The organism is Bacteriovorax sp. As-1 (genome assembly GCF_058446905.1).
Map to the genome: position 1 here is coordinate 3,358,935 of NZ_CP184341.1, position 55,010 is coordinate 3,413,944.

General features: G+C 42.2%; 59 protein-coding genes (2 of these 59 cut by a window edge). 24 read left to right on the forward strand and 35 right to left on the reverse strand.

Annotation, left to right across the window (positions count from 1 at the left end; translation table 11 throughout):
• Positions 1-151: the start of a hypothetical protein gene (locus ACN20O_RS17055; protein ID WP_491635407.1), read on the reverse strand. It extends 437 nt beyond the left edge of the window; the window shows 151 of its 588 coding nt (coding positions 1-151); the start codon lies at positions 149-151; its stop codon lies beyond the left edge, outside the window.
• 194 nt (positions 152-345) lie between these two features.
• Between ACN20O_RS17055 and ACN20O_RS17060 the strand changes: the two genes are divergently transcribed.
• Together ACN20O_RS17060 and ACN20O_RS17065 are read left to right on the forward strand one after the other, a co-directional pair.
• Positions 346-1,173, forward strand: a complete 828-nt coding sequence (locus ACN20O_RS17060; protein ID WP_491635409.1) for a Tll0287-like domain-containing protein — start codon at positions 346-348, stop codon at positions 1,171-1,173.
• Positions 1,174-2,025: a methyl-accepting chemotaxis protein gene (locus ACN20O_RS17065; RefSeq protein WP_491635411.1), complete on the forward strand. Its 852-nt coding sequence runs from the start codon at positions 1,174-1,176 to the stop codon at positions 2,023-2,025.
• Here the strand turns inward: ACN20O_RS17065 and ACN20O_RS17070 are convergent, their stop codons facing one another.
• Entirely contained in the window at positions 2,026-2,838 is an 813-nt protein-coding gene (locus ACN20O_RS17070) for a class I SAM-dependent methyltransferase (protein WP_491635413.1), read from the reverse strand.
• Positions 2,839-2,927: 89 nt separating this feature from the next.
• Entirely contained in the window at positions 2,928-3,137 is a 210-nt protein-coding gene (locus ACN20O_RS17075) for a hypothetical protein (protein ID WP_491635415.1), read from the reverse strand.
• A 168-nt stretch (positions 3,138-3,305) separates the two neighbouring features.
• Between ACN20O_RS17075 and ACN20O_RS17080 the strand changes: the two genes are divergently transcribed.
• A complete protein-coding gene (locus tag ACN20O_RS17080) occupies positions 3,306-4,283 on the forward strand; it encodes a heme-dependent oxidative N-demethylase subunit alpha family protein (RefSeq protein ID WP_491635417.1) in 978 nt (325 codons plus the stop codon).
• Positions 4,284-4,341: 58 nt separating this feature from the next.
• The gene (locus tag ACN20O_RS17085) at positions 4,342-4,959 is read left to right on the forward strand and encodes a murein L,D-transpeptidase catalytic domain family protein (RefSeq protein WP_491635419.1); all 618 of its coding nucleotides are present in this window, start codon (positions 4,342-4,344) and stop codon (positions 4,957-4,959) included.
• On the opposite strand, the gene ACN20O_RS17090 is transcribed toward ACN20O_RS17085, so the two are convergent.
• On the reverse strand, positions 4,926-5,834 hold the full coding sequence (locus ACN20O_RS17090; RefSeq protein WP_491635421.1) for a DMT family transporter: 909 nt from the start codon (positions 5,832-5,834) through the stop codon (positions 4,926-4,928). The genes ACN20O_RS17085 and ACN20O_RS17090 overlap by 34 nt on opposite strands.
• Positions 5,835-5,893: 59 nt before the next feature.
• Between ACN20O_RS17090 and ACN20O_RS17095 the strand changes: the two genes are divergently transcribed.
• The 5 genes from ACN20O_RS17095 to ACN20O_RS17115 all read left to right on the forward strand — a co-directional run bounded on the left by ACN20O_RS17095 (position 5,894) and on the right by ACN20O_RS17115 (position 10,381).
• Positions 5,894-6,583 (forward strand): DUF4097 family beta strand repeat-containing protein, encoded by a 690-nt coding sequence (locus ACN20O_RS17095; RefSeq protein ID WP_491635424.1) that lies wholly within the window; start codon positions 5,894-5,896, stop codon positions 6,581-6,583.
• Positions 6,584-6,640: 57 nt separating this feature from the next.
• Positions 6,641-7,567 carry a SelL-related redox protein gene (locus ACN20O_RS17100; protein ID WP_491635426.1) on the forward strand — a complete coding sequence of 309 codons (927 nt, stop codon included), beginning with the start codon at positions 6,641-6,643 and terminating at the stop codon, positions 7,565-7,567.
• 67 nt (positions 7,568-7,634) lie between these two features.
• Entirely contained in the window at positions 7,635-9,248 is a 1,614-nt protein-coding gene (gene asnB, locus ACN20O_RS17105) for an asparagine synthase B (protein ID WP_491635428.1), read from the forward strand.
• Positions 9,245-9,895, forward strand: a complete 651-nt coding sequence (locus ACN20O_RS17110) for a pseudouridine synthase (RefSeq protein WP_491635430.1) — start codon at positions 9,245-9,247, stop codon at positions 9,893-9,895. The genes asnB and ACN20O_RS17110 overlap by 4 nt, the downstream gene beginning before the upstream one ends.
• A 75-nt stretch (positions 9,896-9,970) precedes the next feature.
• Entirely contained in the window at positions 9,971-10,381 is a 411-nt protein-coding gene (locus tag ACN20O_RS17115) for a hypothetical protein (RefSeq protein WP_491635433.1), read from the forward strand.
• 11 nt (positions 10,382-10,392) lie between these two features.
• On the opposite strand, the gene ACN20O_RS17120 is transcribed toward ACN20O_RS17115, so the two are convergent.
• Positions 10,393-11,514 carry a hypothetical protein gene (locus tag ACN20O_RS17120; RefSeq protein WP_491635435.1) on the reverse strand — a complete coding sequence of 374 codons (1,122 nt, stop codon included), beginning with the start codon at positions 11,512-11,514 and terminating at the stop codon, positions 10,393-10,395.
• Positions 11,515-11,640: 126 nt separating this feature from the next.
• Here ACN20O_RS17120 and ACN20O_RS17125 point away from each other — a divergent pair, with 126 nt between their 5' ends.
• Both ACN20O_RS17125 and hemB read left to right on the forward strand, forming a co-directional pair.
• On the forward strand, positions 11,641-12,069 hold the full coding sequence (locus ACN20O_RS17125; RefSeq protein WP_491635437.1) for a SufE family protein: 429 nt from the start codon (positions 11,641-11,643) through the stop codon (positions 12,067-12,069).
• A 15-nt stretch (positions 12,070-12,084) separates the two neighbouring features.
• Positions 12,085-13,068, forward strand: coding sequence for a porphobilinogen synthase (gene hemB / locus ACN20O_RS17130; protein WP_102243552.1), 984 nt, complete (start codon positions 12,085-12,087; stop codon positions 13,066-13,068).
• 26 nt (positions 13,069-13,094) lie between these two features.
• Here hemB and ACN20O_RS17135 read toward each other — a convergent pair whose 3' ends face one another.
• From ACN20O_RS17135 to ubiE, 8 genes are all read right to left on the reverse strand, one after another.
• Positions 13,095-14,030 carry a trypsin-like serine peptidase gene (locus ACN20O_RS17135; protein ID WP_491635439.1) on the reverse strand — a complete coding sequence of 312 codons (936 nt, stop codon included), beginning with the start codon at positions 14,028-14,030 and terminating at the stop codon, positions 13,095-13,097.
• Between the two features lie 152 nt (positions 14,031-14,182).
• A complete protein-coding gene (locus tag ACN20O_RS17140) occupies positions 14,183-15,394 on the reverse strand; it encodes a hypothetical protein (RefSeq protein ID WP_491635441.1) in 1,212 nt (403 codons plus the stop codon).
• A 39-nt stretch (positions 15,395-15,433) separates the two neighbouring features.
• Entirely contained in the window at positions 15,434-15,622 is a 189-nt protein-coding gene (locus tag ACN20O_RS17145) for a hypothetical protein (RefSeq protein WP_491635443.1), read from the reverse strand.
• Between the two features lie 119 nt (positions 15,623-15,741).
• Positions 15,742-16,650 (reverse strand): enolase-like domain-containing protein, encoded by a 909-nt coding sequence (locus ACN20O_RS17150; protein WP_491635445.1) that lies wholly within the window; start codon positions 16,648-16,650, stop codon positions 15,742-15,744.
• The gene (locus ACN20O_RS17155; protein ID WP_491635447.1) at positions 16,647-17,528 is read right to left on the reverse strand and encodes a 1,4-dihydroxy-2-naphthoate polyprenyltransferase; all 882 of its coding nucleotides are present in this window, start codon (positions 17,526-17,528) and stop codon (positions 16,647-16,649) included. The genes ACN20O_RS17150 and ACN20O_RS17155 overlap by 4 nt, the downstream gene beginning before the upstream one ends.
• Positions 17,525-19,273, reverse strand: a complete 1,749-nt coding sequence (gene menD / locus ACN20O_RS17160; RefSeq protein WP_491635449.1) for a 2-succinyl-5-enolpyruvyl-6-hydroxy-3-cyclohexene-1-carboxylic-acid synthase — start codon at positions 19,271-19,273, stop codon at positions 17,525-17,527. The genes ACN20O_RS17155 and menD overlap by 4 nt, the downstream gene beginning before the upstream one ends.
• A gap of 12 nt (positions 19,274-19,285) precedes the next feature.
• Positions 19,286-20,542, reverse strand: a complete 1,257-nt coding sequence (locus ACN20O_RS17165) for an isochorismate synthase (protein ID WP_491635451.1) — start codon at positions 20,540-20,542, stop codon at positions 19,286-19,288.
• Positions 20,542-21,267, reverse strand: a complete 726-nt coding sequence (gene ubiE / locus ACN20O_RS17170) for a bifunctional demethylmenaquinone methyltransferase/2-methoxy-6-polyprenyl-1,4-benzoquinol methylase UbiE (protein WP_491635453.1) — start codon at positions 21,265-21,267, stop codon at positions 20,542-20,544. Before ubiE ends, ACN20O_RS17165 begins: the two co-directional genes overlap by 1 nt.
• Positions 21,268-21,409: 142 nt before the next feature.
• On the opposite strand from ubiE, the gene ACN20O_RS17175 reads away from it, so the two are divergent.
• Positions 21,410-22,396, forward strand: coding sequence for a polyprenyl synthetase family protein (locus ACN20O_RS17175; protein ID WP_491635455.1), 987 nt, complete (start codon positions 21,410-21,412; stop codon positions 22,394-22,396).
• Here the strand turns inward: ACN20O_RS17175 and ACN20O_RS17180 are convergent, their stop codons facing one another.
• The 10 genes from ACN20O_RS17180 to ACN20O_RS17225 form a co-directional block, all read right to left on the reverse strand.
• Positions 22,397-23,287, reverse strand: coding sequence for a C1 family peptidase (locus ACN20O_RS17180; RefSeq protein ID WP_491635457.1), 891 nt, complete (start codon positions 23,285-23,287; stop codon positions 22,397-22,399).
• 98 nt (positions 23,288-23,385) lie between these two features.
• On the reverse strand, positions 23,386-24,036 hold the full coding sequence (locus ACN20O_RS17185; protein WP_491635459.1) for a hypothetical protein: 651 nt from the start codon (positions 24,034-24,036) through the stop codon (positions 23,386-23,388).
• A 58-nt stretch (positions 24,037-24,094) separates the two neighbouring features.
• Positions 24,095-24,637, reverse strand: a complete 543-nt coding sequence (locus tag ACN20O_RS17190) for a hypothetical protein (protein ID WP_491635461.1) — start codon at positions 24,635-24,637, stop codon at positions 24,095-24,097.
• A 151-nt stretch (positions 24,638-24,788) separates the two neighbouring features.
• On the reverse strand, positions 24,789-26,378 hold the full coding sequence (gene lysS, locus ACN20O_RS17195; RefSeq protein ID WP_491635463.1) for a lysine--tRNA ligase: 1,590 nt from the start codon (positions 26,376-26,378) through the stop codon (positions 24,789-24,791).
• A gap of 31 nt (positions 26,379-26,409) precedes the next feature.
• On the reverse strand, positions 26,410-26,619 hold the full coding sequence (locus ACN20O_RS17200; protein WP_491635465.1) for a hypothetical protein: 210 nt from the start codon (positions 26,617-26,619) through the stop codon (positions 26,410-26,412).
• A gap of 26 nt (positions 26,620-26,645) precedes the next feature.
• On the reverse strand, positions 26,646-27,356 hold the full coding sequence (locus ACN20O_RS17205) for an ABC transporter ATP-binding protein (RefSeq protein WP_491635467.1): 711 nt from the start codon (positions 27,354-27,356) through the stop codon (positions 26,646-26,648).
• Entirely contained in the window at positions 27,353-28,126 is a 774-nt protein-coding gene (locus ACN20O_RS17210) for an ABC transporter ATP-binding protein (protein WP_491635469.1), read from the reverse strand. The genes ACN20O_RS17205 and ACN20O_RS17210 overlap by 4 nt, the downstream gene beginning before the upstream one ends.
• Positions 28,126-29,001, reverse strand: a complete 876-nt coding sequence (locus ACN20O_RS17215; RefSeq protein WP_491635471.1) for a branched-chain amino acid ABC transporter permease — start codon at positions 28,999-29,001, stop codon at positions 28,126-28,128. The genes ACN20O_RS17210 and ACN20O_RS17215 overlap by 1 nt, the downstream gene beginning before the upstream one ends.
• A gap of 9 nt (positions 29,002-29,010) precedes the next feature.
• Complete coding sequence (locus tag ACN20O_RS17220; protein ID WP_491635473.1) at positions 29,011-29,907, reverse strand: branched-chain amino acid ABC transporter permease; 897 nt, start codon at positions 29,905-29,907, stop codon at positions 29,011-29,013.
• Between the two features lie 2 nt (positions 29,908-29,909).
• Positions 29,910-31,040 carry an ABC transporter substrate-binding protein gene (locus ACN20O_RS17225; RefSeq protein WP_491635475.1) on the reverse strand — a complete coding sequence of 377 codons (1,131 nt, stop codon included), beginning with the start codon at positions 31,038-31,040 and terminating at the stop codon, positions 29,910-29,912.
• Between the two features lie 240 nt (positions 31,041-31,280).
• Here ACN20O_RS17225 and ACN20O_RS17230 point away from each other — a divergent pair, with 240 nt between their 5' ends.
• Positions 31,281-31,541 (forward strand): hypothetical protein, encoded by a 261-nt coding sequence (locus ACN20O_RS17230; RefSeq protein WP_491635477.1) that lies wholly within the window; start codon positions 31,281-31,283, stop codon positions 31,539-31,541.
• Between the two features lie 61 nt (positions 31,542-31,602).
• The gene (locus ACN20O_RS17235; protein ID WP_491635479.1) at positions 31,603-32,139 is read left to right on the forward strand and encodes a hypothetical protein; all 537 of its coding nucleotides are present in this window, start codon (positions 31,603-31,605) and stop codon (positions 32,137-32,139) included.
• A gap of 43 nt (positions 32,140-32,182) precedes the next feature.
• On the opposite strand, the gene ACN20O_RS17240 is transcribed toward ACN20O_RS17235, so the two are convergent.
• Positions 32,183-33,376, reverse strand: a complete 1,194-nt coding sequence (locus tag ACN20O_RS17240; RefSeq protein WP_491635481.1) for an exo-beta-N-acetylmuramidase NamZ family protein — start codon at positions 33,374-33,376, stop codon at positions 32,183-32,185.
• 259 nt (positions 33,377-33,635) lie between these two features.
• On the opposite strand from ACN20O_RS17240, the gene ACN20O_RS17245 reads away from it, so the two are divergent.
• The gene (locus tag ACN20O_RS17245) at positions 33,636-34,430 is read left to right on the forward strand and encodes a thymidylate synthase (protein WP_491635483.1); all 795 of its coding nucleotides are present in this window, start codon (positions 33,636-33,638) and stop codon (positions 34,428-34,430) included.
• Between the two features lie 13 nt (positions 34,431-34,443).
• Entirely contained in the window at positions 34,444-34,932 is a 489-nt protein-coding gene (locus ACN20O_RS17250) for a dihydrofolate reductase (RefSeq protein WP_208107798.1), read from the forward strand.
• Positions 34,933-34,976: 44 nt separating this feature from the next.
• Here the strand turns inward: ACN20O_RS17250 and ACN20O_RS17255 are convergent, their stop codons facing one another.
• The 4 genes from ACN20O_RS17255 to ACN20O_RS17270 all read right to left on the reverse strand — a co-directional run bounded on the left by ACN20O_RS17255 (position 34,977) and on the right by ACN20O_RS17270 (position 37,845).
• On the reverse strand, positions 34,977-35,831 hold the full coding sequence (locus ACN20O_RS17255; RefSeq protein WP_491635485.1) for a hypothetical protein: 855 nt from the start codon (positions 35,829-35,831) through the stop codon (positions 34,977-34,979).
• A 73-nt stretch (positions 35,832-35,904) separates the two neighbouring features.
• Complete coding sequence (locus ACN20O_RS17260; RefSeq protein WP_491635487.1) at positions 35,905-36,522, reverse strand: TPM domain-containing protein; 618 nt, start codon at positions 36,520-36,522, stop codon at positions 35,905-35,907.
• 19 nt (positions 36,523-36,541) lie between these two features.
• Positions 36,542-37,270 carry a TPM domain-containing protein gene (locus ACN20O_RS17265; RefSeq protein WP_491635489.1) on the reverse strand — a complete coding sequence of 243 codons (729 nt, stop codon included), beginning with the start codon at positions 37,268-37,270 and terminating at the stop codon, positions 36,542-36,544.
• The gene (locus tag ACN20O_RS17270; RefSeq protein WP_491635492.1) at positions 37,270-37,845 is read right to left on the reverse strand and encodes a LemA family protein; all 576 of its coding nucleotides are present in this window, start codon (positions 37,843-37,845) and stop codon (positions 37,270-37,272) included. Before ACN20O_RS17270 ends, ACN20O_RS17265 begins: the two co-directional genes overlap by 1 nt.
• A gap of 41 nt (positions 37,846-37,886) precedes the next feature.
• Here ACN20O_RS17270 and ACN20O_RS17275 point away from each other — a divergent pair, with 41 nt between their 5' ends.
• A complete protein-coding gene (locus ACN20O_RS17275) occupies positions 37,887-40,373 on the forward strand; it encodes a U32 family peptidase (protein WP_491635495.1) in 2,487 nt (828 codons plus the stop codon).
• Positions 40,374-40,377: 4 nt separating this feature from the next.
• On the opposite strand, the gene ACN20O_RS17280 is transcribed toward ACN20O_RS17275, so the two are convergent.
• The 3 genes from ACN20O_RS17280 to ACN20O_RS17290 form a co-directional block, all read right to left on the reverse strand.
• Positions 40,378-40,908 (reverse strand): hypothetical protein, encoded by a 531-nt coding sequence (locus ACN20O_RS17280; RefSeq protein ID WP_491635497.1) that lies wholly within the window; start codon positions 40,906-40,908, stop codon positions 40,378-40,380.
• Positions 40,909-40,984: 76 nt separating this feature from the next.
• Entirely contained in the window at positions 40,985-44,122 is a 3,138-nt protein-coding gene (locus ACN20O_RS17285) for an efflux RND transporter permease subunit (protein ID WP_491635499.1), read from the reverse strand.
• Positions 44,123-44,207: 85 nt separating this feature from the next.
• Positions 44,208-44,771, reverse strand: coding sequence for a pseudouridine synthase (locus ACN20O_RS17290; RefSeq protein WP_491635501.1), 564 nt, complete (start codon positions 44,769-44,771; stop codon positions 44,208-44,210).
• Positions 44,772-44,943: 172 nt separating this feature from the next.
• Between ACN20O_RS17290 and ACN20O_RS17295 the strand changes: the two genes are divergently transcribed.
• Positions 44,944-45,249: a hypothetical protein gene (locus ACN20O_RS17295; protein ID WP_491635503.1), complete on the forward strand. Its 306-nt coding sequence runs from the start codon at positions 44,944-44,946 to the stop codon at positions 45,247-45,249.
• Between the two features lie 2 nt (positions 45,250-45,251).
• On the forward strand, positions 45,252-45,674 hold the full coding sequence (locus tag ACN20O_RS17300; RefSeq protein WP_491635506.1) for a hypothetical protein: 423 nt from the start codon (positions 45,252-45,254) through the stop codon (positions 45,672-45,674).
• A gap of 22 nt (positions 45,675-45,696) precedes the next feature.
• Here ACN20O_RS17300 and ACN20O_RS17305 read toward each other — a convergent pair whose 3' ends face one another.
• The 4 genes from ACN20O_RS17305 to ACN20O_RS17320 all read right to left on the reverse strand — a co-directional run bounded on the left by ACN20O_RS17305 (position 45,697) and on the right by ACN20O_RS17320 (position 50,316).
• Positions 45,697-46,311 carry a tRNA-uridine aminocarboxypropyltransferase gene (locus tag ACN20O_RS17305; protein ID WP_491635508.1) on the reverse strand — a complete coding sequence of 205 codons (615 nt, stop codon included), beginning with the start codon at positions 46,309-46,311 and terminating at the stop codon, positions 45,697-45,699.
• A complete protein-coding gene (locus ACN20O_RS17310) occupies positions 46,298-47,029 on the reverse strand; it encodes a 1-acylglycerol-3-phosphate O-acyltransferase (protein WP_491635510.1) in 732 nt (243 codons plus the stop codon). The genes ACN20O_RS17305 and ACN20O_RS17310 overlap by 14 nt, the downstream gene beginning before the upstream one ends.
• Before the next feature lie 56 nt (positions 47,030-47,085).
• Entirely contained in the window at positions 47,086-48,159 is a 1,074-nt protein-coding gene (locus ACN20O_RS17315; protein ID WP_491635512.1) for a tyrosine-type recombinase/integrase, read from the reverse strand.
• A 117-nt stretch (positions 48,160-48,276) separates the two neighbouring features.
• Complete coding sequence (locus ACN20O_RS17320; protein ID WP_491635514.1) at positions 48,277-50,316, reverse strand: hypothetical protein; 2,040 nt, start codon at positions 50,314-50,316, stop codon at positions 48,277-48,279.
• Positions 50,317-50,439: 123 nt separating this feature from the next.
• Here ACN20O_RS17320 and ACN20O_RS17325 point away from each other — a divergent pair, with 123 nt between their 5' ends.
• The 5 genes from ACN20O_RS17325 to htpX form a co-directional block, all read left to right on the forward strand.
• Complete coding sequence (locus tag ACN20O_RS17325; RefSeq protein ID WP_491635517.1) at positions 50,440-51,054, forward strand: DedA family protein; 615 nt, start codon at positions 50,440-50,442, stop codon at positions 51,052-51,054.
• Between the two features lie 50 nt (positions 51,055-51,104).
• Entirely contained in the window at positions 51,105-52,460 is a 1,356-nt protein-coding gene (locus ACN20O_RS17330; RefSeq protein WP_491635519.1) for a KamA family radical SAM protein, read from the forward strand.
• A gap of 3 nt (positions 52,461-52,463) precedes the next feature.
• Positions 52,464-53,450, forward strand: a complete 987-nt coding sequence (locus tag ACN20O_RS17335) for a DUF2817 domain-containing protein (protein WP_491635522.1) — start codon at positions 52,464-52,466, stop codon at positions 53,448-53,450.
• Position 53,451: 1 nt separating this feature from the next.
• Positions 53,452-54,180, forward strand: coding sequence for an alpha/beta fold hydrolase (locus tag ACN20O_RS17340; RefSeq protein ID WP_491635524.1), 729 nt, complete (start codon positions 53,452-53,454; stop codon positions 54,178-54,180).
• 172 nt (positions 54,181-54,352) lie between these two features.
• Positions 54,353-55,010, forward strand: partial view of a protease HtpX gene (htpX, locus tag ACN20O_RS17345; protein WP_102243596.1) — the 5' portion only. Its footprint extends 260 nt past the window's final position; the window shows 658 of its 918 coding nt (coding positions 1-658); its start codon is at positions 54,353-54,355; its stop codon lies off the right edge, out of view.

Consider the following 55,010-nt stretch of genomic DNA (forward strand, 5'->3'; position numbering starts at 1 on the left):
GAAGTTTCCCACCGCTGCCTAAGAGAATAAGCATTCTTTCTTTATCTTCATCGGTCAGTAGTGTAGAGAGGCAGTCAATGTTGCTGGCTCTTGTAGCAAAGAAGATGTTGAAGCCTCTTTCTTTTAAATAGTTTTTCAGGTTATTAATCATACTTTATGTTTAACTTACTTAATTTTTTCTTGGCCAGTCTCGAGTTTGGCTGAACCTTTCTTTTCCAAACTCTCACATTAATTGAAATTTGTGAGTTAGTGAGGAAAACTTATTTATCTCCACATGATATTTATCATGTGGAGAAAGTGCAACCCCCCTTCGAACAGAGGTTAAACAAAAGCGGGGGAACGTCTATGAAGAGCTACCAGCACTTCAAATTTAGCACAAAAATTCTTTTAATCGTCGGGATCTCATGTCTGATTTGTTCAGGGACATCCATTGGGATGGCCTTGTATTTTGCCCACGCAGATCTGAAAAAAGGAATTGAAGAAAAGGCAGCAACCATTCACTCGCGACTTGAAGCTGCCACTGAGTTTGTGGCCTTGCAAGGCGGTTTAAAACCGATTGTTGAGCGCATGAAGGGCAAATACAAGTCGGATTCAGAAATGAGCGATAATGACAAATTAGAAGTCTTAAAACAGGTTCCTATTTTTGCGGCCATGAAAATTGGGGCAAAAGATGCTGAAGCGGAAGGGTATTCGTTTAGAGTGTTTTCTGATGAGCCAAGAAAAAAAGAAAATATGGCCACTGATTTTGAGCTTTCTATTTTTAAAAAATTCCAGGAAAACAAAGAGCTTCAAAAATATGTTCACGACGATGGTGAGTCGATAACTGTTTATAAACCAGTCAGGCTCTCAGAGTCTCAAGGCTGTATGACTTGTCATGGCGCCCCTGCGACCAGCCCATGGGGGAACGGAAAAGATATTCTCGGTTATAAAATGGAGAACTGGAGCGATGGTAAACTCCATGGAGTCTTTGCGATTAAAACTGACATTAATAAAATTGAAGCCCTTCGCGAAGTCGATAAAAACAACCTTAAAACAGTTTTGTTTGGACTTGTTCCGATTGTGGTTGCAATAGCTCTGGCCTTTACCTTAATCAAAGCGCCTCTGGATAATTTAAAGAAAGTCGCTGAAGTTCTCTCAGGAGTAAGCTCCAATGTCGCCAGCACTTCTCAATAAATGAAGTCAAATTCAACTGATTTATCGCAATCTAACGTCGAGCAAACAGCTTCCCTGCAACAGACGGCCGCTTCGCTGGAAGAAGTGGGAGCGATGATCAAGAAGACTTCAGATTATGCTGGGTCAACTTCCAAGGCCTCTTCAGTCTCGAGGGAAAAAGCGCAAAAAGGAAGTGATATTGTAGAGAAGATGATTCACTCAATGGAAGAGATCAATCACTCTAATGAGAACATTAGGAGCGAGATTGATCACTCTAACCAGGAGCTTGCAGAGATTGTTAAACTCATCCACGATATTGGAAATAAAACCAAAGTGATTAACGATATCGTGTTCCAGACAAAACTTCTTTCATTCAACGCTTCAGTAGAAGCGGCACGAGCGGGAGAAAATGGAAAAGGATTTGCGGTTGTCGCCGAAGAAGTTGGAAACCTGGCCCGAGTCAGTGGAGAGGCTGCTACCGAAATCAGCGGCATGCTTGATAACAGTATCCAGACCGTTGAGCGCATTGTCCATGATACAAAAGTGAAAGTTGATAAGCTTCTGACGGAAGGAAAAACAAAAGTGGAATACGGAAACTCTGTCGCCCGCAACTGTGGAGAGATTTTAGAAGAGATCGTCACCAATGTAAAAGTGACTTCAGACATGGCCTTGGAAATTTCTAATGCCAGTGTTGAGCAGTCGCAAGGAATCAGTGAAATCACTAAAGCGATGGGGCAACTGGATGTAGTCACTCAAGATAACTCGCATACGTCGCAAGAGCTTTCCAATGTAGCGGATAACTTGAATAACGATGCTGTGGAATTAGAGAAAGTGGTTTCTGACCTGCTTAAAACGGTCAACGGTGCCGCTTAGTTATGGGAGAAAGAAGCGCTCAGAAAGTTCTGTGAGTCCTAATTCGCCTAGGATGTCACTTAAACGCTGGGCCGCTTTTTTCTTATTGGTGTCCGGATTGAATTTAGCAATGATAAGTTCATTTTTCATCGAGTGCTCCCAACCTACCAGCTCAGTCACTGTGACTTGATAACCATGGGCCTCAAGTTGCAGACAGCGAAGAACGTTAGTCAGCTGACTTCCAAACTCTCTGGTGTGTAGAGGGTGTCTCCAGATTTCACTCAATGATGTTTTAGTCTGTGCTTTGTTTTTGCGAAGGATAGAGGCCACTTCGGCCTGGCAACAAGGAACAAGCACCAGGTATTGGCTTTTTTTCTGAAGAGCAAATTTAATCGCATCGTCTGTCGCCGTATTGCAAGCATGCAGGGCCGTGACCATGTCGATTTGTTCCGGTAGTGATGAATCGTTCATTGAAGCTTCAACCGAAAGATTGAGAAACTTCATGCGGGGAAATTCGCAGTCGCGAGCAAGTTCAATGGATTTTTTTACCAGCTCATCGCGGGTTTCAATCCCGTAGATGGTCCCTTGTCCTTGATTCTTAAAAAACAGATCGTAAATGATGAAACCTAAATACGATTTTCCCGCACCGTGATCAACCAGTGTGTAGTCGTCTTTTTTTTCTGCCAGCTCCTTAAGCATCGGCTCGATAAAATTGAAGAGGTGATAGACCTGTTTAAGTTTTCTTCGGCTGTCCTGGTTAAGCTTGCCGTCTCTGGTGAGAATATGCAGCTCTTGAAGGAGTTTTACGGATTGGTTGGGTCTTAATTCAGTCATGGGGGGAGATTAGAGAAAAAGGCGGAAATTGTATAGATGGGAGAGGGGAAAAGCGCCGCCCAGTGAATTTTTTTCACTGGGCTTAAGGGTTAGTGCCCTAATTTTTGCGATTTTAGTTCGAAGGGAGGCAAAATAATTTCTTCTTGGGCAGATAATTTAGCAAGGGCCTGGTCATTTGCTTGGGCCATTGGCATAATCACTAGCGCACTGAGGATGGCGATTAAAAGGGCCACACCAGCTAGGAATACTTTCTCTTTATCGAGGTTGATCGCTTTCGCTTTTACTAAAGGATTTTTCATAGAAAATTCTCCTTTTTTCCTTTGTTCTACAACCTTAGTATCGTCTCTTTATAGGCGGCGTGATATTCGATAAAATCAATGTCGGAAATGAGGAAAATCAATAGATATAAAGTAAAAAATTTGAGAATACTTGGTTTCAAATTAATAACTTCATGTTTTAATCAGGATATGAGCACCAATGACCCTAAATTCTTCCCGATTGAGAGAGGCGAATATGTTGTCGCTCCGGGACTTCGCTCGCTGGGATATGATTTCGGCAACGGAGATTTCGACCAAAAGGTCTTTCTCATTTCTTCCAAGTTTAAAGAATACCGACAAAATAAGCTAGAGTGCCGTGCTGAGAGACTCTCAAAATATTTTTGCATGAAAGACTTAAGTGCTGAGCGCGTGAATGTGCTGGCGCGGTTTTTAATCGAAGAATTAATCAAAGAATACCCACAGTATTTTATTTTTAGAGATCAGGTTCTGGAGTGCGTGCACACTGGAGACCGACTGATTGTCGATAACAATTTTGACTTTGTAAGCTTTCATTCGATTGCTCCAATTTCTCCTCCCGTTGAACACATTCTCGATGCACTTTCTTTGCAAGTTGAAGAAGACATCGCCATGGTTTGTAGAAGTGTTGATGGAGACAACGTTAAAGATCATCTAGGACTTCTTCACTTGTGTAGCCCAAGCCATTGGTCAGCAGAAGATAAAATTGGAATGAACTTCTTTGATATCCATGTACCGATTCCTGGCATTGATAAAATAAACCGCGTGGCCGACAAACTGGTCGAGACCATGATCAATAAAGGGCCTTACGTGCGCTTCATCTGGAGTTTTGTAACTGACCAGAGACTCAACCATCACCCGATTCCTCCAGCTGGAGTAGACCCGGTTTCATGGAAAGGAAGAAGTTTTAACGAAGATGCCGCCATTCCTTTTTACTTCAGGATTGAGAGGCAAGTGATGTGGGGATTTCCTCATGTGGATGCTTCACTTTTTACTATCGGTGTGACTTTTATGTCGGGTCTGGAAGTGAAAAACAATCCTTATCAAAGGGATCAACTTATCTCTGCCCTTGAATCAATGTCGCCGGAAAGCCGTGTTTATAAAGGTGTTGCCGGGTGTTTTGATCAATTGATTTCTTGGTTAGAGAGTTAATTTAAAGCACTTTTTTCCCAGCAAACGCGAAAAAATTTAAGGGCGATAAAATGGATTTATGAAAAATTCATTTTATCCCGGACTCTTTGCAGGCCTTTTTCTTTTGTTCACTCAAATCGCCCAGGCGCAAAGTTTTAGAGACTATTCACATTTAGATCCCGATCAGCTTGTTCCCAAAAATTTATTAAAAGAGGCCATCGCTTATTTTGATTCTCATCTTGAGAAGATTAAAAATCAGCGCTTGATGGGTGTGATTGATTTCAAACAGCATAATTCTAAGGAACGTTTTTACATCATTGATATGGAATCAGGAAGAGTCGAAACTTACTTGACGGCCCATGGGAAAAATTCTGATCCAGATTATGATGGATATGCGACAAAGTTTTCCAATACACCAGACTCGCTGATGAGCTCTCTTGGCTTCTACCTGACTGCCGAAACATACAATGGGCAAAATGGTTATTCGCTTAGACTTGATGGACTCTCAAGCACCAATTCAAATGCTCGCGCCCGCGCTATCGTTATTCATGGAGCAGATTACGTGAAGCCTGGGAAAAAAATCGGCAGAAGCTATGGTTGTCCGGCACTGGAGATGCGCTATCACCAGGACCTCATTGATCGTTTAAAAGGCGGGACCCTTCTTTATGCTGGTCTTGGGGCCACACCACTTTTTTGAGGCTTTTTAAGCGCCAGTAAATTCCCAAAGAAACAAAGTAGAATCCCAACAAAAAGTTGGGGAGTGAAGACGATGTTTTCAAACACCGACGAAATAATCATGGCAATGACCGGGGAAATGATGCTCGTATAGGCTGCTCGGTCTGCTCCAATTGTTCCCACTAATGTCTGGTAGGCCCAGAAGGCCACAACTGTTCCAAAAAGACTTAAGTAAGTCAGAGAAAAAAGAAATGATGGAGTAGTCGGAAAGTAAAAGCTCTCGCCCTGGATGAGCCCGATGATTAAGCTAAAAGCTGCCCCATACAACATCCCCCAGGCATTAAAAGTCATGACTGGAACTTTGAGTTGATGGTTTTTATAGGCAAACATATTTCCAATCGATGCAAATAAGGTAGCTACGATCCCAATAACAATTCCAAAGATTGTGACTTTGTCGGCGCTGAAGTTAGAGATCTCTCTCCAGAATAAAAAGATGATCCCAAAAAATCCCATGATGGCGCCGTAGATAACGTTTTTATAAATTTCTTTTTTATAGATGAGTTTCATTCCCAGCATGTTGAAGTAGATGAGAACGGTAAAGGTTAAAGCGACCAGTCCCGAATTGATGTATTGCTCAGAAACATAAGTCAGGATGTAGTTTAAGCAGAAGTTAAAAAGGCCCTGGAGCATAAAAAACTTGTGATTGGCGAGCGGGTATTTCAAGCTTTTTTTGATAAAGAAAATATTGATGGCAAACATCATTGCTGCGGCCAAAACATAGCGGAAGAAAACCCCGGCAATTGGACCTGTGCTATCGATTTGGAACTTAATGACAAACCAGGTTGTCCCCCAGATAAGAGAGCAAATAGAGAATAAAAGTATGTTTCGAGAGTTCATTTTAAAAGCTTTCTCTGCTAGGATTGTAGGACAACTCCATTTTAACTAACGGGTGATTTATGTCATTAGTTTTATCTCTTTTTATCGCACTTATTTCTGGGAATGTTTTTGCTGATGTGGCCAATCCACTTCGTTTTCCTTCAAACGGAATTAAGTCGCTAAGTGTATCGGTACCAAAAGGTAAAATTGTACTGGTTTCATCGAAGACACAAAAAGATATCAGTGTTTATGTGGTGGAACAAAACTCCAAAGAAAACAGCAAATGCATCAAGACCATTGGCCTGGAAAATACTCAACTCAACGTCAAAATCACGAGTGAGAATATTATCTTTGAAAAAGCTGACTGCAATTATGATGTGACAGTGACAGTTCCCGTCTCACAAAATTTTGATATGAATATTTCATCAGGAACGGCTGCTGTAACTGTCAAAGATATTAGTGGAGCACTCGATGTTAAAACAGCGACTGGGAGTGTAGGTGTCTCAGGGGATGTTTTAAGAAATATTTCGGCAAAAACGGCAACAGGGGCCATGTCATTTGCCTATAAAACTTGTTCAGGAAGGGCCGACCTGGATTTAATGAGTGCTACTGGCAAGATGACTCTTTCACTTCCATCAACTTGTAAGATTCGCGTTGATTATAAGAGTGCCACGGGAAAATTATTTAATGCGATCGGAGAAACCGAAGAATATCAAGTATTCATTAATGGTAAAAGCGCCAGTGGTGACCTCTCTATTGCTAAAATTTAGGTCTGTCTAAACGCGGTCTTATTTCCCAAGGTAGAAAAGTCAGGTTAGAATCTTGGTATGAAAAATTTCTTTACTGTTGATGTTAATCAAAAAATCCTAAGAACAAGTGCCATTTATGGCCTGTTGTGGGGTCTGGTCGTAGCTCTATTTCCTCAAGGATTTTTGCGTCTTTTTGGAGTTGAGCTGTTTTCAGGGGTTGAGTTCTGGCAACTCTTGGGAATGGGGGCCGCAGTAATGGGGGTAGGTTACTTTATCGCCAGCTTTGATTCGGATAGGTATTGGCCGATAGTTATGGTCGGTTTACTTTCATCGCTTTTAGGCACTTTCGTTTTTGCTAAGGCCTTAGTCACTCACATTTTTCCTGCCCCATTTTCTTTGTTTATGTTGCTTAGTCATGCCATCTGGCCTCTTCCTTTTTACTATATTTTGCTTTGTGCTTACGACAATGAGATTGCAGAAGACAGTGAGCCTAAGAAATTCAGTGACCTGATTAAGTATGTTCGCACTTCCCAAAATATTTCTCTCTTGGAATTGTCTCGCAATCACAATGTCCTTTTAGTTTTTGTACGCCACTTCGGGTGTACATTTTGCCGTGAAACAGTGGCGGAGATGTCTAAAATTGAATCGGCGATTAATGAGCGCCATTTGACTCCTGTTTTTGTTCACATGAGCGATTTGGACTTCGGCAATGAGTTCTTCGCCCGTTACTATCAGCATCCCGTTCACCACGTTTCTGACCCCGGTCGCGCCCTATATAAAAGTTTAAATTTAAAGCGCGGAAGCCTTTATCAGCTTTTTGGACCCATGACCTGGATCCGCTATATTTATGCTGGAATTTTAAAAGGTCATGGTGTTGGACGCCTTGAGGGTGATGGCATGCAATTGGGCGGAGTTTTTGTCTTGTCTCAGGGGCAAATTCTCTTTGAAGAGAAGGCTAAATCTGCCACTCATATGTTCCATTTAGACACTCTTCCAAAATTTTAGGCCAGCATGCTATGATGGAAGTATGTTTTTTGGTTCACAAAAAACATTAATCCAGGGAGTTTGGTAGATGTGCGGTTTTATCGTAATCGAAGGAGAGTTTGATTCTTCTCAGTCTTCTAGCGTCTTAGGTCCTTTTAAAAATCTTTACAATAAACTCACTCACCGCGGTCCTGACGATCACAAAGTTGTGGCCTTTAAAAAAGGTGTCATCGGCTTTCACCGCCTGGCCATCATGGATCTTTCACCTCTTGGGGCCCAGCCTTTTTCAACTTCATCTGGAAATATGCTGGTGTGTAACGGCGAAATTTATAATTACCTTGAGCTTAAAACAAAATGTACAAACCATCAGTTCATCTCTCACTCTGACTGTGAAGTCCTCTTGCCCCTCTATGAAATGTGGGGAATGGAAAAAATGGTGCAGTCCCTTGATGCTGAATACGCTTTAGTTATCTGGGATGAGAAAAAAGGCAAACTCCTGGCCGCCCGTGATCCTATGGGAATCAGGCCACTTTTTTACGGAAAAACCAAAGAAGGAAAAATTGCTTTTGCCTCTGAGGTAAAAGCTTTAGTTGACGTCTGTTCTGAAATTACACCTTTTCCTCCCGGGCATTATTATGACGGCGAAAAATTAATTTCCTACCTGGATCTTTCAAAGGCCGAAAGCTTCCATGAGCTTTCAAATCCTGAGATCCTAAAAGGTATCAACTCTCGTTTGCGTGAGGGAGTAAAAAAGAGGCTGCAGTCAGATGCTGAGATCGGATTTCTCTTAAGTGGAGGTCTTGATTCAAGTCTCGTCTGTGCTATTGCTCAAGAGATAAGTTCAAAACCGATCCGCACTTTTTCTATCGGGATGACCGATGATGCGATCGATTCAAAATACGCTAAAGATGTGGCCGATTACATCGGCGCAAATCACACTAACGTGACCATGACAGTGGCCGACGTTTTGGGGGCCCTGAGACAAGTTGTTTACCATCTTGAGACCTGGGACATCACAACCGTGAGGGCCTCAATTGGAATGTATTTGGTGTGTAAGTACATCGGAGAAAAAACCAATATCAAAGTTCTTTTAAGTGGTGAGGTGAGCGATGAGCTCTTCGGTTACAAGTACACCGACTTTGCACCGAGTCCGGAAGAGTTCCAGAAGGAAGCAGCTAAAAGAATCCACGAGCTTTATATTTACGATGTACTTCGCGCTGACCGCTGTATTTCGGCCCATTCGCTTGAGGCCCGCGTGCCATTTTCAGATAAAGACTTCGTCCAGTTTGTGATGGGGATTGACCCAAAATTAAAAATGAACACGACGGGGATGGGGAAGTTTCTTTTAAGAGAGGCGTTCAAAGCAGGCGACGGAGAAAAGAAGCTTCTGCCAGATCATATTCTTTGGAGAGACAAAGCAGCCTTTTCAGATGCCGTCGGACACAGTATGGTGGACGAACTTAAGGCCTATGCCGAAAAACAATACACCGACGAAGACGTGAAAAACGCTTACAAAAAATATCCGTACAAAACACCGTTCACTAAAGAATCGCTTTTATACCGCGAGATTTTTGAAGAGTTCTATCCAGGTCGCGCCCACTTAATTAAAGATTACTGGATGCCGAATCAGACCTGGGAAAACTGTAAAGTAACGGACCCAAGTGCCCGCGTTCTTCCTAACTATGGGGCCAGCGGGAAATGAGTTTCTACGACATCGTTTTAGAGAATGAACACTTTGTTATTGTCGACAAAAAGGCCATGGTTTTAAGTGTTCCCGGCCGAATGGGCGAAGACGATGGACGTCCGGTTCTGGGAAAAATCCTGGAGAGCGATTTAAGGATCACCATTTATCCGGTTCACCGCCTGGACTTTGAAGTTCAGGGGCTCATTATGTACGCCAAAACTCCTGCCGCCCACAAGGCCGGCAATGCCTGGTTTGAAAAAAAAGAAGTTCTTAAGACTTATGTGGCCATGACAAAACCGCTTCCTGAGGCCCGCGAGATATTTAAAGTGGGTGAAAGCTACAACTGGAAATGTAAATTACTGCGTGGAAAAAAGCGTGCCTATGAAGCTCCTCATGGAAAGGAGAGTTTAACCACGGCCTTTTTAGCAGGTGTAGAAAATGGGGTTTTTCATTGGGAAATGAACCCAATCACCGGGCGCTCTCACCAACTTCGTTATGAACTCTTCCGCCATGGACACCCGATCATCGGCGACGCTCTCTACTCATCCAATGAAGAGTTTTCTCAAAATGGAATTGCTCTTCGTGCATTCAAAATTGATTTCACCAAAGCACCTCGCGCGAGTGAATTTTTGCTCCCAGAAATTTTAGAGATTAAAAAATTTTAGATTGCCAGCGTGTTTCGAAAATCTTTATACTAAAAAAACAACAACAAAACTTTTTTTACTATGAGGGTGAAAAAAATGGTCGGATCACGTTTGCAAACAATGTGCTTATCACTTCTATTACTGGCTTCTTTCGGAGCAAGTGCCGCTATCGACGGCAGAGCAATGAATGCTCAAGGGACGAAAAGTGCCCAGATGGTCAATCTTAACCTGCAGTTTAAAGCAAAGAACAAAACGGTCAATTCAGACCTCACAATGCCTTTTTACCAGACAGCGGAACTAGAAAAGAAAGTCGGCGACAAGAACGTCCTTGTCGAAATTAACCCACGCCGTGGGAAGCATGCTGATGAAATCGCTCTTGAGATGAAATTCTACAAGGCGAGTGGTACCCGTGCGTTCTACAAAAAAGAAATCATCGCGAAAGTTAACCAGGACTCGCGCGTGTCTTTCCGTGGAATGTCGGTAAGAGTAAGACCAGTTCTTAACTAGACCCGAAAATTTTAGCGATTCATATAATCTATGAGCTGTTTCACAAAAGGGATCAGCTCGATAGAAATAAGCGCGATAATGATCAGCTCGAGCAGATGGCTTCGTCTTGAGGTAATGTTGTCCAGAAGGAGCTTACAGAGCTCGGCCATATTATCTAGCTTATTGTCGATTGAGCCCTGCCAGTCAGAGAACCTGAACTTATTTGAGGCCGTTCTAAAAACAGTTGAGTGATAAAGGTCACCGATGACCTTAAGAGAGTTTTCTACGGCCTCAACAATCTCGGCGATCTCAATATATTTTTGACCCGCTTCAAGCGCTAAATCCGTATAGCGAGACGAGAAAATGCTCATCTCTTTAAGTTCTACTGCTGAGTAGAGATCCTTTAGTTTTTTATCAAGAAGATCATCGTAGTAGCGCATCTCCAGGAGCTGGTTGAGGGCAAACTCAATAACGTCCGGGATGTCCATTGAGCCGCTTGGCTCAATAATAAAGGCCGAGTTCCAGTCGATAATGGCCAGGTCGTTTTTATAGTATTGCAGCTTTGAGCTGTAGATACGCTCTTTAATTTGCGGAGCAAGTTGGTCGCGTTCTTCATTGATGATTAGGGCCGCAATGTCTTCTTCGGCCAGAATGGTCGAAGCGTCTTGGTAATTGTTAGCGAAACTTTCAATGTAGTAGAGGATATAATCTTCGTTGACTTCCCACTCGTTGGTCTTGGCCATAGAGTCTTTAATCTGCAAAGAGAGCTCGCGGGCCTTGCCTCTAGCATAGACGTCAAGCAGGTCGTAGTTTTGGATGCGATCTGAAATCGCGCGCAGTTGATCAATCGTTGTGCCTTCAGTAATCGGGAAATCAAAAGTAATTGAAAGCGCCCCGAATTCCCAGATTTTAGCACTGACTTCCGGATTGAAGGACATGTCGTGGTCAGAGTAAGCATAGTTTCCAAGCGAGACACTTAGAGGGTCGTTGGATACGATCACGGCCTGTTGGTTGATCTTTTTTAGTTTGAACTTTGAGCGGGCGGCGTTTTCTTGCTGAAGGATCTTCTCGGCCTTTTCCAGGTCAATTTCCTCTCCGATATCGTAAACGCGGTAAACTAAAATGCGGCCTTTTTTGATAGTGTTTTGACTCATAAAAGTATTCTAACATACCTAGATTATTTAGGAATCTTTTGAGTTCGTAGGAATAGTTTTTCCGTCCTCCCCGTGCTATAAGAAGGGGGTATTATCCACTTATGATTTAAACCAAAAGAGTCAGGAATGATTAACGAGAAAATTGCAGGGCTGATTGCCGATTTTAAACGCTTTAGCGATTGGGAAGAGCGCTACAAACATCTTATTGAGATTGGAAAGAAGATGCCTGCAATGGATGATAGTAACAGAATCCCCGCCAATCTAGTAAAGGGTTGTCAGTCACAAGTTTGGTTGCACGCTGATTTGGTGGATGGAAAAATTTTTTTCCAGGCCGACAGTGATGCTTCAATTGTTAAAGGGATCGTCGCTCTTTTGGTGAGCGTTTACTCTGGATCGACTCCGGATGAAATCCTGATGACGAAACCGACGTTCTTAGAAGATATTGGACTTCGCGAGCATCTATCGATGTCGAGGGCCAATGGATTAAACTCAATGATGAAACAGATTTCTTTTTTTGCTATGGCCTACAAAGCTAAAATGCAAATGCAAAAATAACGAGAGAGATTATTTATGTTAAATATCAGCCGTCCAAGAAGAAACAGAAAAACCGATGCCATCAGAAGACTGGTGCGTGAAACTCACTTAGGCCCTGCGGATTTAATCGCACCGCTTTTTGTGAAAGAAGGATCAAACCTTCGCGAAGAAATTAAAACGATGCCGGGAGTTCACCGCTTGTCAGTGGATGAGCTGATTAAAGAATGCCGCGAACTTTACTCACTAGGTATTCCTTGTGTGTCTTTATTTCCAGCGATCGAAGATAAATTAAAAGATGCAAAGGCAAGCGAAGCCTACAATCCTAATGGGATTTATCAGCGCGCGATTAAGGAAGTTAAAAACGCTCTTCCTGATTTAATGATTATGACTGACGTTGCTCTTGATCCTTATTCAAGCGATGGGCACGATGGTTTAGTCGACCCGAAAACAGGCGAGATCCTAAACGACCAGACGCTTGAAGTGCTGGCGAAAATGGCCATCGTTCAGGCAAACTCTGGAGCTGACATTGTTGGCCCTTCAGACATGATGGATGGACGCATTGGTTATATTAGAGACGCTTTAGATGAAGAAAATCACATCAACGTCACGATCATGTCGTATGCAGCTAAATACGCTTCCGCTTTTTATGGGCCATTTAGAGATGCCCTGGGATCAGCTCCGAAAAAAGGCGATAAAAAAACTTATCAAATGGACTACGCTAACGTTAGAGAAGCTCTTCGTGAAGCTTACCTGGATGAATCAGAAGGCGCAGACATTCTCATGGTAAAACCAGGACTGCCGTACTTAGACGTAATTAAAACGCTAAGAGACAACACAACTCTTCCTATTGCAGCTTATAACGTAAGCGGAGAGTATGCGATGATTAAGGCCGCGGCCGCTCAGGGCATGATGGATGAAGAAAAGGCCATCATTGAAATGCTTTGGTCGTTTAAGAGAGCGGGAAGTGACATGATCCTGACTTACTTTGCTAAAGATGCAGCTAGATTATTGAACAAATAAAAAAGGGGAGCTTAGCTCCCCTTTTTTTATAGACCTGGTACCTTGTTAATTCTCATGACTTTTTCATAAGTGTTTAGGTGAGAGTTGGTTAAGTGTCTCGACTCTAAACATTCTTTTTGCGGATTATAAACGAAGTCTTCCGCCCCTTGGACTAAGATCCCTTCAACTTTTCCATTTCTCTTATTGAAAACCGGAGACCCTGAGTTTCCACCGTATGAATCCAGGTTCGCTGTAAAGTAATGTGAGCGAAGGAAAAATGACCTGATTTTTGTTTCTCTTTCAATATCATTCATGCGACTAACCACCGCACCATCAGTTGCTTTCATCGGAAGGCCCATCGGGTGACCGATAACGACAAGCGGAGTGTTTAATAAAACGCGTCCGAATTTTCTCGTCTTAAGTGGAACATAACCTTCAACATTGCGGTCTAGTTCAATCACCGCGTAGTCGCTGACTTCATTTTCGTTGTATACGTATCTTTGTGTGTTGATTTTTTTACAAGAGTAAACTTGCGATGATTTTAACTCTGTCGTGTTGTCTTTAAATCCAAAGACCCACTTATTGTCAGCACATTCTTTTTCATTAAGCATGCAGTGTCCGGCCGTCACTAGTGTTTTAGGGCCGACTAAAAATCCCGAGCAGTTTCCGAGCGAAACTTGTTCAGAGAAGCGCTCGTCTCCACAGATTTGTGGCATCGAACTTTTTATTGGAATATTCGGAAAGAGAATTCTTGTTGGATCGTTTCTATCTTCAGTTAATCTTCTCTTGGGAACGCGTAGAGCGATTGATTGAGCTTTTTGAATAAACGATGCTTCTGAATACTGATCGACTTCTACGCGGTCGTCGTTACCGTAGATAAGGTCAGTTCCCGGAAGCGAAGCTTCGTCAAAAGCAAGTAGTGGTGATGAAATTGTAAGTACTAGAGATGTTATCCCTAGCGATCTTAAAAAAGATCTTCCCATAAAGGCCCCCCAAGGCTTAGTAGCAAAATGTCCCCAGCACATAGATACGTCCCGGGATATAGAGAGGCAATGGAGGTTGTAAAAGTTTCCCTATAAAAAAGGCCTGCTCGAAGGCAGGCCTTTTATGAAGTAATTTCGATAGTTAAGTCTAATTAGAACCAGAAAGAAATGCTCGTCGCCAGCTTGTAAGCGTCTCTGTTAGCGTTTCTTACGTCTTGAACGAACTTAAGTCCTTTTACGCCATTGCTTTCAACAATTTTCTTCTCATATAAACCACCAAATGTGATTTGAGCAGATTTTGTGATCTTGTACTTAATGGCAGATTCAATCTTATAAGTTTTGATCTTGTTTGTGACGTTACTCTTGTTTTTTTGAGCTGTCGTTGGAGTGTAGTTGTTAGTAAAAGTTCCATCAACTTCAGTGAAGTCTGCGTACGTGTGCTGAAGATCTTTTACGTAAAGGCCTTCAACGTTTTCAACTAGAGACCATTTTTCGTTTAAGTAATACTCCATTCCCACTTGAAGGAAGTATTCATTTTTAGCTTTTGTTGAGTAAGCTTCGTAGGGAAGTTTAGAAGAAAATCCATAAAGAGCATCAACCCAGATTTCCATTGCGCTGCTTTCGTAGTTTGCACCAACGTCTACCGCGTAGTTTGCTTTGTTGTGGTATTTGTTTTTGTAGTAGAACTGGCCGAACGTTAGTTTAAGAGAGTCAGTTGCAAAAAGTTCAAGTTTGTTAGCAAGACCTAGTTGCTTACTTGTGTTGAAGGCCGTGACTTCTTCAGTTCTGTATCCAGTGATTGTTTTCTTTCCACCTGAAGCAGTAGAAGAAACGTATTGAAGTTTATTGTCCTGGTTTGAGTAAAGCTCAGTGCTATCACCCCAAAGAGTGAACTGGTTGATGAAGCCCAGAGAGCGTCCACCAATAGAAGTAGCAAGGAAAGCTTTACGGCTTACTTTTCTGTAGTTGTTGTCTGACTGGATAACTGTTCCGCCGTCCTGGTATGAGTTTTCAACTGCACCCCAGTGAAGGTTTTGGAAGCGAACAACACCTTTTCCAAGCGAGATTCTTATGTTGGGAATCCCTTTGTAAGTCGCGTAGGCTTCTTCGAAAATGTTGTTTTCTTTGTCGAGCTTTCCATCAAGATCGAGTTTGATTGCAGCAGACATATCGTCTTGTTCAGCGAAAATTTTCAGGTCGAGAACTCCAATACCAATAACTGAAGCACCTCTAGAACCTGCAACTTTCTCGAAGTTTAATGCATCCAGAGCGATAAAACCGCGTACGGAAGCGTCGAATGAATGTGCCTTGAGTGGCATTAGACAACATGGCGCTAGGATAAGCGTGAAAAGAAGCTTTTTCATAATCCCCCCGGATCAATAAATTAGATGGGGGGATCTATATCATCTATTGCTTTCTTTTTCTATACATCTTTCGACTTCGTCAAAATATGCATGGTACTCACCTTTAACCGGGCAAGAGTCTGAAGCTACGTAACGTTTTGGAGACCCTTCCGTGGTTTGGTGTGAACATGACACCAGTACTGAAGAAAGTGTAAGAATTAAGCCCATTGTGATGACAGATTTCTTCATATCATCCTCCTTTTGATTATTTTACTCCCGTTTCTTATACGGGTGAAGCTAAGAATAGTTGCCTAGTCGACATTTATAAGATTTGTCTAAAATGATTTTAGTGAATTTTTTTTACGACTTTATTGAAGGAAATGAGAAAGTCCGTGAAATTCCATTGGACGTTTGCGGGCCAGGAAATAAAGACCTTCCATAATAGTAGGGTGTTCGAAGCTCGAACTGATGATGGCACGGTTTTCGGGATGATTTCTTAACCAAAAACTAACAAAACTAATCCCAAAAAGTGAAGGTTTAATGACCGCTGGCCACGCTATATGCGCTTTCATGGCAAATTGTTCAAAGGACTCATCGATGGCCACTGGGATTTCAGCACGTTTTTCAAAAACCAAGGTGTCGTAGAAATTTTTAAAAGGCTCTTCAATGTAATCAATGTTGTGAAAAGCTCTCTCTGGAATATGTGTCTTTAGAATCTGGTAAAAATCAATCATCTCATTGATCTCAAACTGGCGGTTGCCATCAAGTCTGAATTTTAATTCGGGATTGATTTGATGAAGTTCGATAAGAAGATTTCTTGTCGCAAGGAGATTGCGATCAATTTTAATTTTTATGCATTGAGAGGCCTTGAATTTATCCAGGTCATCACCAGGGCGGTAGAGATCATTGATCAAAATCTCTTCATGGGAAAATAACTGCGGTTGAGTGGTGCGGATCATCTCCAGAAGAATGGCCTCGATATTAAAAAGCGCTTCAGCTTTTAGAGAATTTAAAAAATTATCAACAGGCACTAGATTAAAGAATCTTTTCTCGAAATCAATCGCCGAAAAATTAAAGTGGTAGTTCGTGAAGAATTTATTAATTTTTAGGCCCAGCTCTTCTAAAGTGCTTTCATGAAATCCAGGAAGGACAGAGACAAAATAATCTCTTTCTAAAATAGTGACTTTTAAAAACCTGTTTTTTGAGATCACTTTGCCTCTCACCGGAACCGGTTTGGTGTAGGAAAGTGTCTCAAAAGAAAGTTTTACATCCATCATAGGTTAAAGCTTACCACCATTCCAATCGCGGCCAGGAGACAATAAAGCAGATTGTATTGAGCTGTTCTTGCCAGGGCCAAATTGAGTTTTGAATCAATCGGGTGATAAAGAATCTGCAGCCACGTTTTGTGGAAGAATAGCGGCAGGAATAAAACCGGAAAAATCCATTTAAATTTGTAGGCCACCATTAGATAAAGGCAGACCAACGTTGAAAGTAAGATGGTGCTCATACAAAGAGTGCGCTGGAATTTTTCGCCAAAACGAACAGCCAGTGTGCGCTTATTTGTGTCGCGATCAGAGATGATATCGCGCAGGTTGTTTACCGCCAAAATGCAGGCAGAGATAAACCCTGGGCCCATTCCTGAGATGAGAGCAAGTCTTGAGATCTCATGAGTCTGCAGATAAGTCGTTCCACTTACAGCAATAACTCCAAAGAAAATAAAGGCCGCAACTTCACCAAGGCCATTATATGAAAGTGGAAACGGTCCACCGGTGTACCCGTAAGCAAAATAAAGTGAAAGAAGACCAATCACCATAATCACCGGCCCTCCGACATACATCAGGTAGATTCCCAAAAGAAAAGCAATACCCAAGGTTAAAATCAGAGCGTTCTTCATTTTAGTTAAGCTAATAAGTCCGGAGCTCGTCACGCGAGTTGGCCCCAGGCGAGTGTCGTTGTCTACACCTCTTACAGCGTCCAGGTAATCGTTAGCAAGATTTGAAGCAATCTGTAGAGTGAGAGCACATAGTGCTGTCAAAACGGCAATGAGCACGTTGATAGACTTAATTTCGACGTAAGCGACAGCAAGACCCAGCACAACCGGGGCAAGAGAAGCAAAGAGAGTTTTCGGGCGAATTGCCAGCATCCAGTTTTTCATAGTTTGATAGTTCTCAATTGGTCATAGACCGATTTGTTAGTGTTGTGATCGATGAAGATTTCCATCATCGTGTGTGTTGTTTTCGTTTGCATGTCTTTAAAGGCCGCGAGGAAGTCTTCACGGTTTGAAACACCGACGTAGTCGATTCCAAAACTTTCAGCGGTCTTTTTGAAATTCTGTCCGTGTGGGCTTGTGATGTAATCCAGGACAGATTTTTCACGGTGAATAGGAAGCAGAGTGAAGATTCCCCCTCCATCGTTATTGACCAGGATGATTTTCATCGGCGTCTTTAAGTCTTTTAGAAAATAAAGTGAGTTTAAATCGTGAATGAAAGCGACATCGCCCACCACCAGGTAAACTTCTTTTTGAGTCCCATCAATAAAGCCAGCAGCAGAGGCCATAAAACCTTCAATTCCGCTGACTCCGCGGTTAGTGGCGACTTTGATATTCTTTCTATTCTCGTATGAGAAGTAAGCATCAAAAGTGCGCACGACTGTCGAGTTTCCTATATAGAGAGTCGAGTTGTCAGGCATATGATCGATGATCGTTTTTGAGATGCTCGGGTAGGCCAGTGGCCCTTCTTCAATAAGTTTAATTTTATTTTTTGAAAGGGAATCAAAGTTCAGGTTTAATTCTTTCTTTGGAAGTTTGGCCCCTTCAAAGAAACTCATGATTGAAGTCAATGTCGAATTGATGTGAGCGTTGATTCTAATTTTTGTATGGTGAGAAGGGTCTTCTTTTTCCAGGTTCAAATTCAGGGTCACTAAATTAATTTGTGGAACCTGCTTTAAAAAAGAATAATAGTGCTTTGATGTCAGACGTCCACCGATATGAAAAACGGTCTCTGGTGGATTCTTAATTAATTCACTCTGAACTTCAGGGTGATCAAAAGTCGGAAGGGCATCATCAGTCAGGTTAAAAGCATATTTAAGTGAACTTGAAACATCAAAGTATGTCGGCCAGTTTAAGGTTTTAACAAATTCTTTTACTGCTTCTGTCGACTCGTGAGGAGCAAGACTTCCCACAACTAAAAGACCTGTTTTAGATTTTTTAAGAATACCTGCGATTTCCGCAATGGCATTTTTATCCGGAACAGTTTCTAAATTCACATAGCGAGTTGACGGGCCTTCGCGATTAATCTGAATGTTGGCAAGATTGATATACTCCGCAGGGATATTTGTCTGCGTGTCTTCAAGCGGGTCTCTAAAAGCGCAATTAAAATGCACTGGCCCTTTTTGCGGGTAAAGTGATTTATGAATCAAGTTCGATAAACTAGACGTCATCGCCAGTGGGCTGATTTCAGCGGAAGGAGCACCAAAGTTCATTTCTCCTTGAACGTAGTCGCCGTAAAATTTTGTTTGATCAATTGTCTGGTTGTCATCACAGAAGGTCAGCTCAATTGGACGGTCTGCTGATAAAACAATTAAAGGCAGGTTTGATTTTTTTGCTTCAACCACCGCAGGCGTGTAGTTGGCCATGGCCGTTCCCGATGTACAGACCAGGACAGAAGGTTTTCCTGTTGCCTTAGAGTACCCAAGTGCCCTGAAGGCCGCCGCTCTTTCATCCATGCAAAGGATGATAGAGAGGTCTTTGTTGAAACCTTGGAGGTGAATCATCGCCGCAATGAGAGGTGCGTTTCTCATTCCTGGTGAAAGATAAAACTGGGTGATGTTGTTTTTTAAAAACTCATCAATGATTAAGCTTGCCCAGACGCGGTTGATGTTTTGTGAAAGTAGTTTTTCCATAAATGTTCTTTCCTAAATGACACTCTTGTTGATGACCTTTATAAAAGGCTGCATCTTCACACCTGTTTCAATCCATTCTTCCTCGGCCTCTGAGCCAGGAACAATTCCCGCGCCGCCATAGACAGTAATGGTTTTTTCTTCAATCAAGGCAGAGCGAATGCCTACGGCAATTTCTGAAAACTCTTGTGAAAGAACACCGACAGGAGCGGCGTAGTAGTATCTTGGGTCTTTTTCAATTTCTAAAATTTTATCCTGGGCCTCTTTGTATGGAAGCCCGCCGACAGCTGGAGTCGGGTGCAGAAGCGAGATAATTCGAAGAGCGCTGGTGTCGTCTTTTAAAACGCCCTTTATCGTCGCCTGACGGTGCTGGATGTAAGGCAGTTTCATCGTAAAGAGATCAGAGATTTCGAGATTCCATAACAAGGGAGAGAGTCTTCTGGAGATTTCTTCTGTGACGATTCCGTGTTCGCGTATCAGTTTATCTGAAGAGCGCAGTTCTTCTTCGAGAATTTTATCGTGAGCTTCATCTTTTCCCCTGGCAATACTTCCGGCAAGAGAAATAGTCTCCAGTTTTTTCCCCTTAAGAGTAAAAAGCCTCTCGGGTGTAAAAGAGATAAAAGCTTTGTGGTAATGGAATTGGTGATAGATAGAAAAGTGCGAGCTTTGTTTGTTAGCTTCATAAAGCTCTCTAAACATCACCAGCATTTCAATCGGTTCGTCGTAAGAGAAAATCTTTTTTCTTGAAAGGACGATTTTCTCAAGCGTTTTTCTTGAGAAAAGATGATTTGCTGCTGAAATCATCTGGGACCATTCATCACTCTCTGGTTTTTCTTCATACGAAGTCCAAGGTCCGACAAAAGACTCCCAAACATTGTGATTGAAAATAATATTACTTGGGCTAGGGGACTGGTACTCAAGGGAGTTGTACACAGTAAGTGTGACGATCCCTTTTATTTTTACAAAACACCACTCCGGTAAATAAACTAAAGCATCCTGTCCTTCTTCGAAAAGTCCCTGGTACACCAGGTGCTCTTTGGGATGTGTGGCAATAAACTGGTCGATCTCTGAAGGGGGGAGAATTTTGGATTTCCCTAGCCCAAGAAAAGTGAAATCCTCTTCTTTGGATTCGTAGAAAAAAATCTCTTCAGTGGCGGCAAAAGGAAGCAAGTCGATAAGCGGAAACTCTGGGAATGAAAACAGAGTTTTTTTCTGACTCACTCCCAGATCGATATATGTTAGTTCCTTGTCTAAGAAACTATGAGCACTCATTACTTCTTATCACCGATGTAAAGTGTCGCGATTCCAAATGTTAGAGGGATCATTTTTAGATCCTGGAATCCAGCGTTTCTCATAAGTTTTAAAAACTCTTCTCCGTAAGGGAAGTCTTCAACGCTTTTATTTAGGTATGTGTAAGCGTCTTTGTGTTTAGAGACAATGTTTCCAACGAATGGAAGCAGGTGTCTGAAGTAGAAGAAGTATACGTTTCTTACGATGAAGTTTGTAGGGATTGAAAACTCCATGATCATCACGCGTCCGTCTTTTTTTAGTACGCGGTGAATGTCGTGAAGTGATTTTTGTGGGTCTGAGAAATTTCTGATCCCAAAAGAGATTGTTGTTAAATCAAAAGCGGCGTCACCTGAAGGGATATTCACACCATCTCCCAGCATTAGGAAGATTTTTTTATCCAGGCCTTTCTTTTTAACTTTCTCAATTCCAATGTCGACCATTCCTTTTGAAAGATCGATACCAGTAATTTTTTTAACTCTTGGGTCGGCCACTAACGTCAGTGGTACATCTCCTGTTCCTGTCGCCAGGTCCAGAGCATTGATGGAATCTTTCTTTGGCAGATGCTTAAGCATTTTTTTGCGCCAGTAAATATCAATTCCCATCGATAGGGTGTGGTTTAAGAGGTCGTAGGTCCCGGCAATTTCGTCAAAAATTTTGTAAGACTCTTTCTTTCTAGCACCAAGTTCCTGATTCGTTTTTGTGTTCATTCTTTCCCCTTATTTAGGTGTCCTTTTTACCTTAAACTTCATACACATAGCAAGTTTAGGATTTACTTTAATTTAGACATTTGTTAGGCTGTCGCCCACAGGACATAACCTCTCCATTCGCTGGGGAGCTAGAAGGTTTGTAATGATTAACGATTTTCTCGAGGCGCTCCCAAAAGAGGCCCTTGAGGGTTCAAAAAACATGGATTTGCAGATTCGCTCAGTGAATGCTCACGGGGCGATTGACGCCGTTCTATCTCAAACCGTTCTCAGAGGCGGAAAAAGACTTCGCCCGCTTTTAACTTTCCTTATGGCCCATTTGTTTAGAGTGGATTTCAAGACAGTTACCCCATATGCCAGGGCCACTGAACTAGTTCACGCCGCATCACTTTCTCATGACGACGTTATTGATAATGCGACAATGAGAAGAGGAAGCCCTTCAATAAATATTCTTGCGAGCAATAAAAAAGCTGTTTTAGCTGGGGATTACCTCCTTTCTTCAGTCATTGTTGACCTGACGAATGCCGGGAATCTGGAGCTTGTGCGCGAAATGTCTCTGGTGATTAAAGATCTCTCAGAAGGTGAGTGGCTGCAACTGGATTTAATCGATGAGCGCAACTACACCCGCGAAGTCATCCGCGAAGTCGCTGAGAAAAAAACATCTTCGGTTATGAGTTACTGTTCAGTGGCACCGGCCGTTTTAAGTGGTGCTTCGAAAGAAACAGTTGAACTGTGCCGCGAGTTCGGAAGACGTTTAGGTTTAGCCTTCCAATTAATTGACGACACTCTTGATTACTCAGGAGATTCACTCAAAGATCAGGAGTTGGATTTAAAAAATGGCATCGTCAACGCCGTTGTTTATGAGTTACTTGAAAATAACCCGGAGTTGTTTGCTCGTTTCAAAGCGGGAGAAAACTTAAAAGATGTGGTTGATGGCGTAGCTTTTAAACCATACGTTGAAAAAATCTCTCAAGAAGCTCATGCCCACTTGGCAGAGGCCAAAAATATTCTTGATAAACTTGAAGTGATTCTTAAAGAAAAAGCAGAGTACAAAAACAATGCGACTGACTTAAAAGAAAGAATCAATGGTCTTGAGCTAATCATTTCTTTCATGGCGCTAAGACAGCACTAGTTAGCGTTTTTGCAGCCAATTGATCTCATACATATTATTTTTTAGAGTGTCTCTTGGAACCCAGTAGTTTCCACTGGTGCATTTCACCGTCGCGCGCCTTGGGCATCTGTCGCCCCAGCTATTTTTGATTAAGTATTCACATTGACCATTGTCTGGATTTTTTCTTCTGCCAATAATCGTTGAAGAGTGGTTGGCCTCTACTCCCTGGTAATCCGCAGGACTCATAATGAGATCCACATCGTAGGCCACGGCAGCTGGAGCTTTCTGAGTTAAAAGCTGATCCAGTTTATCCATCATCTGTGTTTGAGAGAAGTTCTCAATCGCCCTTGTTCCCACGCCGTATTTGTTTTTAAATTGATGGCGTTCACCGCAAGTGACATCGAGTAAGGCCGCCATTTTTTTATCGCCAGAGAGTTTGTTTAAAATTTTAATGACCTTATTGGAAAGATCTTTAAAAGGTTGCTGATCCCGAAGCCCGTGTTCACAAATAGTCTGCACCAATGTTTTGTCAGGATCAGATAATTCTTCCACCATCGCACTTAGTTTTTCCCAATCTCCACCAGTGTAATTAGTCTGCGATTCGAGGCACAGTCCTTTTCCTTGAAGTGAAACAATAAGAGCAGCTCCGTCGTTTCCTCCAACGTCAGTGTATTTTTTTATCTCTTCATCGCGAATGGCCGGATGATTGTGATACTGCAAGGCCACATCATAGGCAGAAAGTGGAGTCTCTTCAAATGTTGAAAGAAGATCAGCGGCCGTCCATGCAAAACACCAGTTGAGATTGCCCTGATTGTTGTTTTTAGGCATGTATTTCGTCTCCACCATCACATCAGTGCAGTCGAGGGCCATGGCCTTAAAAGTGAATAGAAGAGTAAAGAGAAGCGCTCTCATAGTACGCTTATCGGTTGTTTAGAGGAAGGATTAAAAGAGTCGGACAATTAAAAAGGCCCGGTTTCCCGGGCCTCGTTCGTGCTATAAGTGCTTTGTTTTTATAGTCTACAAGTCTGACGACCTTTGATGTCGCGTGAACAGTAGTTCAGCGCCTTTCTACAAGCTTCACCTCTAACGTCTGATCCAATAGGACCTGTGTGAGAAGCATTGTATGACTGGATAAAAAATCCTGCCGGATCGTATCTGTTAGCTGAACAAGTTTCAGTTGTTTCACGTGGTGGACGTGGGTATGGATATCCTCCGCCAATTCCTCTTGTGACACAACGGCGTCCGTTAGCATCTCCTCTTTGAAGTTCATACTGACAGAATTGTTCTGATTGTCTGCAAGCTTCCCATTCGCTGTTTCCTGAACCAGAAAAACTTCTAACAGTGTTTCCGTACCAGTCTACCAGATCAGTTGTACACATGATGACAGATGTTGGTGGAAATGGAGGACGTGGGTTAACAGGTCCATCATATTTCATTTCACAGTTGGCATCATAGTATCTGCCTTGAGCTCTTCCGTTTGAAAGGGCATTGCTGCAGGCCCAGTTAGCGTCGCTACATGCAGCGTCTTTAGAGTATGAAGAATAACGAGTGTGTGTCTCGAATTCATACCCGTAACGGTCTTTGATGACGAAAGTACAAGTTTCACCTGCAAAGCTTAGGCTTGCTAGTGAAAGAAGAAATAATCCTAGTAGTGCTTTCATTCTTTTTTCTCCTGTTGTTGTTGTTTGTTGTTATGTTCTCGTTCTCTTTTAACTTTTATTATCTCGGGAAACGTGGAGGTCTTGGTGGTTTTGGGTCCACTGGACGGCTTGGTTCACGTGGGTCACGAGGGTAGCTTGGCTCTCTCGGGTCACGTGGATAGTGTGGGTCACGAGGATAGCTTGGCTCTCTTGGATCACGCGGATAGTGTGGCTCACGTGGGTAGTGAGGATCGCGCGGTGGATTTGGGTAAGTTGGGTATGATGGGTAACTTGGATACGATGGATAAGAAGGATAACTAGGGTATGACGGATACGAAGGATAGCTCGGCGTGTTCGGGTATGATGTCGATGTTGATTTCACCGAACATTGAGCATAACGATAATAGCCTCTTGATTGATAGTCAGAGAGTCTAACTGAACAATCATACATAGCATCGTCACAAGCTGCGTTTGTAGAGTATGACGATCTTGTGAAAGTGTCGTACTCATAAGTGTAGCTTCCAGAATATTCACGAATCACTGTCGTACAGTAATCAGCGCTTGCAGAAAATGAAATTAGTGATAGTGCTCCAAGCACTAAAGTCTTTAGTGTCCCTTTCATCTTATTTACTCCTCTAAATAAAAATTCCTTCTGGGGGATTTATCTGAGTATTTGGGATTTTACAAACGACAGTCAGCACGAAATATGCAAAAGGACCGGTTTCCCGGCCCTTTGTAAGTATTTTTTCTACGCTTTTAGCTAATCAGTTTCCTTATGGCACCAGTAATCTTGAGACTCTCTCAAGACCAATAGTTCTGATGAAGCCCGCAAGCTTTGGACCTTTCTCTAGAGAGATGAGTTTCTTGTAAAGAAGAGTGAAGACGGCCATTGGCTCTAATTCGTGCGCATGGATCATTTCATACATTTTTTCGTGAAGAGCTTTATCTTCACTGATGTTGTTAAATTCTGCTTTTAAATAGCCGTTTAGGTCGTTTAAAAAGGCCGTTTCTTTATCTGTTAAATCCATCTTCACAGGTTCTTTGTTCAGTGAGAATTTGAATTCATCTGGAGCAGAATTTTCAATCCAGTAAGCAGCTCTCACTGCACGTTCCTGGAATCTTCTTTCATCGCGTTCATTTTTGATTTCGTTGTTGTAGAAACCGCGAGCGCGTTTGACATCAAGGTCATTGATTTGAAGCACGTTACATAGGTGACGGAACGCTGGCTGGAAAGGCATCGTCGCCGGACGCTCGCCAATTTGCGAAAGTTCATAAACTCTCTTTGCCATCGCAACCTTTTTTTCGTTACCTGGTTCAAGATCGTAGGCCATTCTCTCCATTCTATCGAAGTCTTCGTAGTTTTTGATAACGTCTAAGTCGAATGATAGACCGAAGTCGATGTTTGTCTTATAAGACGCAAAAATCCAACGAACCATCTCCGGCTCATAAACGTCAAGGACGTCATTTACCGTTACTAAATTTCCTTTAGAAGAAGACATTTTACCGCCCATCCCTTTAATAGAAACGAAGTCGTATTGCAGATACATTGGCGCTTTCCATCCGTAGACGTCAGCTACAATGTCTTTTGCAGTTGTAAATGAACCACCTTGAGACGAGTGGTCTTTTCCACCTGGCTCGAAGTCTACTTTTTCTACTGACCATCTCATCGGCCAGTCCATACGCCATGGAAGTTTTGCTCTCGATGTTGTGTCGAGGTCAATCGATCCAGTGTGCTTACAGTCTTCAGCATCACAACGATACTCTAAGTTTTTTACACCGTCGTATTTTGTTGCTGTGGTTTTATCTCTGTTACATTTTTCACAGTAAACAGAAACCGGCATCCAGCTTTCTGGAAGCGGTTCAGATCTCCACTTGTTGAGAATGCCTGCGATGACATCTTTTTTAGCAAGTGTAAGTTTGATTTGGTCTTTGTATCTTCCAGCGCGGTACTGATCTGCTTGGTAAATTGGCTCAAGCTCAATCCCCATTTTCTTTAACTGAGCTTCAAAAGAAGCTTCGTGGTGAGCAGCGTATGATTTGTGCTTGCCGAATGGATCTGGAGTATCAACGATTGGTTGGAATAAATACTTGGCCAGCTCATCTTGTTTTGGAAGGTTTGCTGGAACTTTTCTAAAAGTATCGTAGTCATCCCAAGAGAAAATAAAGCGCACTTTTTTTCCGCGCTTCTTTAATCCACGGGCCACAAGCTCAGTTGTCATTACTTCGCGGAAGTTCCCGAAGTGAACAACACCAGAAGGAGTGATCCCTGATGCTAGTGTGTAAGTTTCTTTATCTTCCTGGCGGATAAGTTTATCGGCCGTAAGATCTGCCCAGTGAACAGCGTCGTTTAGTGCTTGAGACATAGTCTATTGTCCTTTTTATCTTTGTGTATTTTTAATCAAGTCCAAGGCGAGCTTTTAGGTCGTCTTGTGTGAGAGTTCCTTTTTCAACTTCAGTATTCACGATAACCAGAGCGCGCTGGTATGTCGGACGCTCTTCCGCGATACAAAGTGAAAGATCGATGTGCTTTTGATTTTTTACTTCAGACCATTTCACGGCCTTTCTTAGAAGCGTTACCGCTTCGTCCAGAGTCATGTTTGTCATGATGATTTACCCTAAATTAGCGCCTCTTAGCTTCCTAAGTAGGCTTTCTTGATTTCAGGGTTAGATAATAATTCACTCGAAGCACCCTGCAAAGTGATTTCGCCATTGGTAAGAACATAAGCGCGGTGAGATATTTTCAGCGCAAGATTCGCATTTTGTTCAACCAACAAAATGGTCATTCCCAGTTGGTTAATTTCAGTGATGGCCTTAAAAATAGTTCCCACCAGAATAGGCGCAATTCCGAGTGACGGTTCATCGAGAAGAAGAAGTTTTGGTTTACTCATGTAAGCACGAGCAATCGCAAGCATTTGCTGTTCTCCACCTGAGAGAGTTTGGGCCAGTTGGTTTCTGCGCTCCAAAAGCTTAGGAAAGAGGTTGTAAACAAAATCTAAATCTTTTTTGATCTCTGCCGTGTCTTTGCGCAGGTACGCACCCATATCCAGGTTTTCTTTGATGGAAAGATTGGCAAAAATCTGGCGGCCTTCCGGCGATTGAGCAAGCCCTAAAGCCGTGATGCGATGAGCAGGGGCGCGGTCGATTTTTTGTCCGTCAAAAATAATCTCGCCCGATTGCGGTTTTAGGAGTCCAGAAATCGTGTGCAGGGTAGTGGTTTTTCCCGCCCCATTGCTTCCTAAAATCGTGACGATTTCGCCTTGATTGATAGAAAGAGAAATATTTTTTACGGCGTGAATATTGCCGTAATAGGTGTTGATGTTTTTTAGTTCTAACATGCTCATACACCCTCCAGGTCTGCGCCCAGATAGGCCTCAATAACTTTTTTATTATTCTGAATTTCAGTTGGAACACCACTGGCAATCAGGTTTCCGTAATCCAGAACATGAATTCTCTCGGCAATTTGCATAACGAGGTTCATGTCGTGCTCAATTAAAATAACTGAAATTTTAAACTGCTCGCGGATAAAACGAATGAGGTTTGAGAGCTCTTTCGTTTCTGTCGGGTTCATTCCGGCCGCCGGTTCATCTAGTAAAAGAAGTTTTGGTTTGGTCGCTAGAGCGCGGGCCATTTCCAGTTTTCTCTGGGCACCGTAAGGTAAATTTTTGGCCAGGTAATCTTTTTTATCATCGAGATGAAAAAGTTTTAGCAGTTCAATTGAGTCTGCTTCAATTTTCTTTTCTTCTTCGCGGTATTTTTTGGTTTTAAAAATCCCGTCAAAGAACGAGTAGTTGATTCTGGTGTGGCGGGCGATTTTAATATTGTCGATCACCGTCAGGTTGTTAAAGAGCCTGATGTTTTGAAACGTTCTGGCGATCCCTAGATCAGTGATGGCCGACGCTTTTTTTGCATTTACTTTTTGTCCGTCAAAAGTCACCGAGCCTTCTGTCGGTGTATAGATTCCAGTGATGGTGTTAAAAAGTGTCGTCTTTCCCGCGCCGTTAGGCCCGATGACGGCAATCAAATCGTTTGTTCCAACAGAAAACGTCACATCTTTTACGGCAGTCAATCCACCGAATCTCATGGTTACATTTTTAACTTCTAAAAGAGACATTAGGCCGCTCCTTTAGTGAGTTTGCCTTTTTTAAAAGAAAACTCATGAGGTCCAAAAATTCCCTGAGGACGTGTGAGCATCAGGATGATCATAAGCGCAGAGTAAATCGACATTCTCCATGTCGAGATGTCTGAGCCGATAAATTTTAAGACTTCCGGTAAAAGTGTCAGGATAACAGCTCCGACGATTGAACCAGTCACTGATCCTTGTCCACCTAAAATCACCATAACAAGAATACAAACACTCCACATAAAATTGAAGTTATTTGGGTGAAGGAATTGTTGGTCGTGGGCCACTAAACTTCCGGCGATCCCCGCAATGCCGGCGCCGATAATGAAAGAGAAAAGTTTGAAACGAAAAAGGTTAATCCCCATCGTTTCAGCGGCGATTTCATCTTCGCGGATAGAAATAATTGCGCGACCAAAGGCCGATTTTTTTAAGTTCAACATAAAGATAGTGACGATAACTGCGATACCCCAAACCCAAAAACCATTAGTCCATTTAGGAATGTTGGTAAAACCGCGAGGCCCGCCAATACTTTCTGTGTTCATGATAATAATGCGAAGGATTTCACTAAATCCAATAGTTGCGATAGCGAGGTAGTCACCTTTTAAACGCAGGCATGGCACTCCAATTAAGAGCCCACAAAGAGCAGCGGCCGAAAAGCCCACGCCCATACTGATAAGCATATTTAGAGCAGGGTGAAGAGGAAGCGCGAAATAAACGCCGTAGACCGCACTGGCATAAGCGCCTACGCCCCAAAAACCTGCGTGCCCCAGTGAGAACTGGCCGCAGTAACCGTTGATCAAGTTAAGGCTTAATGTCAGCGTAATGAAAATCCCTACCAGGGTCAAAATCTGTAAGTAATAATCCATTCGTTTTTCCTAAACCTTTTCCTTCACGTTTTTGCCCAGAATTCCTCCTGGTCTAATGATCAGGATAATAATGAGAATAAAAAACGCCACTCCATCCCTGAAGCTTGATTTATATAACCCGGCCACCATGTTTTCAGCGATACCTAAAATGTATCCACCTAAAGCAGCACCAGGAATCACTCCGATCCCGCCGACAACGGCAGCAACGAAGGCCTTAAGACCTAAACTCATTCCCATCATAGGCTCGACTGACATCGTGTAGCCCATGAGGATTCCGGCAAGACCCGCAAGGGTTGCTCCCAGAAAGAAAGTGAATGCGATAATTCTATTGGTGTTAATTCCCATAAGTTCAGCGGCCTTCAAGTTAAATGAAGTCGCTCTCATGGCCACTCCGATTTTTGTGAAGTGAGTAAGCCACCATAGGAAAGCTAAGATTGAGAGAGTCAGGGCAAAAATAAAAATCTGAATGTTTGAAACACTGATTTCACCGAAGTTGTAAATGACTTCTGTGAAAACCGGAGGAACTGTTTTTGGATCAGCTCCAAAAACTAACTGGCCTGTGTATTGGAAAAAAAGTGAAGCCCCAATCGCCGTAATCAGCGCCGGGATTCTTCCTTCATTCCTAATGGGCCTGTAAATAGCGCGCTCGACGATTAAAGCGACAATCCCGGCTCCCAGCATGGAGGCGATGATGGCCACTGGCATCGGCAGGTTCATCTTCAAAGCGAAGTAACCACAGAATGCCCCGAGCATTAAGAATTCGCCGTGGGCGAAGTTAACTAAACGGATGATCCCATACACCATGGTGTAACCCAGGGCCACGATCGCATAGAGCGAGCCCTGGGCAATACCATTGATTAAGTATTGAAGACAATCCCATAAAAAATAGATTGTGTTCTGACTCATTATTATGGGTTCACTCTTGAGTGGAAAACGTACCCAGAAGGTGTTGCTTCAAGAACAACAGCAGACTTCGTTGGGTTTCTGTCTTTATCAAATGTGATTGTCCCAGTAATTCCCTGGTACCCTTTAGTTGCTACAAGAGCAGCGCGAATATCAGCAGGTTTTGTTGATTTTGCTCTTTTAATAGCGTCAGCAACAATTCCTAGAGAGTCGTATCCAAGAGCAGCGAATGATCCTGGTTTTGATCCGTAAACTTTTTCATAATCTTTTACGAAGTTTTGTACCACTGGTGATTTATCATCTGGAGCAAAGTGGTTAGAGATGTATGAACCTTTTACTGCTTCTCCAGCGATTTCGAAAAGTTTTGGAGAATCCCATCCATCACCACCAAGGAATGGAACGTTGATTCCTTGAGCGCGAGCTTGTTTTAGAAGAAGACCAACTTCAACGTAGTAGCCTGGAACGAATACGAAGTCAGGGTTGGCCCTCTTAACTTTTCTAAGTAGAGATTGGAAATCTGTATCCTTAGCAGCGTAAGTTAATTCTTCAGTTGATGCCATTTTTCCACCCAGCTTTACGAAGCTTTCAGTGAAGGCCTTAGCTAAACCTTTAGAGTAGTCAGATGTGTTTTCAATAAGTACTAGACCTTTTGTTTTCTTCAGGTTTTCAACAGCGAATTTCGCCATTACTACACCTTGGAAATCGTCAGTGAAACAAGAGCGAGTGATATAGTCACCAACTTGAGTTACTTTTGCGTTTGTTGCAGTTGGAGTGATGAATGGGATTTTTGCTTCCTGAACGATTGGAGCAGAAGCTAGTGCAAGAGATGAAGTAGGAGCTCCGATCATGACAGAAACTTTATCTACTGAAAGAAGTTTTCTTGTCGCGTTTGTTGATTCAATTGCTTCAGACTTGTCGTCTTCAATGATCAGGTCGAATTTTTTTCCGCCCGCCATTTTTTTCATTTTTTCGTAAGCTAATTTAATACCGTTTGCATTTTCCTGGCCGAAAGTAGCAGTTGCACCAGTCATAGGTGAAACAACTCCGATTTTAAGGTCAGCAGCAACGGCAGAAGTCGTAAGCAGTAGGAACATTGATGTTGCCAACAATCTGTGTGGCCCCGATCTCATTTTCATTAAGCACTCCTTTGTAAAATGAAGTAGATGCATTTTGTCGATTAATTGTTTAACAATAAATACGGTAACATACAGGATCACGTTGTAAAGAAATTTACACGACAATTATTTAGATGACATAACTCATTAAAATGGCAGAGTTTTTTGATAAAGTTTAGGACAGATGCTTACCAGCAATATACTCAGTCTATGTTTTAAAAGGTGAGAAGGCCTTTTAACGAAATCGAGGATGGTAGCACAATGATGAATAAAGAGGATTTCAAACAGATCCTGATTAAACAGTACTCCGAGGTCATTGAGGAGATTATTGTTGAGAGTGAATCAGTTTATCGGTCTCAACTGGATTTTAATGAGCTGGACTACAGAGTCAGAAGCTTAATCCAAGCTGCTAGAGTCGACGGCCTTGAAGAAGGCATTATCTGGGATATTTTAGAAAGAAGAGTTCCTGATTACTACAACTTTGCTATGAGCGCGGCTTATGGCACTAAAATCGCTGCTTAATTTCTTAACATTTCAAAATTAATTTCTTATAGTGCCTCCACCATACTTTGGAGGCACTATTATGAAATTTCTAACTCTATTAGCTCTTGCTTTCTCACTTAACTCTTTTGCTGACACAACGATCGAGAGAACTTTCGATGGTAAAAATGCTGTTTGCCAAATTAAAGGCGACGTAGGCAGACGCGCTTATACAGCGACAATCGAATCTGAAAAACTGGTTGGTAACAACCGCGAGCTTTCACTTAGAATCCACCTGTATAAATGTGCTGAAACTGACAAGGGGCTTGCTCTGGTAAAGACTACTCCTTCTGAAGTGACTCACAGTTATGTTCTTCTTCCAAACGGAGAGCTTGGACAGACAAACAATACTGTTATCTGGGCAAAGTTCTTCCTTACTGACAAAAACGAAAATCTTCTTGGTAAATCAGACATCAACTTGAGTTATGATGATGTTGTTTTAACTTATACAATCGATAAAAACATCGATAGCGCTTTTGTCCGCGCGACATTTAAAAATTCAGTAGAGCTTCCAACTGGTGAAGTTCTCAATGATATTTTTGAATACTACGGTGGATTTGTTATTAGATTCGCAAAATAATTCGCAAACAAAAAAGGCTCCCTCGGGAGCCTTTTTTGTTTGTCTATTTATATAGAAGAATTCCTTCTCTTTGATTTAAAAACTTTTCGTGTCCCACCGTCTCAAGCTTCTGTAGCTCCGAATAAGACCCCAGGTTATTGACCCAATGTCTGATAGTATCCGTTCCGTTAATTAGATCGATGGCCAGTTTATGGAACTCGTATTCATACGGCTTGCTGTGGAATTCAAATTTATCTCCCAGCTCGCGCTTGAATTCGCGGCAAAGCATTTGTGAAACACTCCACGACTTAAATTTTGCATTCACTGTCGGATGGATATGAATCCCGCCGCAGTTTTGGCCTTGATGCTTTTGGAATGTTGGCAGAAAGATAATAGGGCGTAGGTTAAAGCCTTCTGTTAGCCCTTCTTCATTAAAGCGCTTCATCACTCGCTCGCAGAATGAAAAGGCTTCAATTCCCGGGTATCCGGCGATCTCAAGCGCTCTGGTTGTTCCTCTTCCTTCAGAAACGTTTGTCCCTTCAAAAAGTACAGTTCCGACAAATGTGATGGCCCCTTCCATGGTTGGAAGGTTTGGCGATGGAAGAACCCATGGCAGACCTGTATCTACCCAGTACATATCTCTTTTCCAGTTAGTCATCTTTACAACTTCTAAGTGGCAATCTGTTTTTAAAACATCTTTTCCAAACATTCCCACTTCTCCCATCGTCAGCGAGTGGCGTTGAGGAATAGGGTAGCGTCCTACGAATGACTCATATCCAGGTTGAAGAACAGTTCCTTCAATCATCTCTCCTCCCACTGGATTCGGGCGGTCTAAAACGACCAGCTTGATGTCGCGACCAGCGCATTTTTCCATGATTAGTGAAAGTGTTGAGATATAAGTGTAAACGCGCGTTCCAACGTCTTGCAGGTCGATAATTAATGTATCGAGACCTTTTAACATTTCGTCAGTCGGGATCCTTGTTTCAGAGTAAAGTGAGTACACCGGAATTTTAAAATACGGGTGAACGTAGTGAGCTGTCTCCATCATGTTGTCTTGAACGTCAGTCACAAATCCGTGTTGAGGCCCAAAAAGTTTTGTCAGGCGAGACCCAAAAAGTTTTTGCAGGAGAATAACCCCTGTATTGAAATGAGAGTCAATCGAGGCGCTATGGCAGAGATAGCCGATATTTCCTTTGATGCTATCTTGAAGAGATTTTTCATTCACTAATCGCTCAAGACCAGTCACAACTTTTGTCATATTAAACTTCCTAGATTCCTTGCAGTTTTGCTTAGATTTTTAATACTTTAATTTTGGTTGGGAGCTGAATTTTTGTAAAGATAAAAGAAAAAACAAGATAATATCCGAGGGAGATGCTTAAGTAAGACAATGAAAGAATTTGCAAGGCATTAATGTCACTTCTTCGGGAATCTCATCATTGAAAACGCCTGGAGAAAAAGATACTATTTTCCCTAGAGAAACACACTCACGAAACACAACACACACAAAGGACAAGTTTATGAAACAGTACCACGATTTGATGGATCATGTTCTTAAGCACGGACACCAAAAAGAAGACCGCACAGGAACGGGAACACTTTCAGTTTTCGGATACCAATGCCGCTATAACCTGGCCGAAGGATTTCCTTTAGTCACAACAAAAAAGCTGCACTTAAAATCAATCATTCACGAACTACTATGGTTTCTTCAAGGTGAAACCAATATTAAATACCTAAAAGACAACGGTGTCACAATCTGGGATGAATGGGCCGACGAAGATGGAAACTTAGGGCCTGTTTATGGTTCTCAGTGGAGGTCTTGGAAAGGTGCTAACGGAGAGACTGTTGATCAGATCACATCTGTTATTAATCAAATCAAAAAGAACCCGGATTCAAGACGCCTTATCGTTTCAGCTTGGAACGTGGCCGAGATTGAAAAGATGGCGCTTCCTCCATGTCACGCTTTCTTTCAATTCTACGTGGCCGATGGACGCCTGTCTTGTCAGTTATACCAAAGATCAGCTGATATTTTCTTAGGTGTTCCGTTTAATATCGCTTCATATGCACTTTTAACAATGATGATTGCTCAGGTGACCGGACTTCAATTAGGTGACTTCGTTCACACAATGGGTGACGCTCACTTGTATTCAAATCATATTGAGCAGGCAAAGCTTCAATTGACTCGCGATTTTAGAATGCTTCCAAAGATGACGATCAATCCTGAAATTAAAAATATTTTTGATTTCAAATTTGAGGACTTTAAACTTGAAGGATACGATCCGCATCCAACAATTAAAGCTCCAATTGCAGTTTAAGGGATAAAGAATCATGCATGTTTCTATGGTAGTGGCCCACGGGCCAAAAGGTGAGATTGGGTTAGGCAATAAACTTCTGTGGCATATCCCAGAAGACTTGAAGAATTTCAAGAAACTCACTGTTGGAAAAATGATTGTGATGGGAAGAAAGACATACGAGTCGATCGGGCGTCCATTACCAGATAGAGCAAACGTGGTTATTACTCGCGATACAACTTTTAAACCGGATGGGGTCATTGTTATTCATGACCCCATGATGGCCTTTGACCTTGCCCTTGAAGCTGAATCAGACCTGGAAGTCGACGACTTTGAAATGGTGGTGATCGGTGGCGGCGAGATCTTTAATTTCTTCCTGCCATACACGCAGAAAATTTATCTTTCAGAAGTTCCTTATGAAGGACCTGCTGATGCCTTTTTCCCTCCTGTGGATTACAAGGAATGGGAAGTTTTAAAGAAAGAAGAATTCAAGGATTTTACTTTCAAGATTTTGGACCGTATTTAAATCCTGACCATGTAAAAGACGAAAACTCTTTCTGCCGCTAGTTTTTAACGGGAAGCTTTAGCTTCTTGTAGATCTAATTCATAATCTCGTGCCCAGTTCTCTGGGTGCGAGTCATTGAATGTCTTCACATTACAGTAGGTCTTTGCCACAGAGCTGATGCGCTCTTCTTCTCTGGTAAATTCTAAATAAGGCACGAAGTTGCCGTAACCTTTTTCAAAGAAGCTTTCATCGCCATTTTTGTAGGAGTAATTTTCGCATTGGCGAGGATTGTTTGAATCAATCAGGCCAATTTCATAACCTCCTCCAGGGGCCTCTTTCATATTGGTAATCAGCCAGGCGTGAGAGGTGATGCCTTTGATTTGCAGTTTTTGGTAGGCGATTTTTTTATTAACGGCTACGTAGTTAAAAACTTTATCCATCATTCCTTTTAGAACATCAGGTTTAACTTTTGTATCGCCCTTTAGACCATCAATCCATGATCCAAGGACTACGCCATCGTATAACTGCCATGCTTCAAGTTCAGCGATAATTTCTTTTTTGTAGGTTTCAGTGAATTCTGAAAAGTTAGCAAATCCCGGAATTGTGACAACCTTTTCTCCGGCGCGGATTTCTTTAATAAGGGCCTTTACTTCGCGGGCACTAGGTTTATTTAAATCTGGACGCATGATTCCCAGGTAAAAGATGTTTCTTTGAAAGCGCGAGTGCCACCAGCAGACACCACCGTTAAAGAAGCCCCCTTGATTCTTAAAAGACATCAGGTTGCTTGATTCGTCGGCATATGAGGTAAGAACACTGCTGTCTTCAAAGCGGGCGCAGAACTCGTTTTTCGTCGTTGGCAGTGTGCCGGCAAAAGTATTAACGCTCAAAAGAGCACAAAGGATTAACATTGATTTTTTCATTCTTAAAGAATGAAGAATCAGAAGGAGAGTGACTACTTAAAAAAACTATCATGATTAAAATGGTCGGATAATTTTATTCAATGATGATGTCGTTTTTAAGTTCGTTTTTTGCTGTACCAGCGCTCTTTGGAAAGTAATTCTCCAGGATATCACTTGCTGCACTGATGGTGTTTTTTAGGGCCTCAACAAAATCGCCTTCTTTGACTTTTTCAATGAATTCCTGGGTGATTTCATCCCAGATTTTTTGGTCGACTTTTTGTTTTACACCAACATCTGTGATGATTTTAATTTGGCGCTCTAGAAGCGAGATGAAGATAAGGACGCCATTGTGTCTGTCTGTCACGTGCAGGTTGTGCTCGTAAAAGGCCTCAATCGCTCTTTGTGTGACTTCAAATTCAATTTCTTCTTTAGTGATTAAAAGTCTTGTGACTGAAGGGATATTGCCCAGCCAGTAGCCAATAAAAAGACCTGGCACTTGAATCCATAAAAAGTAGATAGGGTTAATAATGGCAAGCGGGGAGAAGTAAAGTCCAAGTGAGAAAAGAAATGATACGATAATTGCTGCTCGCCAGTGGGCTGCAGGATAATTATCTGATGTCGAGACAATCATCGGCACCAATTCACTGTGGGATTTTTTCTCGGCCTCAGTGATAAGTTTTTTAATCTGTTCTTTGTCTTTTGCTGAAATCATATTTGCCTCTAAGTTTATTTTACCAACTACCACTCGAGCCACCACCGGAAAAGCCGCCGCCGCCTCCGGACCACGAACTTCCACCGCCGCCTCCACCGAGGCCGCCTCCGCCACCCCAGCCGCCGTAGTATCCACCACGGCCACCTCTTCCTCCGCCACGAATGTTAGGGAAGAAAAACTGCAGGAAGAAAATGAGACCAAAGATGGCAATAAGAACCATCGGTGCACTTCCTTTCCTGTGATGGCGAGGTTTGATTTGCCCGTTGAAATCGAGCTTCTTGCCATCGGCCTGGGCCATAAGGGCAAGACCTAAAGCAACGCCGTTGTCGTAATCACCTTTTTGGAAAAAAGGTTTTACCTCATCAAGAATTCGATTAGTGGTTAAATCGGTAAGTGTGCCTTCAAGGCCACGGCCCACTTCAATACGCATTTTTCTATCATCTAAAGAGATGAGAAAAAGAGCTGCGCGGTCGTCGCCTTTTTTTCCAAGCTTCCATTCATCGACAACTTTAATGGAGTAACCTTCAATGGTCTCATCGACGAGTTTATCGATGATGAGAACTTGAAATTGAATGCCTTCAGTTTGGTTGAGATTTTGAAGCGCCCCTTCAATCGCGTGAAAAGCATCGCGGGAAAGAAACTGGGCCTCATCGACCACAGGTCCTGTGAGTGCTGGCACCTCGAGCGCAAAAGCGCTCAGGGTGCACAGGCAAAAGAGTAAAAATGAAACGAGAGTTTTTTTAATCATTAGAATTTAACTGCTGGAGCTTCTTGAGCTCTTTCAATATTTTCCACCGCAAATTGAGGCTTCTTTTCATGTTTTAAGAAAATCGAGTTGTACCAAGATGTCGGAGGTACAGTCACCAGGTTGTTAAAGTTTTGAATCGCAGCGATGTAGCGGTTTCTTGCTACTGTGATTCTGTTTTCTGTTCCTTCAAGTTGAGCCTGCAGGTCGCGGAAGTTTTGGTTTGCTTTTAGGTCAGGGTATTTTTCAACCACTACCATTAAACGTGAAAGAGCAGATGATAATCCACCTTGAGCGTCCTGGAACTTTTTCATGTTTTCTGCGTTTAACTGATCAGCTGTAAAGTTAACTTGCGTAGCTTTCGCACGAGCTGAAACCACTCCTTCAAGGGTCTCTTTTTCGTGTTTCGCGTACCCTTTAACCACTTCTACCAGGTTAGGGATAAGGTCTTGGCGTCTCTTGTATTGGTTTTGTACTTCTGCCCAGTCAGCGTCTACCTGATTCAAGGCAGTTGGGATACTCTGCATCCCACAAGAAACCGTAAAAAGCATGATGACTAATAGTGATAAATATTTCATAAGGTACTCCTAGGGTAATTATTTTGAATTAGAATAAGATTATGTCAAAGAATAAGAAAAGTGAACTGCTTCTACCTGTAGGAAACATGAATATGTGCCTGGCCGCCATTCATAATGGCGCCGATGCGATTTATGTAGGGATGCCTCACTTTAACGCTCGCGGAAGAACCACTGATTTCAGTGTAAGTGAACTAAGAGAAATGATCGAGTTGTGTCACCTCTACGGTGTAAGAGTCAACCTCGCTTTCAACGTTGTTATCTTTCAAGACGAACTGCCCGAAGTTATAAAATTATTGAGTGTTGTTTTACCTCTAAGGCCAGACGCTCTGATCGTTCAGGATGTGGGGCTGGCGAAACTTGTCCGCGATATGGCCCCTGATCAAGTGATCCACGGATCAACTCAGATGACGGTGACCAATCACGAGGCGATGAGTTTACTAGATGATTTAAAAATTAAGCGCTTCGTTTTAGGAAGGGAAGTAAGTCTTCCAGAGATGCGTGCGATTAAAGAAAAGACTGATAGAGAGCTTGAAGTTTTCGTTCACGGCGCTTTATGCGTGGCCTATTCAGGCCAGTGTTTCACCAGTGAGAGTATCGGGGGCCGAAGTGCCAACCGCGGCCAGTGTGCCCAGAGTTGTCGCCTAGAATACGAGATGATCGTCGATGGAAAAAAGTATGAACTAGGTGATTACAAGTACCTGGTCTCTCCAAAAGACCTGTGTGGAATTGCCGAGATTCCAGAGCTTCTAAATATTGGAATCGAAAGTTTTAAAGTAGAAGGGCGATTAAAGACGCCTGAGTATGTGGCGAGTGCCGCTCATAATTACCGCGAGGCCATCGATTTAGTTGAGGCCTACGGAAAACAGCTTTCGAAAAAAGAAATTGAAGCAAAAAAAACAGAAATGAGTTTAACCTATTCGCGTGGATTTTTTTCTGGATGGCTTCATGGCGTGGATCATCAGGACCTGGTGGATGGAACGTATGGAGCACATAGAGGACTGGCGATTGGAAAAGTTAAAAAGATTGACCCAAAGTCAGTGACAGTTGAAATTTCTTACCCGCATTTAAAAAATGGCGATGGCGTTTTACTCGCTGGAAGCTTGCGTGGAAAGAAAACAGAAGTCGGGGGAAAACTCTACGGTGTAAAAAAGCTAAAAGAAAATCTTTTTGAACTTTCATTCGATAAGAGTTTTGATTTCAAAAAAGTCGCTCTGGATTTTATCGTGTATTTCAACTCGGATGCCGTCGTTGAAAAGAAACTCACGATGTCTTATACCGATAAAAATTTAAAAAAGAGAATTCCGATTCACTTGAGTGTGGAAGCGGAAATCGGGCAGCCTCTAAAAGTAGAAGCAAACGATGGCGATCGTTTTGTGACTGTTTATTCAGAGGGCGCATTGGAAGAAGCTTCTTCAAAACCGGTAGGAAGAGCGGAGCTTGAAGCAGAACTTGGTGCTCTTGGAAACTCGTGTTTTATTCTGGATGGTTTGACTCTTTCAAAAGATAAAGAATTTTTTATTCACCAAAAAGAATTAAAACAAATCCGTCGCCAGTTTACGGAACTCTTAATGCAAAAACGAGTGGAGAGAGCTCCGCTTGAAATGCGCGATATTGATCTTCATTCATTTAAGAAGGGCACTCAGAAAGCGCCAAAACTCAATGTGCTTTTAAGAGAGATCTCCCAGATTCATGACTTTTTAGGCTTCTATGAAAAAGTCGTTGATTCACTAGGTGTCGTCTATCTTGATTACGAATTTGGAAAAGGCTACGCGGAGAGTGTGGCGCTTTTAAAAGAAAAAGGAATCAAGGTCGGGATTGCCACGACGAGAATTCTTAAACCAAACGAATACTACAACTTTAAAATCATCGAACGCGCTAACCCTGATGTGATTTTATGCCGCAATTTAGGAGCGGTTTATTACTTCCAGGATAAAAACTTTGAGCTTAAAGGGGATTTTAGTTTAAACGTCACGAACTCAGTGACAGCTGATTATTTTTTAGGAAAAAAGCTTTCGTCAGTTTGCGCTTCTTACGACTTAAACTCTCACCAGCTTTTTGACCTGGTTAAAAATGCAGATGGAATCGAAGTCACCACTCACCAGTACATGCCTTCCTTTCATATGGAGCATTGTGTGTTTGCCGCTTTCTTAAGTGAAGGAAAGAGCTTTAGAGACTGTGGAAAGCCGTGTGAAGAGCATAGGCTGGAATTAAAAGATCAGTTTGGAAATCACCACCAGATTAAAGCGGACCAAGAGTGTCGCAATACAATGTTCAATGCCGTCCCTCAATCAGCAGCGAAACTGATTCCAGAGCTTTTGGAAAAAGGTGTAAGCGAGTTTAGGTTTGAGGCCTTGTATGAAAGAGGCGAAGAGCTCTCTAAGAAGATTGTGGGTTATGCTAATCTTTTAAGAAACCAGAATGTTGAACTGACAAAAGAAATCATCGGCCACATTGGCGTTCTTGAGAAATACGGTCTTTCAGATGGGTCACACCGCGAAGGTGAATATAAAGACAGAAAGAAGGGCTAGGTTTTTACTCCTGCCCTTTTAAATACTTCATCCATTTTTTAAATTGTGCCGAAACGTTATCTGATTTAAGGGAGAAAACTTCCGGGTCATTGATAAAAATCGCCGCCATATTCTCAGAGACATCAACGCTATTGAGTCCGTCGAAAATCACTTCCAGCCTGCCACTTTGATCAACGATATAATAGTACAGTTGTGGTTCGTCTTCGTATTGAATGATTAAAGCTGTCGCGATGGCCTTTTCAATCATTGGGATTTTTGCGGCCAAACTAAGGGCGTAGTTATCTGTGCGCTCTGCCGAGGCAGTCGTCACCATTTTTAATAGTGATTCTTTTCCACTGGCCTCTGTTGAAATAATAATTTCATTAGGAAGATTGGCCTCATCAATTTTATCTGATTCTCGGTTAAGGCAGTTTTTTAAGTCGGTGCTTGATGTTCCAGAGCATTGCAGGCCATAGCCTACCGGACTAAGTTCGCGGGCCTGGGCAAATGTCATAAGAAGGGCCAGAAAGCTTACATAAGTGAGCGCGGTTTTCATAAGGATTCTCCAGTGCCGGTTTTTATACCAGCACTGGAGAGTCTTTTGGGGGGTGTTGTAGAAATTATACTATGTTTTAAAGCGCTTCATGCGCGTTTGACGGGACATTTTTCGCTGGAGCACCTTCAGCTGGGACTTTCTTGACGTAAGTCTCTGAACGCTCAAGCGGAGTTAATATCAGGTAAAGGGCCGGAACAACGAACAGGGTTAAAAGTGTCGAAATAATCGTTCCCCCGATAATCGATAGACCCATCGGGATGCGGGTTTCAACCCCAATTCCTGAACCTAAAACCAGTGGAGTGGCCGCTGCAACAGTCGCCACCGACGTCATGATAATCGGACGCAGACGAATCGGACACGCTAGTAAAAGGGCATTTAACGGTGTTTCATGGCGGTTATCCATGTGACCGTTTCTCACCTGGTTAGTGAATTCCACCAGCATGATCGAGTTCTTTTTAGCAATACCCATTAGAACGATGAGACCGATAAATGAGAAGAGGTTTAACGAGATGTTAAACATCCATAAAGCAATCAAGGCCCCGGTCACAGAGAAAGGAAGGGCGACTAGAACTGAGATTGGGTGAATAAAAGAGTCAAACTGCACGGCCAGGATCAGGTAGGCAACAAGGATACCGATCATCAGGGCGTAGTATAAGCTTGAAAATGATGAAGCAAATCCCGCTGAAGCTCCTTCAAGTGCAAATGAGTATGACGGAGGAAGAATTTCCTGCGCAATTTGTTTTGCACGATCAAGAACCTTTGCTTGCGATTGTCCTGGAGCTAAGTTCCCATAGACGGAAATCGCTCTTTGACGGTTTACACGGGAAATACTTTGAATCGCATTTCCTTCTTCAATCGTAACCAGTTCATAAAAAGGAATTAAGTTTCCGGCCTGGTTTCTCACATATAAATGTTTGAAGTCTTCCGGAGTGCGCACTTGTTCATCTTTAATTTTAAAGCGGATGTCGTAGCGTTTTCCATCGAAGGTGTATTTACCCTGTCTCACGCCACCAACTCCGGCAGCGAGAATCGCACCTACCGTTTCAACTGAAACTCCACGGTCACTCATCGCTTTTCTATTTGGTTTTAAGATAAGTTCAGGAATCCCTGAGCGGTAATCCGTGTCCATATCCACACCGATTTTTTCATCTTCAATACGTTTCATGAATTCTGCTGATTTGGCCTCCAGCACTTTTAAATCAGGCCCACGTAAGTTGATGGCAATCGGGTTCTGGCGACCAGAAGAAAGGTTTCTGGCAGAGTTATCTCTCAATGTCACACGGATGCCTTTGACGGCCTTAAACTCTTCGCGGAGTTGTTCCATGATCTGGATGTGACCCATCTTTCTTTCAGATCTAAGTTTCAGCGAGATCGGCATGAAAACCATACTCGTGTTTGATCCGGCACCGAAACCACCCACAGATGTAAAGTATCCTTCGATGTTTTCATTTTTCTTTAAGATCGCTTCGAGTTCTTGAGCTTTCGCACTTGTTGTTTCAAGTGAAGTTCCTGGAGGAGTCATCCCTTGCATAATGATGATGTCTTGATCTTGCAATGGAACGAATTCCTGGCGGACTTTACTGACCAGAACTAGCGAGACAACGAAGAAAACTACCGAGCCTAAAACCACGGCCCATTTCCACTCCAGTGTTTTTGCCAGAACTGCTTTATATTTGTCTCCAAACTTGTGGAAGACTTCATCCAAGTATCTTTCGAATTTAGAAACTTCTGGTTCCGTGCTCAATAAAGCGGCCGCACGCATTGGCGTGATCGTCACAGCTTCAAGAAGTGAGATCAGAACGCAGGCACACATTGTAACCCCGAACTGGAAAAAGAACTTACCAATGATCCCATCCATGAAAACAACTGGAAGGAATACGGCAACAACCGCTAAAGTGGCGGCGACTGCGGCAGGAAGAACTTCTTTTGCTCCTTCTGAAGCGGCCGTCTTTGAGTCTTTACCTAAGCGGTAGTGACGGACAATGTTTTCAAGTAACATGATGGCATCATCAACGACGATGGAAATCGAAAGAGTGAGGGCCAGTAGAGTAAAGAGGTTAAGCGTGAATCCAGAAAAGTAGAGGATGGTAAACGTCCCTACAATTGAGGTTGGAATTGAGAAAAGAATGTTAAGCGCGGCCTGAAAGCTTCCGAGGAAAAGAAAACAGATCACGATGGTGATAAGGGCAGCTACCCAAAGTTTTTCAATCGTCAGCCCCACAGTCGCTTCAGTAGACTTCGTGAAGTTGATGTTTACGCGGTAGTTGTATCCCTTTGGAAAGTTGCCTTTAATCTCATTAAACTTTTTAATAACTTCTTCAGCAACTTGAACTTCGTTTGTTCCACGCTGCTTTCTGACCTGGATACCGATAGCTTCCTGGCCGTTTACGCGAGCAAGTCGGCGGATGTCTGAAAGTCCATCTTCTACAGTGGCCACGTCTTTAATATAGATATTGCGATTAAAAATTCTCTCTCCACCACGGCGAAGAATGCGGATATTTTCCACTTCACTTAAAGCGGCGGCTTCACCCAGCCATCTTACACGAAGTTCTCTTTTTCCTTCCGTAAATTGCCCGGCAGCACTTTCAACGTGCTGAGAGTTTAAGGCGGAAATGACGTCATCAATGGTTAATTCAAAACGTTCTAGTTTTTTTGTATCAATCCAAACGCGAAGGTTTCTCTCAGAAGCTCCACCAACTGAAACCTCTCCAACTCCTGGAAGGAAACGGATCTGGTCAAGCAGGTAGTTATCGGCCCAAGCGAGCATGTCCTTTAAATTTGAATCACTGAAAACTGAGATAATAAGAATCGGATCTTCTTCCGGGTTTTGTTTTCTAATAACGGCCGGGTCAATTCCTTGCGGTAGTCTTAATTGCGAAAGGGCCGACTGAACTTCTTGAAGGGCAACGTCGACGTTTCTATTGATATCGAATTCAAGTGTTACTGATCCGGCACCTTGACGTGCGCTCGATCTCATTTCCTTGATTCCTTCAATGTTTAGAAGTCTTTGTTCGATCGGATCAATAAGCTCGCTTTCCACAACTTCTGGAGCGGCCCCTTCATAGGTGATAGAAACGTTGATGATCGGGAAGTCGACATCGGGAAGCTGTGAAATACCCATGCGGTTAACACAGATAGCTCCGAAGACGATGAGTGAGAACATTAATACCCACGCAAAGACGGGACGTTTAATTGAAAGGTCGATAAGGTTCATTTGTGATCCTGTGTAAATTTACTACAAAATTGTACGAGATAAATTTCGAAAAGTTTCACTTAAAATGAATAAAATGAAAGTAAGGTTAGAGAATATCGCTCTTCTGAATCACCACCCATTGACCTGGATTTAGTTCTCCGAGCTTATATTTTCCCACTTGCTGGCGAAGCAGGCGCAGAGTCGGGTGATTGATACTCGCTGTCATTCGGCGCACCTGACGGTTTTTTCCTTCACTGATTTTAATTTCTAACCAACACGTCGGAATAGATTTTCTAAATCTCACTGGAGGATCGCGCTCTGGCATCACTGGTTGCGGCTCAATAATATGAACTTTGGCCGGTTTGGTTTTGTAATCTTGAATCTGGATGCCGCCTTTTCGCAAAACATTCAGCGAGTCTTCACTCGGAATATTTTCAACCTGCACCCAATAAATTTTCTCTTTATCAAATTTAGGATTTAAGAGTTGGTCGATAAATGTCCCGTCATTACTCAGGATCAAAAGCCCCTCAGAGTCTTTATCCAATCGACCTGCGGGATAGACTCCCTTAGGCAGATTAAAGTTACTCAACGTCTCCTTAGGGTCATCAGAGGTGAACTGGCTTAAGATCCCATAGGGTTTGTAGAAGGCTATGTAAAGAGCGTCATTCATAGAGGGCCAGTTTAAAAGGGGTAATGCCCTATGTCTACTAATGTCGCAGATTACTTACTTTTTATCTTTTATAACTTCTGAAAATTAGTAGGAGAGTGCTTTTAAAACTTGCCACATTAGGTAGAGTCCATAAAAATACCGAGGCTTTATAAACAATGTTCATAGGATGATTATGCTAAAGACTTGTGTGACGGCACTACTTGGCCTCGTCTTAATTTTTGGGAATGCCTTTAGCCTTGATGCAGAAGCTGCCACTAAAAAGAAGAAATCAGAAACAAGCGTTTCTCAATCAAAGAATAAGAACTCGAAAAAGAAAAATAAAAAGAAAAAAGCTCGTCTTGGAAAAGCAAGAAGATACAAAAGATCCGGAAACGGGCCAGACCTTCGCGCTCTTACAACCGAGTCACCAACAAACACAGAATTTACAGAGGCTCCAGGCAATGGAGTTAATCCTGTAGAGACAAAACCGGGGTTATAAGAATGAAACACACACTACTTGTTCTTCTAGTGGCAATGCCATTGACTGCTTTTGCCAATACTATCAGCTTCCGTTGTAAATCTGCTGAAATTCAGGGCGTTCATAAATTTGATGCTTCTGGTGTTGTGACTGTTGACGACTTTAACAGAGTTGAAGGAATTGCCAATATTGTGACTGAAAAAGCAGGTGCAACTCAATCAATTCAAAGTTTCGAAGAAGTTCGAGTTGAAGGATACATTCGTCACTTTAATGGCGGTGAGGTTTCAAAAGAGCCGTTTGATCAATTAGTTTTAAAAACAAACGAGCCGTACTTAAAAAATCTTAACTTACTTTTAGATTTTGAAGAGAAAATCGCTTCGAGAATTTCGACAATTGATAACTTCTCTTACCGTTCAAACTGCAAAACAGTAGACACTTTTAGATAATACTTTCCGGGCCTTTGAAAAATTAATTTTCGAAGGCCGTTCTTCCTCTGACAACTCTTTCAACCATTGTATCAAAGACCAACTCCATATCGGTTTTTAGTCCTTCCTGGTTTTCCAGAATATGAAGTGCGCGTGTAATCGCTTCGTATGTAGATAATCTGTTTTCATCACTTGATTTGCGAAGCTTGTAGCGACCAGGCTCTCCAGGTGGAAGTTTCACACACTGAATGCCTGCAAGCCCTGGTTCACGACGGTAAGTTTTGACCGCCTGAGACCACGTCCCGTCTGGAACAATCAGATGAAATTTTTTATCTTTATTGGCCTCCATAAAATGAGCGTTTAATTCAATTGCATCTTCATGGGGAAAAAGATAGATCGGGGATTCCTCTGTGTTTAGTTTTAATGAATCTATTGAAAAAGGTTCATTCGGAAAACCACGCAAAGAGATCTGGCAATTAGGTAAAACGAGTTGAGCGAGATTTGCAGTATTGGAAGTCAGATGTCTTTCACGGTGATGCATGATGATCGATACGCGTGTCTTAGTTGGCACCTCGCGGATGATGTCGCAAAAACATAATGACTTGTGAATTTTACAGCGTAAGCAGCGCTTGCCTTGTGTGGATCTACGCTTGTTCATAAAGAACTTTAGCTTCAGCATCGATGCGCTCGATGGCCGTTTTTAGAACCTGGTAACAGTGATCTTTTAAACGATCAACATCATCTAAAGTCATGCCTGCAGTTTGAATCGGTTCAAGAACTTCTTCAATAACCACACCTGCACGCCACTTATTTAAATCCATTGTCTGAATGTAATTACTCCAGGCAATTGGAACGATGGGAACTTGAGCTTTAATAGCAGTAACAAAAGGACCTTTTTTAAATGGTAGAAGTCCACGTCCTCTTGAACGTGTTCCTTCTGGCATAATCCAGATAGAAAGATTTTTTTCTTTGATGCTTCTTGAAGCAGTATCCATTGTCCCGAAGGCGCTTCTTTTATTTCCACGGTTGATCAGAATGTTTCCTGAGAGCCAGTAGAAAATTCCAAAAAATGGAATAAAAAGAATAGATCTTTTTCCAATCGTTACAATTCTTTCAGCAATCATTTTAGAGCCTAAAATAATATCCAGATTATCTTGATGGTTGCTAATAAAAACACATGGGCGTTCTCTTAATAAAATATCGCGGTTTCTGACGATGATGTTTAAACCTAAAATTTTATCACCGTGTTTGATGAGATTCGCTGTCAGCATTAAGCTCTTTGTATCAAAAGGCTTAAAAAGAGCGCGAAGTGTTCCAAGAGTGGCCGCAATAACCACCCAGATGGCAAAAAGTGTAAGGCGAATAATTTTTAACATAGGGGGCATTTTTGCATAAAAAACACGCGAATTAAAGGGGGAGATGTCACCCATCCCTAATGATAACGGCGTGTTTTCAGGGAGAGTGTGCGTTTATCAATATAAGTCTGGGTGATTTTTGCGTCTTTGTGATTCAAATAATCGCGGACAAACAATAAATCTTTGGACTTCATATAGAGTTCAGTGGCGCAGGCCTTTCTGAAACTATGGGGTGTGATTTTAGTCATTGTTTGGTTATCGGGGATAGCGCGTTCAATAATTTTTATAATTTTGTTGTACATCGCTTTGGAAGAATAAGGCCTCCCCTCTTTGGTTTGAAATAAAAAATCTCCGACTAAATTTGTGTTTTCCAGGTAAAAATTTAAATTTTTAAAAATTAGTTCATCTTTTTGGATCACTAATGTGTGCACGTATCCACCTTTGCGATCGAAGGTAATTGTCCGTGAAATTTTATCGAAATTTGAAATTTTTAAACTGCAAAGCTCGCTTAAACGCATTCCACCATAATATAAAAGATATAAAATCAGGCGTTCATTTGTTCTAAAAGTTTGCTCTTCAATTTTTTTGAAATCATCTTTTGTGATCATCGTCGTCGGAGTGACATCGATTTCCTTGAGAGTAATTGCGTGGATTTTACTTTTAACCGGGTTTTTTAAAAACTTATTGGATGAATCTTCATGGGATTCTTTTAAATACTCAAAAAAGTTTTTTAAGCTCGATAAATGGCGCCTTCTTGATGAGACACTCATGGCATTTTGAAAAAAGAGGAGATATCTCTCGGTTCTTTTTTTAAAGACGGCCTTTCCTATTATCTTTTTAAACCAATTTAAAAATCCGCCTGTTGATTCCACCGATCCGTCAGGATTTCTTACGATTTCCTGGTGGACTTGGCCCCCATTTCCTAAAAACTCTTTATATTTTCCGATGATTTCGCCATTAACTTTTTCAATTTTGAGCTTCTGATCATGCTCCAGCCACTGAAAAAATTTGAGCAAATCAGCTCTATAGTTTTTGATCGTGTGTTCCGATTTGTTCAATCGACGAAGATTTTGTAGGTATTCTTCCATCAAAAGATGCGATGGATTTTTAGGAGTGAGATCTTTATTTTGAGTGGTCGTTATCAGTTCCAATCTTTTTAAATCCTTTTAAAAATGATCGTTGTGAAGCTAAAAAAGCTACATATAATTTATATTATATGTAGCTTTTGGAATTTAAGTCAAAGATATTATTGATATTTTTTGTAATGGCTAATTTAAGCCCAAAATATCGTCCAACACTGTGTCTGAGTCGCGTGAATCCTTGGTCGCCTCAGTATTTTCTGCATTTTCCATGTCGTGATCAGCATCTGTCACGCGCAGGTCGTATGAGCGATCAGAAATTCTCGATTGAACGCGAGTTAATTCATTATAAAGAGCGCGGTAGTTTAGCTTCCCATATTCGTAATCAACAGCTTTGATATCTTTTGCCGTCATTTCGACTTTTAAATAGATCAGTTCTTCTAATTGCTCTTGTGGAAGTAGAGAAATCAGGAATCCAACTCCGATTTTATCGAAGATTCCGTGCTCGTTAAGTTTTACCAGCTTCTTAGTCATAATCTCAGAATCGTCTTCTTTGTTCTGAAGGATCGTGTAGATGTCGGAAGCCAGGTTGTGAAGACGTTCTTGTTTAATGAAGCGACCGATGAACAGGAAGTCTTTTAAACGCTCCCATGCCGTGTTTTCTTCACTGTCATCTAAGATGTGCTCTTTTTTCTTCTGAACTGTATAGGCGATTAAAAGTTTATCGATTTCAGCAAGACTATAACTCTTAAGGTAGTTAAAGCCCTGGGCCTTAAGAACCAGTTGCAAATAGATGCGGGCATCTTTTTTATCTACACCAGATTTCCAGGCATCAAGGTCGATCTTGTCACCAAACATCGTTGGAACTTGTCCGATCATGAACTTTTGAACAATTCTTTGCTCCTTTGAGCTTAAGAATTTATCTTTGCGCTCAAAAGTTACACCGTAGTCCGGGTTTTTTGCTTTTGTGTTTTCAGCATTCAGGCGCGGGATAAGGGCGAAGTTGTTTTGGAAGCTTTGGTCTTTAAGGTCAAAGATCCACTTTCCAAACTTCTGCTCCATATACTTTGAGTATGTAGGGTAGAAGAACTCCAGGTTGTTTTCATTCTTATCGATGAACGTCACCTTGCTTTCTGTGTAGGCCTTATCTTTTTTGTAGCTCATGAATAAAAGGGCCATCTTTAACTTGTTTGTGTGCCCTTGGTAGTCAGTGAATCCTTTGAAGATTCTGGTGATACGACGATCTTTTGGGTCTAGTTTTTTGTCTGCTTCAAAAACTTTTTCCGCTTTTTCAAATGAAGACACAAGTTTGTCTTTTAGTTCATAAGCATCAAGCTTGTTGATAACAACAACGTCTTTAAACTTTAGAGTCGTCTTTAGGATTTGGTCGTAAGCTTCTTTTGCTTCTGCATTTTTTAAATCGAAAACGTAGTCTACGATAAACTGCGCTCCAGGGTTAACTGAATATCCCATTTGTACCAGGTCGCGGTCAAAGAGACGGTCGATTTGACGGTCAAGCACTCTCACTCTAAAGAATTTAAATGAAACACCCGCTCCAGCAGTTGTTCCGCGGTCGTACCCACGACGAGAAATCATTTTTAAACGAACGTGAGTTTCATCAATTTTAAAGACCTGAACGATAAACTCTCCACTTAGAATCCAGTACACACCTGCATTTGCACTCACTACAACTGGAGTTACAGTTGAAGTTGAAACACCCGCTTGAACAGCGATGTTCAATGACGCTGGCATAGAAACGAAATCACCAGGTTCTAGATTTTTAAGAGCTAAATCAGCTGAGAGTGGAAGTCTTTTTGGACTGTATGGTAAGGCCTTTAGAGCGGCCTTTTTTTCTTTGAATTGTCTTACGAAGAAAAAGCTATTTTGACGGTTAACTGAGAACGAAAAAGGAAGTTCAACAAAATTCTCTACAATATCGCCGATGTTAATGTTTGCTTTTAGATCCCACTTATCAATTCTTGTATAGTATTGATCCTGATAAGAAGCTTCAACTTCATAGCGGTATTTACCGGCGATGTTTACACCTTGAACAAGGTCAAAATCACCGAGGTCAGCGCTGAAGTTGATATCGAGATCAGCAACTTCTTCGCGTATTTTTCCAGGAATGTCCCTCTTTTCAAGGTAATCGCCAAGTCCGGCATTGGCCGTTTGGGCGAAAGTGACAGTAAGAATCGACGCTAAGAATAGAGTTAATTTAAGCTGTTTCATAAAGTTTTCCTTCGAGTGTATAGGGCATACTAACTCTTTGCGGTGCTGTGCGCCACGCATGGGGAAGGAGTATGTATTTTTTACTATGTGGTGCGAGCGTCTTTTGCTAAAATCTTTGAAGTCATGAGTTTATTAGACCCACTTCTAGCGATCGCCACCGATCCTTTAGCATTTTTCCAGTTCTTCGGCTACTGGGGACTGGCCGCAATTTTATTTGCGGAGGTAGGCCTTTTTGGATTTTTCCTACCTGGAGATTCACTACTTTTGACCCTTGGTCTGATCTCGGCCAAAGGGGATATCGATATCAATGTCCTGATTCCATCGCTTCTAGTGGCCACTATCTTAGGGGATCATTTCAGCTACTTCTTGGGGCGCAAATTCGCCGATTGGACCAGAAGAAATATGAATAAGATTCTCCTGGAGGAAAAGCACCTAGAGATGGCCCACCAGTTCTATTTGAAGCATGGCGGGAAGACCATTCTGTTCTGTAAATTTATCGCCTTTGTCCGTACCTTCGCCCCATTCATCGCGGGGACCAGCAAAATGAACTACCTTAAATTCACTCTTTACGAGGTGGCAGGAGCTGTCATCTGGGTAGTGGGAATTGTTGGGGGAGCTCATTACCTTGGTAAAACTGTCGACTTTGACATCACAAAGTACTTCCATTACTTTGTCATTTTGTTGATTATTTTGCTTATTTCGCCATTTTTCTTAAAATTCTTCAAGAATAAGCGATAATAGAATCATAAAATATTTATTGTGTAGAACTGTTAAATCAAGGGGATTTGATGAAGAGCCCAAACGTACTTAAACCTGACTTACGACTAACTCTAAAGGATGGTGTCCATCGCGAATTCCGTTCAGATGATTTCTGGAGAGTAATTCCGGCATGGAAAGATGTCTCTAAGGAAGAGTTCGGCGATCATATGTGGCAGCTGAAAAACTCAATTAAAAAAGTAGAGCAGGTAAGAACTGTTTTAGGTGAATTATGTTCAGAAGAGTTTTACCAAGACATGCTTCTTGGACAACATAAGACACCAATGAACATCAGGATCACTCCTTATGTATTCGCGCTGATTGACTGGAAAGACCCGGTTAATGATCCGCTTAGAAAACAATTCCTTCCGATTGGTTCTCAATTCTTAGAAGATCACCCGTACTACGAAGCAGACTCTCTTCACGAAGATGTAGACGCTCCGGTTCCGGGTCTGACTCATAGATACTATGATAAAGTTCTTTTCCTTCCGACGACCATTTGCCCGGTTTACTGTTCATATTGTACGCGTTCACGCTTAATTGGTGGATCGACTGAGACAGTTGAAAAGGAAACTTACGGGGTCAATGCCGCGAGAATGGAAGCTGCTTTTGAATACATCAGAAACACTCCACGTGTTGAAGACGTGGTTATCTCTGGTGGTGACGCTTTCATGTTAACTGCAAAACAAATCACACTGATTGGTGAATCACTTTTAGATATCCCACACATCAGACGTATTCGTTTTGCCACAAAAGGGATTGCGATTTTCCCTCAGAAAATCACATCTGATCATGAATGGTTTGAGGCGCTGGCAGCTGTTCATAAAAAAGGTCAAGCGATGGGGAAAGCGGTGTTTGTTCACACTCACTTTTCTTCTCCAAAAGAAATCACGATCTACTCAAAAATGGCGATGGATAGATTATTCCAGGCCGGCATCATCGTAAGAAACCAAGCGGTTCTTCAAGAAGGTGTTAACGATAACATCAACGACATGGTTCTTCTGATCCGTCAGATGGAATACATGAACGTTCAGCCATACTACGTTTATATCCACGATATGGTTCCAGGATGCGAGCACTTTAGGACAACAATTGCTGAAGCTGTCGCTCTAGAAAAAGCAATGCGTGGAACGACTGCAGGATTTAACACACCAACATTCGTGTGTGATGCTCCTGGTGGTGGTGGTAAACGCCATATTGCTTCTTACGAGTATTATGACCAGGAAAACGGGATTTCAGTTTGGACAGCACCAAATGTAAAACCAGGCGAAGTCTTTTTCTATTTCGATCCAATCAGAAAGCTCTCACCAGAAGCTCAAGCTCGCTGGGCCGATCCAAAAATGAGAGAGCAAATGATTGCTGACGCTAAAAAGAAGGCCGGATTCTAATTTATGTTTAAAGAACTTCAGGAAGTCGCAAAGCTCATCCAACAGGTTGAGCAACGCCTTCCTGAATGTCAGGATTTGATTAGGACAGAAGTTCTCACCACCATCACTTATCAAAACGAATCATTTCCCATCCACGCTTTTGTTATCGGATCAGAGGATAAAACAGCACCAACACTAGGGCTCTTTGCCGGTGTTCATGGACTAGAGCGCGTAGGCACGCATGTGCTTTTGGGATTTTTAAAAAGTTTTTTCACTCAATGCCAGTGGGATACTTCTTTAAGAGAGTCTCTTAAAAATTTCAGGATTGTTTCTATTCCCATTATTAATCCCGTCGGGATGAAACTGCTTCGCCGCTCAAACGGCAACGGTGTCGACTTAATGAGAAACTCTCCGGTCGAGGCCGATAAAGGGCCTTGGTATAAAATGTACCGCGGTCACCGTTATGGGCCTAAGTACCCATGGTACAGAGGAGTTGCCGGGCAACTTGAGGCCGAAAATTATGCGGTTTCTGAGTTTGTAAAAAGAGAAATGTTCCCGGCCAAGATTTCCATGGGGCTCGATTTTCACTCGGGGTTTGGACTAAAAGACCGTCTATGGTTTCCTTACGCTAAAAGCTCTGAGCCTTTTATGTTTAGGGATATCGTCGATCGCGCGGTGGACTTATATGAGAACACTCATCCACATCACATCTATAAAATTGAGCAGCAATCCGATTCCTATACAACTCACGGAGATTTGTGGGATTACCTATTTTTTGAATCGAGAAAATCTCATCCCGAGAATATTTTTATTCCATGGACACTGGAAATGGGGTCGTGGAGCTGGCTTAAAAAAAATCCTATTCAGCTTTTTTCTAAACAAGGTTTTTTCAATCCGGTGGTTGAACACCGTTTTCAAAGAACTATGAGACGCCACTACATCCTGATTGAATTTATCACCAGACTAATGCAAAACACGGATGCCTGGGTAATTAAAAAAGAGGAGGCATAAGATGCGCGCTCTTTTTTTAAGAGGACTCACTCGCGAAATCGCTCACTGGAGAGGCCTTCCAGAACTGTTTTTTGAAAAAACGAAAATCCCGGTTCTTTCTCTTGATCTTCCCGGGGCCGGAATGTTTCATGAAATGACTTCTCCTCGCGATTTAGATTCTTATGTGGAGTTTCTTCGTCAAAAAGTCAGCAAGGGAGACCCGCTCATTTTGATTGGGATTTCAATGGGGGGAATGATCGCTCTTCGCTGGTCTTTATTGTACCCTGATGAAGTCTGCATGGTTTTTACTATCAATTCATCGGCAAAAAATCTCTCGGGACCATTGAAGCGTTTTAATTTAAAAGAATGGAGAGTTCTTTTAGAGATTCTACTTACTAAAACAGTAGAAAAAAAAGAAGGCCTGATTCTTAATCTCACCACCAACAAATTAGACGCCCAGAAAAAAGCGGAGATCCAAAAGATCTTTGTTCGCATTCAAAGTGAGAGGCCGGTTTCTGTTGTCTCAAGCCTCAACCAACTTTATGTTGCCAGCACTTTTAGAATTACCCAACGCCCGAAGGTGCCCGTAACGGTGATTTATTCAAAAGGCGATCGCTTAGTGGATTCAAGTTGTTCGGAAGAGCTCATTAGGTTTTTGGGCGCCAAAAAAGCTGTGCATCCGGACGCCGGTCACGACCTTCCCCTAGACGACCCCCAATGGCTTTTATCGGAATTAGCGAAGATTCCATAATTTCAGTACGATTTAAGTGAAGTATTCCTTCGGGTTTATTTAATAGATTTTCCCGGTAGTCCTGTTACATTTTAAGGTGAAGAATTGTTTACTATTTTTGACTTGGTAATCTTGACAGTAGAGAGATTGCTCCCAAAATATAAGCATTAAAACTTATTGGAGAAAATTATTTATGAAACGTTGGCTCATTTTTGCGGCCGTATCTTTAGCGATCTCAATCACAATTAGCGTGATCATGTCCGCCCTGGGTATTGGTCATTACATCTCTCAAGGGGGAATTCAGTACGGCTCTCTTATGGCGTTCTGTCTTCTTTGGGGTATGGGTGGTTCTTTTATCGCTCTTTTACTTTCAAAACAAATGGCGAAGTGGACTATGGGTGTTCAAATCGTCACACTTGATGGTCCTCACAGAGGGATTGTTGAGAAAGTTCACCGCCTTTCTCGCCGTGCAGGTTTAACAGAAATGCCGGAAGTAGGTATTTATCAATCAATGGAAGTAAACGCCTTTGCTACTGGTAGATCGAGAAACTCATCTCTGGTGGCAGTTTCAACCGGACTTCTAAGCAGAATGAATGATGCTGAAGTTGAAGGTGTTCTTGCTCACGAGGTTGCCCACATTGCTAACGGCGACATGGTGACGATGACTCTGGTTCAAGGTGTAGTGAACGCCTTCGTTATGTTCTTCTCAAGAATTGCGGCCTTCGCTATTTCTCAGGCCCTAAGAGGAAATAGTGACGATGAACGCGACTCAGCTCCAAACCCATTCGTGAATATGGCGCTGGTTTTTGTTTTCGATATCATCTTCGGTCTTTTAGCAATGCCAATCGTCG

What these genes read in the sequence shown, in the direction of transcription:
- ACN20O_RS17060 (WP_491635409.1), top strand. Translation starts at nt 346, where the DNA reads ATGAAGAGCTACCAGCACTTCAAATTTAGCACAAAAATTCTTTTAATC.
- ACN20O_RS17065 (WP_491635411.1), top strand. Translation starts at nt 1,174, where the DNA reads ATGAAGTCAAATTCAACTGATTTATCGCAATCTAACGTCGAGCAAACA.
- ACN20O_RS17070 (WP_491635413.1), bottom strand. Translation starts at nt 2,838, where the DNA reads ATGACTGAATTAAGACCCAACCAATCCGTAAAACTCCTTCAAGAGCTG.
- ACN20O_RS17075 (WP_491635415.1), bottom strand. Translation starts at nt 3,137, where the DNA reads ATGAAAAATCCTTTAGTAAAAGCGAAAGCGATCAACCTCGATAAAGAG.
- ACN20O_RS17080 (WP_491635417.1), top strand. Translation starts at nt 3,306, where the DNA reads ATGAGCACCAATGACCCTAAATTCTTCCCGATTGAGAGAGGCGAATAT.
- ACN20O_RS17085 (WP_491635419.1), top strand. Translation starts at nt 4,342, where the DNA reads ATGAAAAATTCATTTTATCCCGGACTCTTTGCAGGCCTTTTTCTTTTG.
- ACN20O_RS17090 (WP_491635421.1), bottom strand. Translation starts at nt 5,834, where the DNA reads ATGAACTCTCGAAACATACTTTTATTCTCTATTTGCTCTCTTATCTGG.
- ACN20O_RS17095 (WP_491635424.1), top strand. Translation starts at nt 5,894, where the DNA reads ATGTCATTAGTTTTATCTCTTTTTATCGCACTTATTTCTGGGAATGTT.
- ACN20O_RS17100 (WP_491635426.1), top strand. Translation starts at nt 6,641, where the DNA reads ATGAAAAATTTCTTTACTGTTGATGTTAATCAAAAAATCCTAAGAACA.
- asnB (WP_491635428.1), top strand. Translation starts at nt 7,635, where the DNA reads ATGTGCGGTTTTATCGTAATCGAAGGAGAGTTTGATTCTTCTCAGTCT.
- ACN20O_RS17110 (WP_491635430.1), top strand. Translation starts at nt 9,245, where the DNA reads ATGAGTTTCTACGACATCGTTTTAGAGAATGAACACTTTGTTATTGTC.
- ACN20O_RS17115 (WP_491635433.1), top strand. Translation starts at nt 9,971, where the DNA reads ATGGTCGGATCACGTTTGCAAACAATGTGCTTATCACTTCTATTACTG.
- ACN20O_RS17120 (WP_491635435.1), bottom strand. Translation starts at nt 11,514, where the DNA reads ATGAGTCAAAACACTATCAAAAAAGGCCGCATTTTAGTTTACCGCGTT.
- ACN20O_RS17125 (WP_491635437.1), top strand. Translation starts at nt 11,641, where the DNA reads ATGATTAACGAGAAAATTGCAGGGCTGATTGCCGATTTTAAACGCTTT.
- hemB (WP_102243552.1), top strand. Translation starts at nt 12,085, where the DNA reads ATGTTAAATATCAGCCGTCCAAGAAGAAACAGAAAAACCGATGCCATC.
- ACN20O_RS17135 (WP_491635439.1), bottom strand. Translation starts at nt 14,030, where the DNA reads ATGGGAAGATCTTTTTTAAGATCGCTAGGGATAACATCTCTAGTACTT.
- ACN20O_RS17140 (WP_491635441.1), bottom strand. Translation starts at nt 15,394, where the DNA reads ATGAAAAAGCTTCTTTTCACGCTTATCCTAGCGCCATGTTGTCTAATG.
- ACN20O_RS17145 (WP_491635443.1), bottom strand. Translation starts at nt 15,622, where the DNA reads ATGAAGAAATCTGTCATCACAATGGGCTTAATTCTTACACTTTCTTCA.
- ACN20O_RS17150 (WP_491635445.1), bottom strand. Translation starts at nt 16,650, where the DNA reads ATGATGGATGTAAAACTTTCTTTTGAGACACTTTCCTACACCAAACCG.
- ACN20O_RS17155 (WP_491635447.1), bottom strand. Translation starts at nt 17,528, where the DNA reads ATGAAAAACTGGATGCTGGCAATTCGCCCGAAAACTCTCTTTGCTTCT.
- menD (WP_491635449.1), bottom strand. Translation starts at nt 19,273, where the DNA reads ATGGAAAAACTACTTTCACAAAACATCAACCGCGTCTGGGCAAGCTTA.
- ACN20O_RS17165 (WP_491635451.1), bottom strand. Translation starts at nt 20,542, where the DNA reads ATGAGTGCTCATAGTTTCTTAGACAAGGAACTAACATATATCGATCTG.
- ubiE (WP_491635453.1), bottom strand. Translation starts at nt 21,267, where the DNA reads ATGAACACAAAAACGAATCAGGAACTTGGTGCTAGAAAGAAAGAGTCT.
- ACN20O_RS17175 (WP_491635455.1), top strand. Translation starts at nt 21,410, where the DNA reads ATGATTAACGATTTTCTCGAGGCGCTCCCAAAAGAGGCCCTTGAGGGT.
- ACN20O_RS17180 (WP_491635457.1), bottom strand. Translation starts at nt 23,287, where the DNA reads ATGAGAGCGCTTCTCTTTACTCTTCTATTCACTTTTAAGGCCATGGCC.
- ACN20O_RS17185 (WP_491635459.1), bottom strand. Translation starts at nt 24,036, where the DNA reads ATGAAAGCACTACTAGGATTATTTCTTCTTTCACTAGCAAGCCTAAGC.
- ACN20O_RS17190 (WP_491635461.1), bottom strand. Translation starts at nt 24,637, where the DNA reads ATGAAAGGGACACTAAAGACTTTAGTGCTTGGAGCACTATCACTAATT.
- lysS (WP_491635463.1), bottom strand. Translation starts at nt 26,378, where the DNA reads ATGTCTCAAGCACTAAACGACGCTGTTCACTGGGCAGATCTTACGGCC.
- ACN20O_RS17200 (WP_491635465.1), bottom strand. Translation starts at nt 26,619, where the DNA reads ATGACAAACATGACTCTGGACGAAGCGGTAACGCTTCTAAGAAAGGCC.
- ACN20O_RS17205 (WP_491635467.1), bottom strand. Translation starts at nt 27,356, where the DNA reads ATGAGCATGTTAGAACTAAAAAACATCAACACCTATTACGGCAATATT.
- ACN20O_RS17210 (WP_491635469.1), bottom strand. Translation starts at nt 28,126, where the DNA reads ATGTCTCTTTTAGAAGTTAAAAATGTAACCATGAGATTCGGTGGATTG.
- ACN20O_RS17215 (WP_491635471.1), bottom strand. Translation starts at nt 29,001, where the DNA reads ATGGATTATTACTTACAGATTTTGACCCTGGTAGGGATTTTCATTACG.
- ACN20O_RS17220 (WP_491635473.1), bottom strand. Translation starts at nt 29,907, where the DNA reads ATGAGTCAGAACACAATCTATTTTTTATGGGATTGTCTTCAATACTTA.
- ACN20O_RS17225 (WP_491635475.1), bottom strand. Translation starts at nt 31,040, where the DNA reads ATGAAAATGAGATCGGGGCCACACAGATTGTTGGCAACATCAATGTTC.
- ACN20O_RS17230 (WP_491635477.1), top strand. Translation starts at nt 31,281, where the DNA reads ATGATGAATAAAGAGGATTTCAAACAGATCCTGATTAAACAGTACTCC.
- ACN20O_RS17235 (WP_491635479.1), top strand. Translation starts at nt 31,603, where the DNA reads ATGAAATTTCTAACTCTATTAGCTCTTGCTTTCTCACTTAACTCTTTT.
- ACN20O_RS17240 (WP_491635481.1), bottom strand. Translation starts at nt 33,376, where the DNA reads ATGACAAAAGTTGTGACTGGTCTTGAGCGATTAGTGAATGAAAAATCT.
- ACN20O_RS17245 (WP_491635483.1), top strand. Translation starts at nt 33,636, where the DNA reads ATGAAACAGTACCACGATTTGATGGATCATGTTCTTAAGCACGGACAC.
- ACN20O_RS17250 (WP_208107798.1), top strand. Translation starts at nt 34,444, where the DNA reads ATGCATGTTTCTATGGTAGTGGCCCACGGGCCAAAAGGTGAGATTGGG.
- ACN20O_RS17255 (WP_491635485.1), bottom strand. Translation starts at nt 35,831, where the DNA reads ATGAAAAAATCAATGTTAATCCTTTGTGCTCTTTTGAGCGTTAATACT.
- ACN20O_RS17260 (WP_491635487.1), bottom strand. Translation starts at nt 36,522, where the DNA reads ATGATTTCAGCAAAAGACAAAGAACAGATTAAAAAACTTATCACTGAG.
- ACN20O_RS17265 (WP_491635489.1), bottom strand. Translation starts at nt 37,270, where the DNA reads ATGATTAAAAAAACTCTCGTTTCATTTTTACTCTTTTGCCTGTGCACC.
- ACN20O_RS17270 (WP_491635492.1), bottom strand. Translation starts at nt 37,845, where the DNA reads ATGAAATATTTATCACTATTAGTCATCATGCTTTTTACGGTTTCTTGT.
- ACN20O_RS17275 (WP_491635495.1), top strand. Translation starts at nt 37,887, where the DNA reads ATGTCAAAGAATAAGAAAAGTGAACTGCTTCTACCTGTAGGAAACATG.
- ACN20O_RS17280 (WP_491635497.1), bottom strand. Translation starts at nt 40,908, where the DNA reads ATGAAAACCGCGCTCACTTATGTAAGCTTTCTGGCCCTTCTTATGACA.
- ACN20O_RS17285 (WP_491635499.1), bottom strand. Translation starts at nt 44,122, where the DNA reads ATGAACCTTATCGACCTTTCAATTAAACGTCCCGTCTTTGCGTGGGTA.
- ACN20O_RS17290 (WP_491635501.1), bottom strand. Translation starts at nt 44,771, where the DNA reads ATGAATGACGCTCTTTACATAGCCTTCTACAAACCCTATGGGATCTTA.
- ACN20O_RS17295 (WP_491635503.1), top strand. Translation starts at nt 44,944, where the DNA reads ATGCTAAAGACTTGTGTGACGGCACTACTTGGCCTCGTCTTAATTTTT.
- ACN20O_RS17300 (WP_491635506.1), top strand. Translation starts at nt 45,252, where the DNA reads ATGAAACACACACTACTTGTTCTTCTAGTGGCAATGCCATTGACTGCT.
- ACN20O_RS17305 (WP_491635508.1), bottom strand. Translation starts at nt 46,311, where the DNA reads ATGAACAAGCGTAGATCCACACAAGGCAAGCGCTGCTTACGCTGTAAA.
- ACN20O_RS17310 (WP_491635510.1), bottom strand. Translation starts at nt 47,029, where the DNA reads ATGTTAAAAATTATTCGCCTTACACTTTTTGCCATCTGGGTGGTTATT.
- ACN20O_RS17320 (WP_491635514.1), bottom strand. Translation starts at nt 50,316, where the DNA reads ATGAAACAGCTTAAATTAACTCTATTCTTAGCGTCGATTCTTACTGTC.
- ACN20O_RS17325 (WP_491635517.1), top strand. Translation starts at nt 50,440, where the DNA reads ATGAGTTTATTAGACCCACTTCTAGCGATCGCCACCGATCCTTTAGCA.
- ACN20O_RS17330 (WP_491635519.1), top strand. Translation starts at nt 51,105, where the DNA reads ATGAAGAGCCCAAACGTACTTAAACCTGACTTACGACTAACTCTAAAG.
- ACN20O_RS17335 (WP_491635522.1), top strand. Translation starts at nt 52,464, where the DNA reads ATGTTTAAAGAACTTCAGGAAGTCGCAAAGCTCATCCAACAGGTTGAG.
- ACN20O_RS17340 (WP_491635524.1), top strand. Translation starts at nt 53,452, where the DNA reads ATGCGCGCTCTTTTTTTAAGAGGACTCACTCGCGAAATCGCTCACTGG.